The sequence below is a fragment of the Mesorhizobium sp. Primo-A genome, assembly GCF_003997175.1.
Taxonomy (GTDB): domain Bacteria; phylum Pseudomonadota; class Alphaproteobacteria; order Rhizobiales; family Rhizobiaceae; genus Mesorhizobium; species Mesorhizobium ciceri.
Genome location: NZ_RZTG01000005.1, coordinates 277401 through 322144 on the forward strand (window position 1 = coordinate 277401; position 44744 = coordinate 322144).

Here is a 44744-nt window from a genome sequence, read left to right on the forward strand (position 1 = left end):
CTCAGGCCGCGTGCGCCGTTCATAGACCATCGACAGCGCACAGTCGCAAATGCCGTCGGCCAATGCCTCCAGCACTTCTGCCTCGAGCCGCTTGTCGGGATTGCGTGGAAAAAGCGCGCTCTTCGACAAACGGTTGAGATGCTGGGTGATGGCGCGACTGTCATGGATGGAGCGACCGTCGTCGAGCACCAGAACCGGAATCTTGCCGAGCGGGTTGGCGATCATCAAGTCGGCCGGCTTCTCCTCGGTCTTGATCGGCACCAGATCGACAGCGATGCCGGCATAGGCTGCCGCCATTCGTACCTTGGAACTGTAGGGAGAAGACGACGCATAGAGCAGTCTGGGCATGATCCGTTTCCTGTTTTGCAGGCCGGCAGTGTTGACCGATCGGGCGCGATCGGGCAATGGCCAGAAGCGGAAAACCCAGCCGCCAGAGCGACGCAGCGGCCAGGGCCGTTTAGCGAGCGCTCCATGAAGACGGTGCTTCATCACCATGGTTGCCGGGATCGCGCGAAGCCGCCAGCCGACTGGCAAGACCGACGAGCCTCGCGCCGATGTTTCATCACCCGCATGAATGACACGAAAAAAGCCCCACCGGACTCCGCCCTATGGCGAAGTCCTGGGAGCTGCGAAAAGATATCCTCCGTCCGCCTCTGTTCTCGCCTTCCGACTGCCTAAACAACGAGCGGGGCGCCCTGTGAGGCACCCGCCCTTGACTGTTTCGGCACCGCCCCCGGCGAGGGAAGCGCGACTACTTCTTGCCGGCCTTCGCGGGCGCTGCCTTCGGCTTGGCCGCAGGTGCCGCTTTCTTCACCGGCGCTGAAGATTTCGCTGCCGCAGCCTTCTTTGCCGGAGCAGCCTTGGCAGCCGGCTTCTTGGCTGGTGCAGCCTTGGCAGCCGGTTTCTTGGCAGGTGCTGCTGCCTTCTTCGCTGCGGGTTTCGCCGCAGCTTTCGCTGCAGGCTTCTTGGCCGGTGCCGCCTTGGCAGCCGGCTTTGCCGCTGCCTTGGCGGGTGCCGCCTTCTTCACTGCCGGTTTCGCCGCAGCTTTCGCTGCCGGCTTCTTGGCCGGTGCTGCTTTTGCCTTGGCCGCCGCGGCCTTCGGCTTGGCAGCGGGTGCTGCTTTCTTCACTGCAGCTGCGACCTTTGCCGTCGCTGCTTTTGCGGGTGCTTTCTTTGCCGGTGCCTTGGACGCCGGCGCTTTGGATGACTGCTTAGCCATGCGATGCCCCTTCCTTTGTGCCGACGGCCGTAATGACCCGGCGCGCTCATGCATATCTGACTCGCGGCTTGCTAGCCAGCGAAGCAATAGACTGATTTTCGCAGCTTAAATTTCGGTTACGATCGGCACATGATCGTGCTGATCGTCGCAGAAATTCACTTCTGATCTTCGACCATTGGCTAGAATGTGTCGCCGACATTCTCCACACTCCGCGGAAGCGCTCCTCTCGTGAAGCTCCGAAGATCAGCGAGCAGCTTTGCGTGTCGATCGTCGGTCGCCGATATCATGACCGCTGCCTCATCGGTGCGATCATCTCGTGCAGGCGGACGATCTATACTGCAATGCGACAGCCGATCGGTGCATCGTCTTGTCAAGCACGAACGCAGATCGGCCTGCTCGTGAATTGACAGATAACTCTACATGGCAGAGTATTCTGTACAGCATGCTGGAGCATTTCAATGTCGATCGCACAGGAGCAAGCGGCGCTGTCGCCGTTCGAGATTGCCAAGACGGTCCGCCACGGCGGCAGCATGGTTGTCGGCGGCCTCCGGCTTGGCTGCGCCGGAGCCAATCGATGAGTGCCGACGAAATCATCCACCAGAGCACTCGGCTCAGGATCATGGCGGCGCTGAGCATGCTGGAAAGGCGGCAAACGCTGGATTTCACCGGGCTGAAAGCCATCGTGGACGTCACCGACGGCAATCTCGGTGCGCATCTCGATACGCTGGCCAGGGCTGGTTATGTCGACATCGAAAAGCTGTTCGTCGGCCGCCGGCCGCAGACGCGCGTCAGGGCGACGACGAGCGGACGGCGCGCGTTCCGCGGCCATGCCGCATTCCTGCGCAAGATCCTCGATCAGGCCGAGGCGGCGGCGCGCAGGAAATAGCGTGATGACTGGGCAATCCGCTCAGCGCGCGGCAACAACGGCAACGCCGGCGCCGATCATCACACCGCCCGCCGCGCGGTTCACCCGGCGTACGATCCTTGGTGTGCGCAACAGGCTGCGGGCGCGACCGGCGAGGACGACATGACCGCCGATCACCACGACCTCGACGGCCACGATCACCATCATCAGCACACCGAGATGACCTGCGTCGAGCGATGCGCCGACGACGCTAGGCAACAGCGCAATGTAGAACAACGGCATTTTCGGATTGCCAAGATTGAGCGCGATGCCGGTGGCAAAAATCATCAACAGCCCTCGCCGTCCTGAGATGGGCTGCAGTTCGGGAATGACGGGCGCCGCCATCCACAGCCTGATGCCCGTCCAGACCAGATAGGCCGCTCCACCATAGCGAAGCACCGTCATGACGATCGCCATCTTGGCGGCGACGATCGACAGGCCGAAGGCGGCGAGGATCAGGAAGATGAGGATGCCGACCACGGTGCCGGCACCGTAGGCGATGCCCGACGCGGCGCCATTGGAGATTGTGCGCGCGACGATCGTCATGTTGTCCGGACCCGGGCTGGCAGCGAACACGAAGAAGGCGGCCGCAAAGGCAAGCGAGGTCGCGAGATCCATGAAAACTCCCGAGGGTAATGCCGCTCTCGGGAGTCCAGACTAGCCGGTTTACCTGTCGGCGCCATCAGGAAAATCGAGAAACTGCGCGATGCGCATTTCCGTCACGGCTGATAGCCGAGGCAGATGGCGCCGAGCGCGACGATGGCGCAGGCGCCGACCCGCCGCGGCGTCAGCACCTCGCCGAGGAACAGACGTCCGATGAAGGCCGCGAAGACGACGCTGGTTTCGCGGATCGCGGTGATCGGACCGGCCGGTCCGAGCGCGAAGGCCGCGACCACGACACCGTAGGCCAGAAGTGCAAACAGGCCGCCGCCCAGCGCCTTCCAGGTTTCCGGCGCACCCAGGTCGACTGTGAGCCGGCCACGGCAGGCGACGAAGGCCGCCGGCAGCAACGCGCCGTAGATCACCAGCACCCATGCGGTATAGGCACCGGCGTTTCCCGCCGCCCGAACGCCGAGCGCATCGACCGTCGCATAGGCGGCGATGATCGCTCCCGTTGCCAGCGCATAGAGTATCGATGTCGTGGCGGCCCTGCCCCTTCCGAGAGAAAGGCCCATGATGCCGCCCGCGACCAGCGCGACACCGATGGTCTGCGGCAGAGTGAGCTGCTGGTTGGCCAGGAAGAACTCGCCGAGCGTGACGAGCAGCGGCACGCTGCCGCGAACGATCGGATAGACCTGTCCCAGCTCGCCATATCTGTAGGCGGCCACCAGAAACAAACTGTAGCCAACCTGCAGGCAGGCCGAGAGCACAATGTAGGACCAGGCCGGCGCGGCCGGAAGGGCGTGGAAGAAGGCTAAGGGGATGGCGAGCGCCGTACTGGAAAAGCTCATGACGGTGACGGTCCACAACCTGTCGGCCCCCGTGCGCAGGAACGCGTTCCAGGTTGCGTGCAGGATCGCCGCAAACAATGCGAGCCCGATGACCAGCGGGCTCATTGGGACTTACGCGAAGCAGCGACGATGCCCATGGCCGCCTTGCGGGCGTCGCGAATGGCGGCGTCGGCCGGCCCCATCTGCGCCAGCAAGGTCGCACCTTCGATCAGCATAAGCAGTGTCGCCGCCACGCTTTCGGCGCGGCCGCGCGGCATCATCTCTTCGAGGATAGACCGCATGCGCCGCTTGAGGCCGTTCTTCTGCCTGACAACGGCCTTGAAAACCGGATGCCCGGGATCGCCGAACTCGGCCAATGCATGTGCGAACAGACAGCCATGGAAATCGGCGCTGCGGAACCAGAGTGCATGCCAGTCAAAAATCCTTCCGATTTTCTGTTCCGGCGGAATGCCCTCCTGGGCGAGCCGGTCGAGCTGGCGGTCGAAACGCATAGCGCGATAGTCGAGCACCTCGACGATCAATTCGTCCTTGCTGGGGAAGTGGCGATACATCGTCATCTTGGCCACATCGGCTTCGGCGATGATCCGGTCGATACCCGTCGCATGGAAGCCGGCGCGCTTGAACAGCACGTAGGCCGTTTCAACGACGTGCTGGCGCTTATCGGAAACGGGCGATGGTGTCATGGCGCATACCGAGTGGTGAGACAGGTCTGTCTCATACATATGCGACGGATCGCGCCAGCTGTCAACGCGGCACGAAAAACGCCTGCAGCCGATCAAGCCACAGGCGCGAAAGAGATTGGAAGGGGAAACCGGGTTTAGCGCAGAATGCGGCAGCGGCCGTTGTAGACCATCCAGCGGTCGAAGCCCGAGACGCAGAATTCGACATTGTCGCCGATCGAGGCAAAGCCCTGGCCTTCCTCGATCAGGTACCAGATGGTGCGATCGCGGCCGTCGGACAGGCTGACGGTGGCCCCGCAATAACGGCGACCGATCGGCCAGGTATCGTCGGCCGCCAGATAGCGATGCTGGTGAATGCGCCGGAAATCGGTGATCTGCACATCCGGCAGATGCGGCACGTGATGCACCTGATAGGAAAAGCGGCTGGTGATCTTGTTCAGTACCCAAGGCTGACCGCAGACCCCGCTGTCTTCATCGGAATAGACCGTAAGATCGGCGGCCTGCACGGTCTGGGTGATACCGAGAGGCGCGGCAAGCGGGGTGCAGAGCGAAATCAGGGCGGCAAGAGCGGATTTGGCGAAGCGAGTCATGGCAGCCTCTCAAGGTCGATTGTGCGCACTGTGCGGATTCGCTCGGCGGCGGTCAAGCGGTTGCGTTGACAATGGTTTCCCAGTTTGAAACTGCTTTTTGACCAAAGCCGAATTTACACGGCACCGGAATGGCTCTGGCACGTTCATGCCCGGATCCAAAAGAGCGCGGGTCCCGGGTCGTCAATGAGCCCGCCTCAAGCCTGCTCGCCGGCCAGCCATTCCAACGACCAGTGCGCCGGCCGCCCCACCGCAAGCAGCCTGTGCAGGGCCGGCAGCAGCGTCCGCAACTCGCCCTCCAGCGTGAACGGCGGATTGACCACCAGCAGACCGCTGCCGTCGAGGCTGGGTTCCGAAGAGGCCGGCCTGATCTCGAATTCGATGTCGAGCAGCTTCGGGATGCCCGATTGCTTCAGCGCCTTGCGGAAAGCGATGATCGCCTTGCGGTCCTTGATCGGATACCAGAGCGCGTAGATGCCGCCTGGCCAGCGCTTGTGCGCCCTTATGAGCCCGTCGACGAGGCGATCGAACTCACCCGCTTCCTCGAATGGCGGATCGATGAGAACAAGGCCGCGCTTCTCCTTCGGCGGCAGATGGGCGCCGAGCGCCAGCCAGCCATCGAGTTCGATGATCCGGGCCTGGAAATCGCCGGCAAAGAACGTCCTCAGCCTCGCGGCATCCTTGGGGTGCAGCTCGATCGCGGTCAGCCTGTCCTGCTTGCGCATGAGATGGCGCGCAATCAACGGCGAGCCCGGGTATTTCTGGATGCCACCCTCAGGGTTGAGCGACCGTATTGTCTCCAGATAAGGCGCGAGCAGTGCTGCCACCGGCGCGGCAAACGGGGCATCGATCAGCCTGCCGATGCCGCCTTGCCACTCACCCGTCTTCTGCGCTTCGGCCGACGACAGATCGTAGCGGCCAATGCCGGCATGGGTGTCGACGACCCGAAACGCCTTGTCCTTCTGCTTCAGATACTCGAGCAAGCGCGTCAGCACGACATGCTTGACGACGTCGGCGAAATTCCCGGCATGGTAGGCGTGGCGGTAGTTCATCGTTTTGTGCCGTTATGCATGTCGTTGTCCCAAAACCGCTGCACACTTTTGGGCGACATGCATCAGCCCCTGCCCCAGCGCGGCGGTGGCGGCTGAGAGTTCGGATTTTCCGGCCGACCGCCTCGAGTGCGCAAGGTCAGCAAAAATCCGATCAGGCCGATCGCCATCAGCGCGAAGCCGACCGGCCGTGCACGGCTGTCGATCTCGCCTGCGCCGGAGCGCAGGATGAGATCGACAGCCCGCATCGGTATGTCGTCGGCATCACCCGGTCCGACGGTGAAGACGTAGGGACCCGGGCTGACGGTCGCGATGACGCCGGCCTCGTCGCGAAAGATCTTGTCGGGCAGTTGCGGGCTGGCCTGGCGAGGATTGTCGGAATGGTTGAACTGCAGCGTCGAGGCGAGCACCGTGCGGCCATTGCTGGCGGCGGTCAGCGTCAGCACGGTGCGCTGCTGCGAGACGATGCGCTCGGCTCTTGCGGTCAGGTCGACCAGCACCCGCACCGGCGCATCGCGGCCGGAGAGCGGCACCGTCAGCGGCTTGAAACGGCCTTGCTCATAGACCCGCCAGGTGCCGATCTCGTGCCCGGAGAAATTGCTCATCGCCCAGGGATAGATGACACCGACGCCGGCGCCGACAAGCAGGATCAGGACAAACAGAAAGCGCATTCACATCACCATGGCGTATCGTGACCTTGCCAATAGCGCCCCGACGGCCAAAAGGCGATGGCCAGTTGCGGCAGCCACCCTGGAGGTGGACCGTACGGGGTGCGAGCGCAACCAGATTGGCGGCGTGGCTGCGCAACAATGCCGATAACGTTCTACCTATGCGCTCAAAAATTAAGCCGTGTATTTCGCGCGCCGCGCTGAACATTGCTGTCGGCTCATTCTTGGCCGTTCTTGCTGTCAGGTTTTGATTCTACCTCAAGGAACAGCTTGGCGCGTCCGGCAACATATTGACGTCGATCGAGCCAATATGCTGATTCATAAACAGGATTTGCCTTGTGCGCCATGCTTCGGTCCGAGAGGCCGTAGCCGCTTTCATGATTAACCATTCGCGAGCGCATTTGGTTAAGGAATTGCTAATTTGGTTGACTATAATTTCCACAGGTATATTTTCGATGCGTTGGGATGTGCAATTTGGGCGAGCAATCGATGGTGACACCGGGCGTGTGATCGCGATTTCGGGGCGCGGAGAATGCTGAGCGGCAGCACGGAGGTTGTGTAGTCGCACCAGCTTCGCGAAAGCCAAGAACAATTGACGCACATCAGTGATGGCGCTTCCGCAGATGCGGAGGTTTGCCACGTTCTCAGGAACGTGGCCGGGCGATGCTTTGTCCCGGCCCGGCGGTAGCGTGTTCGGTGCGTATGAGGAAAGCATGACTAAGCTTGTCAAGGTTCTGAAACTGGAATCCGGCAGCCAAAAGGACGCCAGCCAAAGCCGACGACGCGCCCTTGTCGCCGGAGGAGCGGGATTTTTAGGTTCGCATCTGTGCGAACGTCTTTTGCGGGACGGATACGACGTTGTCGCGCTGGACAATTTCCACACCGGCAAAAGATACAATCTCAATGCCCTTCAGCGCAATCCGAGCTTCAGCTGCATCGAGCACGACATCGTCGATGCACTGCCTTCGGACCTTCAGTGCGACGAGATCTACAATCTCGCCTGCCCAGCCTCTCCGCCGCACTACCAGGCAGATCCGATCCACACCTTCAAGACAAGCGTGCTTGGCTCGCTGAACCTTCTGGAACTCGCGCGACAGAACAAGGCCAAGATATTCCAGGCCTCGACGTCCGAAGTCTATGGCGATCCCTTCGTGCATCCACAGCCCGAGAGCTACTTCGGCAACGTCAATACGCACGGGCCGCGCTCCTGCTACGATGAAGGCAAGCGCTCGGCCGAAACCCTGTTCTTCGATTATTCGAGAACCTATGGTCTCGATATTCGTGTCGCCCGCATTTTCAACACCTACGGTCGCCGCATGCAGCCCGACGATGGACGTGTGGTTTCGAACTTCATCGTCCAGGCGCTGCGCGGCGAGGACCTGACCGTCTATGGCAGCGGCCAGCAGACGCGCTCCTTCTGCTATGCCGACGACCTGATCGAGGGCTTTATCCGGCTGATGAATGCGCCGAACGCGCCCGCCCACCCGGTCAATCTCGGCAACCCTGCCGAATTCACCATCATGGAACTGGCGACGCTGGTCGTCGATTACACCAACGCCCGATCGAAGATCGTGCATCGGCCGCTGCCCGTCGACGATCCCAGGCAACGCAAGCCGGACATCTCCTTTGCCAGGGCCAATCTCGGCTGGGAGCCGAAAATCAGCTTGAGCCAGGGGCTCGCGCGTACCGTCGAGTATTTTGATACCCTGCTCTACGGAAGTCACATCGCCAGAGGAGCTGCTGCTTCATGAGCCGGCCGGCGGTCCTGGTGACGGGTGGAGCCGGCTTCATCGGCAGCCACACCTGCAAGCAGTTGGCCGCCGCCGGCTACATGCCGGTGGTTTTCGACAATCTGAGCCGCGGCAATGAGAGATCCGTCGCCTGGGGGCCGCTTGTCGTCGGCGATATCCGGGATCGGGATGCACTGCGGCGGGCGATGGAAACGCACCGGCCGACGGCCGTGATCCATTTTGCTGCGCTGGCCTATGTCGGAGAGTCCGTTCGCGAGCCGGCCGAATATTATTCGACCAATGTGACAGGCACCATCGCGGTGCTCGATGCCGCACGCGCGAGTTCGATCGAAAACATCATCTTCTCCAGCAGCTGTGCGACCTACGGCGTGCCGGAGGCGTTGCCGGTTCGCGAGACCTCCTCGCAAAATCCGATCAGCCCCTATGGGCGCACCAAGCTGATGGGTGAACAGATCATCGGCGACTATGCGTCCGCGTACGGAATGAAATTTGCGATCCTGCGCTATTTCAACGCTTGTGGCGCCGATCCCGATGGCGAGCTCGGTGAGTGGCATTCGCCGGAAACCCATCTGGTTCCCAGAGTGCTCATGGCCGCATCGGGCATCATCGACGCGATCGAGGTTTTCGGCACCGACTACGACACGTCGGACGGCACTTGCGTAAGGGATTATATCCACGTCACCGATCTGGCCCGCGCCCACCTGAAAGCGCTCATGCATATCGAGGGTGGCGGGCGAAGCCTTGCGGTCAATCTCGGCACAGGGCGGGGCGTCTCCATCAAGGAGATTGTCAAGGCGGTCGGCCGAATCACGTCGAGGCCGGTTCCGGCAGTGTTCAGGAGCCGACGCGCCGGAGATCCGGCGGAGCTCTACGCCGACCCGGGAAGCGCACGCGAACATCTTGGCTTTGTGCCGGAGCTTTCAGACATCGATACGATTGTCAGGACGGCCGCTCCCTTTTTCGGACTGAAGACCAGGCCCATGAAACTGCCGCCAGTGAGGGCGGCAGCGCCGGTCGTCGCCCGACGGGTCAGAGATAGCGGGGGTGACAGTTCGCGCGCTGGCCAAATCCGCTAGGGCTGCAGATATAAGGCGAGCCGCCCGAGAACGTGCTGCCATCGCCCGGATTGAACGAGATGTTCACCGGCGCCGGCGTGCTGGCTTTGATCCGTTGCGGCGGTGCAAAGGCGTAGGCACTTTCGGTCCCTATTGTGCTTGTCATCTGGATCGGAAGGTCGGCCCGGAGCGAGCGCACGAGAAATCTGGCCTGCACGGGCTGGACCGAGGGCTGACTGCGGACCGGGTGGACGATGGGCCTGATAAGGACCGAACCGGTTTCAGTTGCGTCCATACCTTGACAACCTGCAACCATAGAGCTCAGCGCCACAGCCGCGGCAATAGATACGACATTCTTGCTTGAGCGAAATACGCTCGCGGAATTTCTCATCCTCTGTCCCTTGCTATCAAGTATAAGCCAGGGGCGCATTGCGACATACTATACTTGGGCCGCTTCCACGCCGCATGAGTGACCACTCGCACATCACACGTTATATTAGATATCACTAATTATTAAATTTCATCAAAACCGTATGGCAGGCCATCGTCTTGTCGTCCAGGCGATGCAGTTGAATGCGACTAAATGCGCTCGGCGCGCCGAGCGCCTGCCGAGCCACTCAACCATAAGCGATTCGCGGGTTCCACGACAGGCGCACGGGAAGAACAGCCCGGCCATCTCAGCGCGGCCGGAAGCGCGGCCTACTTTTTGGCATCGACCAGCTTGCGGGTCACTTCGAACTGCGCGCCCTTGGTGTCGCCTGCTTCGAATTTCTTGTATTCGTCGGAAGGATCCTCGGGAGATCGCTTGAAACCGTACCATTCCCCGTCCGGATCCTTGCGTTGCTCGATATTCAGGCCCTGAATGCGGTGGCTGTAGCAGGTGCGGTGCTGCTCGCCGGTGTAACCTTTCGATCGCCAGGCGAGCTCCATGCACATCTTGCCATCCTTGGTCACCAGCCATCTACCCTCCGCGACAGACGTGGTGTCCTGCCCGGACGTCCAGGCCTGGAGACGTCGATTGTCCTGCGCGAAAAAGGCCGCGCCGTTTTTCCATATCCATGTGCGGTCGGCATAAAGAAGCTGCAGCTCGTAGGCAGTTGGAGCCGGTGCGATGACCGTTCCCGCTGGTCTGCCGTCTTTGGCGGCAGCCGCATGCGCCGTTCCCGAAAGCGCCGTCTGGCCGCAGAGGGCCAGGAGAAACATGAGTTGCATACAAGTTGCGAACCGACAATGTTTGCGTCGACCGTCGACACCATGCGGTGGCAATCCGGTCAGAGCTGTCAGTACAATTGGCGTTCGCATGCCCGTTTTGCCCAAGGTAGCACTATCATCGCTCTGACAGCCGTATGAACTATTTAACAGTCGCGAGAACGGTGATGTCAACCTTTGCGAGCGGACGGACAACAACCGTTCCAGATGTGCGCATCCCGCTGTCGTCAAAATTAAGAAATGTGTCATATGCTCTGCCAACTCTGACAATCGCACTCAAAAGCAACATCCGCAGACGTCAGGGAGGACGCGGTTTCAAATGGCGGGCGACCCGGAATTGAACCAGGCCGAAGGTCAGCAATACCGGCAGCAGTCGACCGTCCGGGAAACGACTGCTCGCAACACCGTGAGCCCCAACATGGCGATCTTGCTGGGGATACTGTTCATTGCGATCCTGTTCAGGTTCCACAACATAACCTTGCCGCTGGTCGATGCCTTCAGCTGGCGCGAAACAAGTACCGCGATGATGGCCGACAATTTCCAGCAGCGCAGCTGGAACATCTTCTTCCCCGAGGTCAGCTGGACCGGGCCCGGGCCAAGCTATCAGGGCCGCGAGTTCCAGATCGTCAGCTATCTGACCGCCATACTCTACCAACTCTTTGGCTGGCACGACTGGTTCGGCCGCATGATTGCGGCCCTTTTCGGCTTGGTGACGGTGTTTTCACTGCACAGATTAACGGCGCTATGCTGGGGCGAGACGCACGCCCACGCCGCGGCACTTGCCTATGCGCTGATGCCGGCGGCGATCATGATCGACAGCTCGTTTCTTCCCGACCCCTCGATGCTGGCTCTGGTAACCTTGGGCGTCTGGCTTTTCACGAAATACTGGACGGGAGGCAGCGCGTGGCTGCTCCCTTTCGCCACAGCCAGCTTTTCCCTCGGTGTGCTTGCAAAACCACCGGGTTTGGCTGCTGGAGGCGTCATATTCTATCTGATGGTTTGCTGGCTTTTGCAAAATCGGCGAAAGCATGCGGCCAAAGTATTCATAAGCGGACTGGTCAGCCTGTTCGTCATCGGCGCCTACTACAGCTGGGCCATTTATCTCGGGCGAACCTATCCGCCCTTTCATGTCGCGGGCAGCGGATACATCTGGGATTCTGGATTCTGGACGTTTTTCAGCAACGATTTCTATTTCAAATCTGTTTGGAACACGTCGGTCTGGTGGTTTTATGGCTATCCGTTCATGATTTTGATGGCGGTCGGATTCTGGATACCGCCCCAGCCAGTCGCGGAATCGAAAGAACGCGCTCTTTCGGCCATACCTTTCATATGGCTTGCAGCGGCCTCTGTTGTTTATCTCGCTGCGGCACGTGAGATCACGACCAATCCATGGAACTATCATATATTCCATGTGCCATTTGCGATGTTTTGCGGCCGTGGCGCGGTCGTCCTGGCGACGCTTGGAGCCAAAACCGTTCCGTCTCCTGGGATAATTCTGCGGTCGATTTGCATCGTGGCCGCTATGCTTGTCTGGTCGACTTTTCCCCTCGTCCGGACGATGAAGGCGCCCTTCGCCATGAATGGAAAGTTGCTTGGCGACGAGCTGGCGCGCAGGGCCCAACCTGGCGATCTTGTCGTGGCCATCGCTCCGGAGGTGGGAGATCCCGTCGCAGTCTATTACAGCAGGGCGCGCGGGTGGGTGTTTCCGCCTGGTGGCGGCGACGTGGAGTGGTCCAGGTTCGTCGAGGACGATGCCATCGCGATAGCACAGCTTGAGGAACTTCGCACGCAAGGCGCGGATTGGTTCGGCGTGGCAAAGGATGCCGAAGACAGTCAGAAACGGCCGTTCATCGAGCATCATGACGGGGTGATCGACTATCTCAACAAGATCGGGACCAAGCGGCTGGATTCGGACAACCTCCTGATTTATGAAATCAGCCGGCCTTGATCTGGTCAGGCCGTTGGGCTTATGGGCTGGGGATCAGGCAAACGTTGGAAATCCGGCGACGGTCAGCGACCTTGCCGACCCGCCCTCGCCTGCCCAACGCAGCAAGCTAAGCGAGACAAGCCGGCCAGCAAGGTCAAATATCTCTACGGCTGGCGGAATTCGACGGTTGCGACCGGAGGAATTGTTGAAACGAGCGATTTCGATCATTGTGACGCTGGCCCTGCTGGCCTGGCTCGCCAGCGACTCGCGCTGGCGCATGGTCGGCGACGCCTTTGCCCGCATCACGCCCGGCACCTTCGCCGTGGCGACGATCGCGTTCTTCGCCACCTATGTCTTGCGTGCGCTGCGCGTCTGCGACGAGTTCCGCGACGAGGTGCATGGCCGCTTCGGCGCCTGCCTGCGCGTCATTCTGATCCACAATGCGATGATCAACGTCGTGCCCTTTCGCGGCGGCGAGACGGCCTTTCCCCTGCTCCTGCGCCAGGTCTTCGGCATACCGATCATGCGCGCCAGCGCCTCACTGCTGTGGTTCAGACTGCAGGACGCTTTCGTCGTCGGCGTGCTCGCCCTGGCGGTGTGGCCGGGCCTGCATCCGGCGATTAGGATTGCGGGCGGGGCCGTCTTGATCGTCGCCGCCTGGTACCTGCCGCGCTGGGCGCGTGCACCGCATGACTGGGCCGGCCGCGGCAAGATCGTGGCGAAGCTCGGCAAGCTCCGAGATGTGTTCACCGAAGCAACCGGACGCTCGCGCTATGGCTGGTGGTGGACGATCGCGAACTGGTCGCTGAAGCTCACTGTGCAGGGATGGTTGTTGGCAATGCTGCTGGGGACATCCTTTTCGACCGCCTTTCCAGGCGTCGTTGGGGCCGAAGGAGCCGCCATACTGCCGGTGCAAGGCGTCGCCGGCTTCGGCACCTATGAAGCGGGAGCAGCGGCGGCGCTGCTCACCTCCGGAATCACGATGAAGAATGGCTTGCAGGCGGCGCTGGCGCTGCACCTGTTCATCTTCTGCTCGGCAATCGCCACGGGTGCGATCGCCTGGCTGTTTCCCTCGAAATCGACGCTGCCGGGAAATCCGGCTGTCGGACCTGCAAGGAAGCCATCCCAATGAACGTATTGCCCATCCCTGCTTCGGGACTGCCTGACGGCGCGGTAATGCCGAACCATACGCTGTCCATCGTCGTCCCCATGTACAACGAGGCCGAAAACGTCGAGCCGCTGCTGGCACGGATCCACCAGGCGATGGAACGCTACGACCAGCCCTGGGAGGTCGTGCTGGTCGATGACGGCAGCACCGACGCGACGGTGAGCGAGATCAGGCGCCTTGCAGCGCATTACGGCTCGCATGTGCATGCGGTCGAACTGGTGCGCAACTACAAGCAGACCGCCGCGATGCAGGCCGGCATCGACGCGGCGCGCGGCGACGTCATCGCCACGATCGACGGCGACCTGCAAAATGATCCCTACGACATCCCCCGCATGGTCTATCGCCTGCTGAGCGAGGATCTCGACCTGGTGGTCGGCTGGCGTAAGGACCGCCAGGAAGGTTTTTTCATGCGCAGGCTGCCCTCGCGCATCGCCAACGCGCTGATCGCGCGCGTCACCGGCGTGCGCCTCAAGGATTATGGCTGCAGCCTCAAGGTCTATCGCGGCAACGTCATCCGCAGCGTCAAGCTCTATGGCGAGATGCACCGCTTCATCCCGGCATGGCTGGCCACGGTGACGACCCCCAGACGCATCGCGCAGGAGGTGGTGACGCACCATGCCCGCATCCACGGCCAGTCCAAATACGGCATTTCGCGCACCTTCAGGGTCGTGCTCGATCTGGTGTTCATGTACTTCTTCATGCGCTATCGCACACGGCCGGGACATTTCTTCGGCGGCATCGGCATCGTGCTTGGCGCGCTGGGTTCGCTGATCCTTGCCTACCTGCTTTGCCTGAAGCTGTTTTTCGCCGAAGACATCGGAACACGCCCGATGCTGTTCACCGGCTTCTTCATGCTCATCGCCGGGGTGCAGATGGTGACGTCGGGCGTGCTGGCGGAAATGCTGGCACGCGTCTATCACGAGGCGAACGGAGCATCGGCCTATGTCGCGCGGCCACGGCCGCCGGGCGGCGACAATGACGGCTGGCACGCCCCGGGCCGAGCATCGTGACCTGATCGGAATGCCACGGAGGTCCGCGCCTAACGAACGCATGGCGGTTGGAGGGCAAGAGGCAAAGCGCAACGTCTGCGCAAACCTCCCGCCCTCCACTCGCGCCCCCCGGCAAAGACCCGGCAGCAGTCAAATCGGCCGCGCTTCAGGTCTGATGGCTTAGTAACGCGAACGGCAGCTGGCGCGCTGGCCGAAACCGCTCGGACCACATATCCAGGGCGAATGACCCAGGAGCGGGCCGCCATTGCCCAGACTGTAGGAGACCTTCACCGTCGCCGGCCTGCCGACCCGCTGCGGCCGCACGAAGGCCGCATAGGCCTCCTCCCTCGTACGCGTCACGTTGGTCATCTTGGTGAGCGGTTTGCGGTTGATCAGATGCAGCCGCTTGTCCTTGGCGTAGTGCACCCTCTGGCCAAGCGAATGAACCACGGGCTTGGTGCCGATCGAGCTCGTCTTGGTGGCATCCATGCTTTGGCAACCGGACATCATCGAGATCAATGCAACCGCGGCAAATGCACAGGCATGTTTCTTGCCGAGCCTTGCCCCTCTTTCCATTATTTTGTTCATCGCTATCCCTGCCATGAAATACAAGTCGCTGGAGCGCGGAGATATATTGCTCTTATTTGCTTTCCGCACCACGCGAGTGACCCATCGCCACTCACATCATGGGCTGTATATTAGGGGAGACTTATTAAATATCATGCAAACGATATGATGAGCGCGGTCTTTCGGCACTCGACCGGATATTATTAAAATTTGACCTTTTGGGCTCGTGCCTGGTCCTGCCACAGCTTGCCGGCCGGCTATCAAGGCAAATGCGGTTCAGGGGAGTTGTTTGCGCACGGACGCCTGTCGGCGTCAGCGTGGCGGATTCCAGGCGGGGTCAAGATGGAATGTGCGGGTTCCGCTCCCGCCGCGCCCGGCTCCGGAAACCGGGTAGGCCACGCTGACGATGCGCATACCGCCTGCCCCCTGCTGGAGCCCATATATGCCTTCCAGGCCGCGGTCACAGAACGCGGCGCCCGGGACGAAGAGCGCAACGCCAGCGAGCGAGGCCTGCAAGGTGAGTTTCGCGGCATTGCAACGCAACGAAATTTTGTTCTCCACGAGGTGCCTGGTGATGATCACGACCACAAGCAATCCGTAGACGAACGCATTGAAGGCAGCGAACCAGTAGAAGCCGGTGGCGTCCGAGGCGCGGTCTACAAGAAGGACCGGCAGCGAAGCTCCCATTGCAAGCACCACATAGGGAACAATAACGCGGGCAGGCAGCAGGTTTTTCGGGCCGCTGCCCTTGGGGGTAACGCGAAAATCGACGAACGACTTGGTCAGATAATCGCGGATCGACGACAGCGTGCCCGCCAGCACCCACGGCCAACGAGCGAAGAATGAGAACAACATTCCCTCCCAACTGATCGTCTTGGCGGTCAGTGGGCGCGACAGCCCGAAGGACTTCAACAGCATCACCAGCACAATCAGCGAAATCGAGTTCGGCGCATAGTATAGAAGGAAGTCAATATACGTCACATTGGCGAAATTCTGACCCGTAATAAGTGCGTATATCGGCATGATGTACATGAGAAGCGAAAATACGGCGAAAAGCGGATACCAGAGCTGGCGGAACAGGAACTGGAATTTCAGCCGTGGCGATACCTTGGAAAGGTATATGGGCGAGTATTCGAGCATGATCGTCATCAGGCTCCGCGACCACTGGAACTCTTGCGTGACAAGATCGGCAAAGGTTTGCGGGCCGTCGCCATGGGCAATGGCGTCTATGGCATGCACACCGCGCCAACCAGCCGCAATGAACAGCATGGACGTCGAGTGATCTTCGGCCAGTTCCGGGCCAAGGCCGCCGACCTGCTTGAGCGCTGCGGTTCTCACGGCATAGTGCGAGCCGATGCAGAGCGGCGTTCCGTCGCCCGTGTGGCCGGACTGCAAAGGTCCGTGGAACATCCCTTCCGGGAACAGCCGGCCGCGTGCCGACCAGCTTTCAGCGGCATTGTTGTCGCATATGCTCGGCGCCGATACATAGCCAACCGCCGGGTCGGCAAAGGCAACCAGGATTTCCCTGAGATAGGTTGGTGTCGGGACGTGGTCCGCGTCCATCTGAGCGACGAAGTGATAGCGTTCATAACCATAGTGGTCGTAGAAGAAGGCCAGGTTTCCCTCTTTGCAGCGCGTCCGGCGGGGCCACACCTTGCGGTGATAATCTTCCCGCCCGCGCCGCGTCGAAATCATGACGTTATGGGCATCGCACCAGGCAATCGTTTCCTCGGACGGGTCCTCGTCGGCCAGCCAGGTATCATGCGGACAGTCCTGCGCCAGCATTGCCTCGAGGGTTCGCGCAACCACGGAAAACGGCTCTGACGGAGCCTTGGTCACCACCATCGCGACACGCGAATGCTTCGGGATCGTGTGAAGCCTGGACGGCTTTTTCATCGCATGCACGTTCAAGAGAAAATACATCGGCATGAATGTCAGCCATACGAGCGTCAATGTCGCCAGCATGTATGGGATAACGTGTTCGATGTGCCCGGGCTGCAGCCACCAGAACCAGAAAAATCCGAACGTTACCGACCAGCAGGCAAGTCCTAGCTTCCAGATCCGCTTCTGGGCGGCCGACAGCACGGGCACCAGAAAAGGAGGCTTCTCCGCCGCCTTGCCCGGAGCTGCCCCACGCCCCCGTTTCGGCATGGTCTTACTGCCGATGATCCCCACGTCCGCGGAAACACTCATACACTTTACTGCCGCCACCCGAGCATCAGCCAAACGACGGCCGATGAGCCTAACCCAGCAGCAGAATCCGCTCAGGCATCCTTAGAGTCAACTAAATTAGTTATTTCTTAACTACGGTTCTTCAGAACTGGTTAAGGATAGTCCGGTGGAACAGTTTCCACCGACCAGCACGTGAACGATGAGCCGCAAATTTTTCAGCGCTGGAGAATTCGCCGATGGGCCAAAGCTGTCCGGCAAGGATCGAACTTTGAGAGCAGCGTTAACCATGTCGCGCGCACATGGTTAAGCAACCGTTAATTGCACTTGACTCTTGGTCGCGACCGGCTCTTAAATTAGCCAGGGATGATATATCGGGATATTGACGCGAATTTGTGAGTATCGCGGCGAACTTTCTCTCGAGCGCCCCCTGTATAGGGCCTTGAGAGATAATTTTTTGGGTGGCTCTGTGTCAGGTTTCGCACATCCGCCAACGGGTCGCTCCGAAATCCCGCAGATTCTGCCAAATAGAGCCGATCGGTTTTGGGTAATCGTGTCGATCAAGCATCGATGCGCACGGGCGAAGCCTTAACTTCCGCAAGAGGTTGGGGCCATGGGAGATCGACATGAAACACTCCACAGTAAAAGCACTTGCAATCGCGCTGGCATTGGGCGGAAGCGCCGCGTTCCCCACGGCAGGAGGCGCTGGCTCAGTAGCCGCGACGGACCCCGTCCAGACGAGCAGCGCCGCCTCGGCGTTCGGATCCTACGATCCCTACGGCGACTTCAGCGCCGACAAGAGCGCCAGCATCGAAGAGCTGTTCCTGCCCTGGGAAGACGTCGATCTGTCGACGCTGCCACTCGCCGACGCCTATGCGCTGCAGCGCGGCCGTTCGCTGCTGATCACGGTTGAGCCGTGGACCTGGTCCAAGGACTGGCGCATCACCCCGCCCGAATTGCGCGACGGCATTTTGAGCGGCAAATATGACGCCAACATGCAGGCGATCTGCGACCTGGTGGGACAGATGAAGAGCCCGGTGACCATTCGCTGGGCGCAGGAAATGGAAGACAAGAACGGCCGCTTCACCTGGGCCAACTGGGCTCCCAAGGACTGGATCTCCGCTTACAAGCGCGAAGTCGACATCTGCCGCAAGGCTGCCCCCGCAGCCAAGTACATGTGGTCGCCCAAAGGCGAAGAGGGTTTGGAAAAATACTACCCCGGCGACGACTATGTCGACGTCATCGGCCTGTCGGTGTTCGGTCTGCAGAAAAAAGATGATGACGAGACCGGCCGCGACCGCACCTTCGCTGAGCTGCTGAAGCCCGGCTATGACCGCGTTGCAGTGTTCAACAAGCCGATCATCGTTGCGGAACTCGGCTATGTCGGGAAGCAGGACTATGTCTCGAAATGGCAGGAAGATTCCCGCAAATCCTACGCGGAGTTCCCGGCGCTGACTTCGGTTGTCTACTTCAACCAGAAGGAAGTGTGGCCGTGGCTGGGTGGCTATGGTCTGCCCGACTGGAGGGTGACCCAGCACGTCCTGCCGTAGACGCATCGTGCTGATCGACCCCGACGCGATCGGGATCGACTTCCAATCTCCTTGTTTGATCGTGATCCATCCCGAACCAGCGGTTCGGGATGAGGATTGAGGCGTGGCGTAAATCAGTCTGTGGAGAAGTTTCGTGAAGCGGGTAGTGGGAAATTATCTTGGAGCGGCATTCGCCTGCTCCGTTCTTGTTCTTGCCTTCCAGGCTCCTGCGACAGCCAAGACGGCGATGAAAATCGCCGAGCAGGCTCAAGAGGCCACAGCGGTTCCTGACGAAGGCGTCTACCAGATCTATCAGAACCATTCGTGGCTGTGGGGCAAGAAGGGCGCCGGCTTCTTTGCCGTCAAGCAGAGACAGTTCGAGTCCTGGACCCACGACAAAGGCAAGTCGGGCTATGGCGACGGCATGTGGTTCATTCCCGGCGGCGGCAAGCTGTGCTGGCGTGCGCAATGGCACGGTTCCTGGGGCGTGAAGGGCTCGATGACCTGCTTCGAGCACCGCCAGGCTGGCAAAGTAATCTACCAGCGCAAGGCTCCGGATGGCGACTGGTATGTTTTCAAGAGATTGAAACACGGCGACTACGTCACCCGGAAACAGAACCGGATCAAGGCAAGACTGTAGGATCGAGTCATCCGCCACAAGCGGCTGGTCTACGCCTTGCGCTCCCAGCGGCGATCTGGCGTCTGTTGCCAGTAGGTGACGTCGTGGCCAGCGCTCTTCATCACCTTCCAGTGTCCTCGCGCCGCCTCGAGCTGGGCGGCATCGTGGCCATCGAACAGGAACACCGCGCGCTCGTAGCCGCCAAGGTCAGGCGGCACCGCGCCGTCGACCAGGAACCTTATCTTGGCGTCGTTGGGATTGCCGTCGCCGGTGGTCAACAGAATCGGCTGTTCGCCGGGATGAGCTTCACGATCGGTTGCGTGCGCCAGGAACGAATCGTCGCGGAAGGTCCAAAGATGCTGGTCGAGCGCATCGCGGCGTTCCTCGGTGCCTGTCTGCACCACGGCGCGCCAGCCACGGTCGACGCTGCGCTCCAGGAGGCCTGGCAGCGCATCCTCCAGCGTCGATTCGGTCAGGTGGTAGAACAGAACGTCGGCCATCGCTTCAGCCTATAGTGATCGAACCCGTTCACTGCTCATAGTTATCGCGCACCAGCCGGTCGAGCAGCCTGACGCCGAAACCGGAACCCCACGACTGGTTGATCTCGTTCGACGGCGCCCCCATCGCCGTGCCGGCTATGTCGAGATGAGCCCATGGCGTGTCCTTGACGAAGCGCTGCAGAAACTGCGCCGCGATGGTGGCGCCGCCAAAACGGCCGCCGATGTTCTTCATGTCGGCGTTCTTGGAATCGATCAGCTTGTCGTATTCGGCGCCGAGCGGCATGCGCCACAGCCGTTCCTGAGTCGCCTGCCCCGCCACCGACAATTTTTCGGCCAGTTCGTCATTGTTGGAAAACAGGCCGGCATAATGTTGGCCGAGCGCCACCATGATGGCGCCGGTCAGCGTCGCCAGATTGACCATGAATTTCGGCTGGAAGCGGTCGTTGCAGTACCACAACGCATCGGCCAGCACGAGGCGGCCCTCGGCGTCGGTATTGAGCACCTCGATGGTCTGGCCCGACATCGAAGTGACTATATCACCGGGACGCTGGGCATGACCGTCGACCGCATTTTCGACCAGTCCGATGATACCGACGACATTGGCTTTCGCCTTGCGGGCCGCCAGCGCATGCATCAGGCCGGTAACGGCGGCGGCACCGCCCATGTCGCCCTTCATATCCTCCATGCCCGAGGCCGGCTTTATGGAATTGCCGCCGGTGTCGAAAGTGACGCCCTTGCCGACGAAGGCGATCGGGCTGTCCTTCGGCTTGCCGCCGTTCCACTGCATGATCGCCATGCGGGCGCCGCGTGGCGAGCCTTGCGCGACACCGAGCAGCGAGCCCATGCCGAGCTTCTTCATTTCCTTCTCAGCCAATATCTCGACCTTGACGCCGAGTGCCTCGAGTTCCTTGGCGCGGGCAGCGAACTCGACCGGCCCAAGCACGTTTGCCGGTTCGTTGACGAGGTCGCGCGCCAGAAGGACGCCGTCGATCACCGCCTCGGCATCGGCGAAGGCCTTCTTCGCAGCGGCCGGATCGGCGGTATGGATGGTCACCTTGACCGGCTTCTTCGGCTCTGCCTTGCCGTCGTCCTTATCCTTCCTGGTCTTGTACTTGTCGAAGGAATAGCTGCGCAGGAGAATGCCCGCGGCAAGGCTTGCCGCGTCCTTCGCGCTCGGCGAGGCGCCGACCACATCGAGGACTACCGCTACCTCGGTCGCCTTGCGCAGCGACGCGGCAACGGTGCCGCCAAGCTTCAACCACGCATATTCGTCCAGTCCCGACACCTTGCCGGTGCCTATCGCCACCAGTCTGTCGAGCGACGCTCCCTGCGGGGCCAGAACTTCCACCGTGCTGGCGAACTTGCCGGTGAACTCAGCCACGGGAAAAGCCCGCTCCAGTGTCTTGCCGGGATCACTGGGCTTGGCGACGTCGCTCAGGCCGCCCTCATCCGCCGCGAGCACGAAGACCGTGCCCTTCTTGTTCACCCCGCTCTGGGACCCGGAAAATTTGGCGAAGGCGATCGACGGTCTTTGATTCATCATGTCCTGCTTTCAGGGAATGCGCGACTTTTGGGGAAGCGGTTCGAAACGATGCGCGACATTTGGTCGTTTTCCGGCATTTGGCAAGACTTTGCCGAATTGGCATCCCATATGACCTATGGAATCGATGACGATTCGTCGCGGCACGGCCCCGCTTTTTGCCGCAACTTGTTGTTAACCATCGATGTTCGCCCTTTCTTATCCATTCCCGCCGACACTCCGCCCAGCCGGGGGGCGTGATGTGGGACAGAACCCGGATAGACCATCTGATGAGCCAGTTGTGCAGGCGCTGCCGGACAGCTACCTTGTTCGGCGGCATGATGCCGTTCGAAAAAATCGAGAAAAGCCTTCATGAAGGTCGTTGAACGCTACATCATGCGCCGCGCTTTCGTGGTCTTCATGGCCGCTCTTGTGTGGACGCTGGCGATCGTATGGACGACGCAGGTGCTGGCAAAGATCGATCTGGTCACCGACAGCGGCCAATCGGCGCTGACCTTCTTCGAAGTCGCCGCCCTCATCCTTCCGTCCATCATCCCGATCGTAGTGCCTTTTGCGCTGGTGGTGGCGGTCGCACAGACACTCAGCGTCATGAATTCGGATTCCGAACTTGCCGTCGTCAACGCCGCGGGAGCCTCGCGCTGGACGATCGTGCGGCCGATCATGTTGCTGGCGCTCGCCGCAGCCGTTTTTTCCTTTGCCGTCGACAACGGCATCGATCCTTACGCACGGCAGAAGAACCGGGCCCTGGTGGCATCGTCACGCGCGGATCTGTTGTCGCTGATCATCCAGGAAGGTACCTTCCGCAAGATCGACGACGGGTTGTTCCTGCAGGTCGGCGAGCGCCTTCCCAACAATCGGCTGGGCGGCATTTTCGTCGCCGATTCGCGCGAAGAAGGCGTCAACCTCGTCTACTACGCCAAGACCGGCAGCATCATCGAACGCGGCGGTGAAAAGGTGCTGATGATGAATGACGGCGTCATCCATCGCAAAACGCTGACCGGCGATCTCTCCGTCATCCGCTTCACCTCCTATGCCTTCGACATGTCGGCCTTCATGGCGGCGGCTTCAGCGGTGACGCTCCTGCCCAAGGACCAGACGACGCAGTACCTGCTCAACCCGAGCGCCAACGACAAGTATTATCAGCAGAGCCCCTACGAATACCGGGCCGAAGTCAACCAGCGGTTCTCGGAATGGACCTATTCCATGGTTTTCGCGCTGATCGCGCTTGCGGTCGCCGGGGATGCGCGCTCGCACCGCGAGGCGCGCGTCAATCCGCTGATCACGGCGATCACGATATCGCTGTTCGTGCGTTGGCTGGGCTTTTTCGCCGCCAGCAAGGCGGATGAGATCCCGCAATATGCCTATATGGTCTATGGTGTGCCGATCGTGGCTTCCGCGGTGGCGATCTGGTTCATCGTCTCGAACCGGACACTGGAACTGCCCGTGACCTGGGCGGACTGGATGACAAACTTCGCCTCGCGCATCGCTGACAGCTGGAATGCTTTCAAATTGCGTTTGTCCAGGCGCGGCACATCAGGGCAAGGGGTCGGCTGATGGGCTGGACACTGGGCCGCTATTTCTTCTTCCGCTACGTGACGATCACCATCTGGTTCTTCATCGGCCTCCTGGCGCTGGTGTTCCTGATCGATTTCACCGAGCTGTCCGGCCGCACCACCGGCCTGCCCGGCTTCACCTACGGCACGGCGGTAGCCATTTCAGGCCTCCGCATGCCGATGATCATGCTGCAGACGGTGCCGTTCGTCGGTCTCTTCTCGGCGATGGCGACGCTGGTGTCGCTGAACCGGCGCTACGAGCTGGTCATCGCGCGTTCCGCCGGTGTTTCCGCCTGGCAGTTCCTCTTGCCCTGCTGTATCGGAGCCTTGCTGTTCGGCGTCCTGTCGGTTGGCGTCATCAATCCGCTCGCCGCGCACGCATTCTCCTGGTCCGAGCAGATCGAAACCCAGCTGCGTTCCGGCAAATCGAATACGGTCTCGGCCGATGCCGCGCCCTGGATCCGGCAGAAAACCAGTTCGGGGGACACCATCATCGGTGCGCGGGCCATCCTGAACCAGGGCCTGGAAATGGCCGATGTCGTATTCTTCATTCTCGACCCGCAAGGCAACATCGTCGAGCGCAAGGATGCTGCCCGTGCCTTCCTGCGCGACGGCTATTGGGAATTGCAGGACGTCAAGACGTTCCAGAACGGCACGATCCAGGCATCGGCAACCGATCGCGTACCGACCAATCTGAAGCCCGAATTCGTGCAAGAGCGGCTGGCGCGCCCGGAAACCATCCCCTTCTACGACCTGCCCGGAAAGATCGAGGTTGCCCGCTCCTTCGGCCTCAAGGCAAATGCCTTTGCCATGCAGTTTGATTCGCTCGTGGCGTTGCCGTTCCTTCTCGTCGCCATGACGCTGATCGCGGCAACGGTTTCAATGCGATTTGCTAGGATGGGGCAGTCGGCGACGATGATTCTGGGTGGCATCATCGCTGGCTTTCTGCTTTATGTCGTTTCGGTTCTGGTGAAGGCATTCGGCGTGGCGGGATTCGTGCCGACTGTCGTAGCCGCCTGGGTACCGGTCATGGTGGCTATGTTCTTCGGGGTGACTTTCCTGCTATACAAGGAAGACGGCTAGTGAGGGAGGCGTTTTTGCCCAGCAACAGGCAGGCCGGTTTGGCGCGCCTCTATGCGGCGACCGCCTTGGCGTGCGTGCTTGCCTACGCCGTTCCGGCACCGGCGCTTGCGCAGGACGTCGGCGACATGGCGACATCGGTTCCGTCCGGCTCGCAAATGCTGCTGGCGGCCGACACGCTGGTCTATAACAACGACAACCAGACCGTGACCGCCGTTGGCGGCGTGCAGATCGACTATGGTGGCAATCGCCTTGTCGCCCAGCGGGTCGAGTACAACCGCAACACCAAGCGAATGGTCGCAAGCGGTAACGTCGAAGTCATCAACAGCGACGGTACCAAGATCAATTCGCAGCATATCGACATCACCGATGACTTCGCCGACGGCTTCGTCAACGCGTTGCGGGTCGAAACCATCGACAAGGCCTATTTCGCCGCCGAAAGCGCCGAACGCATGGGCGGCGTGCTGACCACCTTCCACAATGGCGTCTACACCGCCTGCGAGCCGTGCGAGGATAAGCCGGACAAAGCGCCGACCTGGCGCGTCAAGGCCAAGAAGATCATCTGGAACGGCGAGAAGAAGACGGTTCGCTTCGAGAATGCGAATTTCGAGTTCTTCGGTTTTCCGCTTGCCTATCTGCCTGCATTCGAAATTGCCGACCCGACGGTGAAGCGCAAGAGCGGCTTCCTGATCCCGAGCATCATCTACAAGAGCGATCTCGGCGTCGGCGTGAAAGTCCCCTATTATCTTGCATTGGCGCCGACCTACGACCTGACCGTCACCGGCACCGGCTATACCAAGCAGGGTTTCCTCGGTGAGGCCGAGTGGCGTCAGCGCTTCAACAATGGCGAGTACAGCTTGAAGATCGCCGGGATACACCAGCAGAATCCCGACGCTTTCCTCGACACCACTGCCTTCCCCTCCAGCTCTGGCCACAACGTCAATTCGGGCAGCGCCGGCGATCCCAACAAATTCCGCGGCATGATGGGTACCCAGGGGCAGTTCGCCATCAACTCACGCTGGAACTTCGGCTGGGACGTGCTGCTGCAGACCGACAAGAATTTCTCGAACACCTACGGCATCGAAAAGTACAATAGCAGCGTCCACCAGTCGTCGGTCTACTTGACGGGTCTCAACGGCCGCAACTATTTCGACGTGCGCGCCATGCATTTCGATGTGCAGGAAGATACACCTGACGACAACGCCTCTGCGCGAAGCGGACAACAGCCCTGGGTGCTGCCGTCGCTCGACTACGCCTATATTCCTGATGCGTCGGTGGCCGGCGGCCAGCTATCGCTCAATGTCAACGCGCGTGTCATCCGCCGCGACGATGTCGATGAGACCTTCGTCGAGCCCTACAATGCCCTCACTCCCACGCAGCGCGTCCGCGGCATTGAAGGCGAATCGGGCCGTCTCACCGCCGAGGCCGAGTGGAAGCGGAGCTTCGTCACCGATGGCGGGCTGGTGCTGACGCCGTTGCTCGCGCTGCAGGGCGACGTCGACTACCTCAACGCGTCGTCGGCTTCGCTGGACGCGATCGACAGAATGGCGACGCATTTGGGCGAGCAGGACGACATGCGCTCGTCATTTGCCCGTTACATGGCAACCGCCGGGCTTGAGATGCGTTGGCCGGTGCTGTTTTCCATGGCCAGCGGGTCCAGCCATGTCATCGAACCGATGGCACAGGTCTTCATGCGTCCGAACGAGCAATATGTCGGCGGCCTCTCAGTGCCTAACGAAGACGCCCAAAGCATGGTCTTCGATGCGACCACCTTGTTCGAACGCGACAAGTTCTCCGGCTACGACCGCGTCGAAGGCGGTTCGCGCGCCAATGTCGGCTTCCGCTATTCCGGCTCCTACAACAATGGCTGGGGCACCAATGCCATTTTCGGCCAATCCTATCAGATTGGCGGCGAGAATTCGTTCGCCGCGCCGGATTTGGTGAATGTCGGCGCAAACTCCGGCCTCGACACGACCAAGTCCGACTATGTCGGCCTGTTCGGCATCAACAGCCCCAACGGCTTCGCGGCCTCGGTCAGCGGCCGTTTCGACGAACAGAGCTTCGAGATCCGCCGCGCCGAGGTGAAGGCCGCCTATTCCGGCCTGCCTGTGTCGCTGAGCGCCAAATACGCCTTCATCCAGGCCCAGCCGCTGTACGGCTTCACCACCGACCGCCACGAGGTCACGCTTGGTGCATCCACGCATCTGGCCGAAAACTGGCGCGTCTTCGGCACAGGAACCTACGACCTGCAGCAGAGCCTGCTGGTCAAGGATGGCGTCGGCTTCGCCTACAACGATTCCTGCTTCACTTATTTGATGACCTACTCGCAGTCGCGCGATCTGAACACCAGGGAGGTGTCGCAGACCATCGGCTTCAATCTGTCGTTCCGCACCCTCGGCGATTTCGGCTCGTCGACCAGTGCCGTCGACACGATCCAGTAACAATCGGCGACATCGTTTCGCCGCATAGGGCTGGCACGGATTTCGCGCACCTGGAAAGATCAAATTGGGCGGGACCGGGATAGAATTGGGATGCCAACGATGAGGAAATACCTCTTTTCAGCAGGTTTCGCGTTGCTCGTGGCGGCGACGTCCGTGTCGATCACCGTAATGGCGCCGCCGGCTTTCGCCAGCGAGATCAAATACGTCGTCAACGACATTCCTGTCACCACCGGCGACATCGCCCATCGCGCCGCTTTCCTGAAGCTGCAGCGCAAGAAGGGCGATGCCGGCCAGGAAATGATCGACCAGACGCTGCGTATGGCCGAGGCCAAGCGGCTTGGTATCCGCATCAGCGACGCCCAGGTCGATGCCGCGTACCAGCGCTTTGCCTCGAGCAACAAGATGCAGCTCAGCCAGCTCGACGGCGTCATGGAGAAGTCGGGCGTCACCAAGAGCCACTTCAAGGAATTCATCCGCGCCCAGATGGCCTGGAACCAGGCCTTGAGCGCGCGCTACCGTTCCGGCGACGGCACCGGCGCCGTCAGCGAACAGGATCTCGTCAGGAAGATGCTCGAAAAAGGCGGCGCCAAACCGAGCGCCACCGAATACATGCTGCAGCAGGTCATCTTCGTGGTGCCGGCGGCTGAACGCAGCGCGACGCTGGGCAAACGCAAGCGAGAGGCCGACGCCATGCGCGCCCGCTTCAACGGCTGCAACACGACGCGCGAATTCGCCAAGGGCCTGATCGACGTCACCGTTCGCGATCTGGGCCGGGTGCTGGCGCCGCAACTGCCGCCGGACTGGGCCGAGCAGATCAAAGCTACCAAAGTCGGCGGTGCCACCGTCACGCGCGAAACCGAACGCGGCGTCGAATTCATCGGCATCTGCTCGTCGCGCGAAGTGTCCGACGACAAGGTTGCCCAGATGGCGTTCCAGGCCGAAGGCTCCGGCGGCGACAAGGATGCCGACGCGCTCAGCAAGAAATATGTCGACGAGCTGAAGGCAAAAGCCCGCATCGTCAAGCGCTGACGTGGGCAACGCAGTGACTGCGCTCGCGTTGAGCGCCGGCGATCCGTCCGGCATTGGGCCGGAGATCGCCATCGCCGCCTTCATGGCGCGTGAAGCTGCCGCCCTGCCCCCCTTCTACCTGCTCGCCGATCCGGCGCTGATCGCCTCCCGGGCGCGCCTGCTCGGCCTCTCGCTGCCGATCGCCGAAGCCACCCCGGCACAAGCGGCGCAGGTCTTTGCCCGCGCCTTGCCGATCGTTCCGCTGGCTGCAGGCTGCATCGACAGCCCCGGCCAGCCGGATCCGGCCAATGCGGCCGCCACGATCGAGGCCATCGACCGCGCCGTCGCCGATTGCCTTGCCCGCGAAGCCTCGGCCGTGGTCACCTGCCCCATCGCCAAGAAGCCGCTCTACGATGCCGGCTTTCGCTTTCCCGGCCACACCGAATATCTGGCGCATCTGGCGGCTCGGCACAGCGGCGTCGAGGCGATGCCGGTGATGATGCTGGCAGGACCCGACCTGCGCACCGTTCCCGTCACCATCCACATAGCGCTGGCCGAGGTGCCGAAGGCACTGACCACCGAACTGATCGTCGCCACCGCGCGCATCACCGCTGCCGACCTTGCCGGCCGCTTCGGCATTGCCAGGCCACGGCTGGCGATTGCCGGGCTCAATCCACATGCCGGCGAAGGCGGCGCCATGGGCCTCGAGGACGAGCGGATCGTGCGCCCGGCGGTCGACATCCTGCGCGCCGAAGGCATCGACGCTTTCGGCCCTTTGCCGGCCGACACGTTGTTCCATGTCCGGGCGCGGGCTGGTTACGACGCGGCCCTTTGCATGTATCACGACCAGGCGCTTATCCCGGCCAAGGCGCTGGCTTTCGACGAGGCGGTCAATGTCACGCTCGGCCTGCCCTTTATCCGCACCTCGCCCGACCACGGCACGGCCTTCGACATCGCCGGCAAGGGTGTGGCGCGGCCCGACAGCCTGATAGCGGCGCTGAAGCTTGCCCGGCGGCTGGCCGACACGAACACCAAGGCGGTTGCCGCATGAGATCTCGGGCATGACCATCGACGGGCTGCCGCCGCTGCGCGAGGTGATCGAGCGTCATGGGCTGCAGGCGAAGAAGGCGCTCGGCCAGAATTTCCTGCTCGACCTCAACCTCACCGGCAAGATCGCCCGCACCGCCGGCGACTTGTCCGATGCAACCGTCATCGAGGTCGGCCCCGGTCCCGGCGGGCTGACCCGCGCCTTGCTTGCCAACGGAGCGCGCCAGGTGATCGCCATAGAGCGCGACGAACGTTGCCTGGCTGCTCTTGCCGAAGTGTCCGGCCACTATCCCGGCCGGCTGGAGGTTGTTTCGGGCGATGCGCTGAAGACGGATTTCACGGGCCTTGCCGGTCGAGCGACCGGCAATGGCGGCCCGGTCAAGATCGTGGCCAACCTGCCCTACAACATCGGCACGGAGCTGCTGGTGCGCTGGCTGACGGTCAGCGACTGGCCGCCTTTCTACACCTCGATGACTCTGATGTTCCAGCGCGAGGTGGCCGAGCGCATCGTCGCTCCCGCCGGCAGCGACAGCTATGGCCGGCTGGGGGTTCTTGCCGGCTGGCGGACGGAGGCGAGGATCGCCTTCGACGTACCGCCACAGGCATTCACGCCGCCGCCAAAGGTCACCTCCTCGGTGGTGCATCTTGTGCCGCGCCCGATGCCCCTGCCCACCGAGGTGAAGAAACTCGGCCGCGTCACAGAAGCCGCCTTCGGCCAACGTCGCAAGATGCTGCGGCAAAGCGTTAAGAGCCTCGGCGGCGAGGCCCTGCTCGACCGCGCCGGCATCGATCCGACACGCCGCGCCGAGACGCTCAGCGTCGAGGAGTTTGTAAGGTTGACAAACGCGGTGTAAGAAGCTGCCGATCTGCCCCCTCGTGGGGGAGATTGGCGCTTCACAGCCTCAACCCGTCTTCTCGTCCAACAGTCCCGAGACGAAATCGAACAGGCCTGGCCGGCGGTCGCGTCTCAGCCGCTCGGCGACGACGATGCCGCGCACTTCGGCGAAGGCGCGGTCGAGGTCGTCATTGACGATGACGAAATCATATTCCTTCCAGTGCTCGATCTCGTTGCGGGCGTTTTTCAACCGCGTTTCGATCACCGCTTCCTGGTCTTCGGCGCGGCGCTTCAGCCGTGCCTTCAACTCCTTCATCGATGGCGGCAGGATGAAGATCGAGACGATGTCGGCGCGCATCTTCTCCTTGAGCTGCTGGGCGCCCTGCCAGTCGATGTCGAACAGCATGTCGCGCCCTTCAGACAGCGCCAGTTCGGCAGGCTCGCGCGGTGTCGCATAGCAATTGCCATGCACCTCGGCCCACTCCAGCAGCGCGTCTGAATCACGAAGCCGCTCGAATTCGCGCATCGTCCGGAAATGATAGTGGACGCCTTCGATCTCGCTGCCGCGGCGCGGCCTGGTGGTGACCGAGACCGACAGTTCGAGGCTGGAATCGCTTTCCAGAAGATTGCGCGCGATCGTCGACTTGCCGGCGCCGGACGGCGACGACAGGACGAGCATCAGGCCCCGGCGGCGAATGCGGGACCCCAAATCCTTGGCAACCATCGGCTACTCCAGATTCTGGATCTGTTCACGAAACTGGTCGACCACCGCCTTCAGGTCCAGCCCGATCGCGGTGATGGCGGCGGCATTCGACTTGGAACACAGCGTATTCGATTCGCGGTTAAATTCCTGTGCCAGAAAATCGAGCTTGCGACCGACCGCGCCGCCGCCCACCAGCAGTGCCCGGCCGGATGCGACATGCGTTTTCAGCCGGTCGATCTCTTCGCGAATATCGGCCTTGGTGGCCAGGAACGCGGCCTCCATGTGCAGTCGGGTGGCATCCAAATTGGCGGAAGCGTCCATCAGCAGCCTGACCTGCTCGGCGATGCGTTCCCGGATCACCGCGGTCTCGCGGGATGGATCCACTTCTGCCCGCAGCGTCAGCGCCTCGATTGTGTCGATATGACCCGACAGCAGCAAAGCCAGCGCGGCCCCTTCGCCCTGCCGTGCCTGTTCAAGCCCGTTCAAGGCCACTTCGAGCGCGGCCATGATCGCGGCATCGAGCGCGGCCCTCGCCTCCTCGGTTTCGACAGTTTCGGGAATGTCGAGCACGCCGCGCAGCGACAGCAGTCCATCCGAGGTCGCCGCAGCAACGCCGAACTGCTCCTGCAGCCGCTTGGCGAGCCCGGCCAGGTCCTTCAGGAAGGCTTCGTTGACGACCGGCTGCGCCTGCGCGCCGACGGCACGGCCGATGGTCAGCGTCGCCTGAAAATTGCCGCGTGCAAAACGTTTCTGAAGTATCTGCCGGACAGCCGGTTCCAACCGCTCGAAGCCTTGCGGCAGCCGCAGCCGTACTTCGACGCTCTTGCCGTTGACGGACTTGACCTCCCAGGCGATCGAAGTGCCTTCGTGCTCGGCGACGGCACGTGCAAAACCGGTCATGCTCTGCAAATTCATATCGCCCACACGTCCCTGGCACATTGCCCCGAACCGGCTTTCCGGACAGAGCAAGTGCGGCTTGAAAATGACTGCGCCGCAGGCGCGTCGAAATCGGACGCGCGGCGCTCTTGCAAATGTCAGGGCGTCGCCTGTCGGGCAACGCCTTTCTTCATTCTACTGGGCAGCGCCCGCGTCACCGCCGCTGTCGTCGGCACCGTCAGCAGGCCCACTGTCGGCCGGCCCACCGTCCGCCGGCTTGACGGCATCGCTGTCGCCGCCGCCGGTCGTCTTGGCGGCTTTGGCGACGTCATCCGCCTGCTTCTTCTGCAGAGCGCGATAGCGGGCGACATTCTCGTTGTGCTCGTCCAGCGTCGCGGCAAAGACGTGCCCACCGGTGCCGTCGGCGACGAAATAGAGGTCGTCGGTCTTCGACGGATTGGCCACCGCCTCCAGCGCTGCACGACCCGGATTGGCGATCGGCGTCGGCGGCAAGCCGTTGATCACATAGGTGTTGTAGGGGGTCTGTTTCTGGATATCCGACTGGTAGATCGGCCGGTCCGCCGGCTTTCCCTTGCCGCCGAACAGCCCGTAGATGATGGTCGGATCGGATTGCAGGCGCATGCCCTTGGCAAGCCGGTTCAGGAAGACGGCGGCAACCCGTGAACGCTCGTCACCCTTGCCCGTCTCTTTCTCGACAATCGAAGCCAGCGTGACGAACTCCTCGACGTTGGCCAGCGGCAGGTCCGGCGCGCGCCGCTGCCAGACATCGTCAACCAGCTTCTTCTGATCCGCAAGCAGCTTGTCGACCATCTGCTGGCGTGTCGCGCCGCGCGTGAAGCGCAGCGTGTCGGTGGCGAGGCTGCCCTCCGGCGGCGTGGTTGCCGGCATGTCGCCGCTCAAGGCAGTCTCCTTGGCGATGCGCTGCAATGCCTGGTCGACAGTCAGTCCTTCAGGGATGGTCAGCGAATACATCACCGACTTGCCGCTCTTCAGAAGCTCCATGATATCGCGCATGGAAGCCCTGGGCTTGATCTCGTACTCGCCGGCTTTCAGCGCCGAATCATTGCCGAAGGCGCGCACGCCAAGGCGGAATACCCGGGCATCACTGATCAGTCCGCGGCGTTCGAGCTGGTCGGCGATATCCTGGACGCCGGTGTTCGGCTTGACCAGGAAGGTATCGCCATTAGCGGAGGGTCCGGGCTCGGTGAATTCCTGCTTGCCGAAATAGACCGCGACGCCGGCCGCCAGAACCACCAGCATCACCGAGGAGATGACGAAGTTCATGAACACGACGACCTGGCTGCGTGACGCACGCGAGCGCTTCGGCGGCGGCGTGCCGGCCTCTGGCCGCAACGCCTCGCTGGCCGTTTTCGGCACGATCGGTCCGGATGTTGCCGGCCGTTGCCCGAATTCTCCGTTGCCTGCCGGATTTGTGTTCATTTCGCCCTACCGTTTGATCGCCCAACGAATCCCCAGCGGCAGAGTAGAGGCGAATATGGCAAAATTGACGGCACGCCAAAGCGTCGCCCGGCAGCCGGACGATCAGCCATTGTAGCGCTGGAAGACCAGCGACGCATTGGTCCCGCCAAAGCCGAACGAATTGGACAGCGCCACGTCGATCTGGCGGGCGCGCGGCTTGTTCGGCACCAGGTCGATCGCGGTTTCGCGTTCGGGGTTGTCGAGGTTGATGGTCGGCGGCGCGACATTGTCCCTGATGGCAAGGATCGAGAAGATCGCTTCGGCGGCACCGGCCGCCCCAAGCAGATGGCCGATCGACGACTTGGTCGACGACATCGAGATCTTCGATGCGGCATTGCCGACAAGCCGCTCGACAGCGCCGAGCTCGATCGTGTCGGCCATGGTCGAGGTGCCGTGCGCGTTGATGTAGTCGACGTCGGCAGGCGTAAGCTTGGCCCGGTTGAGTGCCGCCGTCATGCAACGGAAGGCACCATCGCCATCCTCGGCGGGCGCCGTGATGTGATGCGCGTCGCCGGTGAGACCATAACCCGTCACCTCGGCATAGATCTTGGCGCCGCGTGCTTTGGCATGTTCGAGCTCCTCGAGCACGACAACGCCGGCGCCCTCGCCCATGACGAAGCCGTCGCGGTCGCGATCATAGGGGCGCGACGCCGTTTGCGGCGAATCATTGCGTTCCGTCGACAGTGCCCGGCATGCGGCGAACCCGGCGATCGACAGCCGCGTCACCGGCGCTTCGGCGCCACCGGCGACCATCACGTCGGCATCGCCCCACATGATCAGCCGGGCAGCATCGCCAATGGCGTGCGCGCCGGTCGAACAGGCCGTGACGACGGCATGGTTCGGGCCTTTCAGCCCGTGCCGGATCGAAACCTGCCCGGAGACGAGATTGATGATCTGGCCCGGGATGAAGAAGGGGCTGATGCGGCGCGGGCCGCGTTCCTTGAGGATCATCGCGTTCTCGGCGATGCCCTCGATGCCGCCGATGCCGGAGCCGATCAGGACGCCGGTGGCGCATTGCTCTTCATGCGTCTTGGGTTCCCAGCCGGAATCCTTCAGCGCCTCGTCGGCGGCGGCAATCCCGTACAGGATGAAGTCGCCGATCTTGCGCAATTCCTTCGGCTCGAGCACGGCCTCGGGATTGAAGGTGGCATTGCTGCCGTCACCACGCGGAATGACGTGGGCGATCTTGCAAGCAAGGTCCTCCACCTCGAACTCGGTGATGCGCTTGGCAGCGCTGCGGCCGGTCAGAAGCTCCTTCCAGCTGTGCTCGAAGCCCATGCCGAACGGCGACAGCAAGCCAAGGCCCGTGACGACGACACGCCTCATCGCAGGTCCTCCCCGGTGATGACTGCAGAAAGCGTCAGGCCGAAGCCTTGTCGATGTACTTCACGGCATCGCCGACGGTCAGGATGGTCTCGGCCGCGTCGTCGGGGATCTCGACGCCGAATTCTTCTTCGAACGCCATGACGAGTTCGACCGTGTCGAGGCTGTCGGCGCCCAGATCATCGATGAAGCTCGCCTGCTCCGTCACTTTGTCGGCATCGACGCCAAGGTGCTCGATGACGATCTTCTTGACGCGCTCTGCGGTGTCACTCATTTGGGCATCCTCGTCTTTTGTTTGTCTGTCTTCGTTAGCGGGCAGAATGCCGCTAATCAAGCTGAAAGATGGTCCTGCCGGAAACGCAACGACTACGGACCGATTTTTGCCCGAACCGCCGGGTTGCGGGCCGCATTACACGAAAAATAGCTGAGGTCCAAGCCGAAATGGTCTCTTTACACAACCCGCCGGCGTTGCTGCAGAACCTCGTTCAAATCATAGCCATGCCGCCATTTACGTGGATGGTCTGGCCGGTGACGTAGGCGGCTTCGTTGGAGGCGAGATAAGCGACGGCGGACGCGACTTCGACGCTGGTGCCCATGCGCCGCGTCGGGATCGCCGCCATGATCGCCTCTTTCTGCTTGTCGTTGAGCTTGTCGGTCATTGCCGATTCGATGAAGCCTGGTGCAACACAGTTAACTGTGATGTTGCGGGTGGCGATCTCCTGCGCCAGCGACTTGGAGAAGCCGATCATGCCGGCCTTGGAGGCGCAGTAATTGGTCTGGCCGGGATTGCCGGTCACGCCGACCACCGAGGTGATGTTGATGATGCGGCCATGGCGGCGGCGCATCATCGGATGGGTGAGTTCGCGGGTGAGCCGGAAAACGGCGGTCAGATTGACCTCGATCACGCTGTCCCAATCGGCATCCGACATGCGCACGAACAGCCCGTCCTTGGTGATGCCGGCGTTGTTGACCAGGATGTCGACGCCTTCGAGATCGGCCTCGGCTTTCTGGCCGAGCGCCTTGACCTCGTCACGGTTGGACAAATTGGCCGGGAACAGCTTGACCCGGTCGCCAAGCTCGCTAGCCAGCGCCTCCAGTTTCTCGACGCGGGTGCCATGCAGGCCGACGATCGCGCCTTGCGCATGCAGCATCCGGGCGATCGCCTCGCCGATGCCTCCCGATGCGCCGGTGACGAGCGCCTTGCGGCCAGTCAATTCGAACATTTTTGTCTCCTGATTGAGAAGAGAACACCCCTTTGCAGGGAATGGGATCAAATAGGGCTTTATGCAAGCGCTGCTAGCGTTGCCTCGACCTCAGCCGCCGAGCCGACCGACGCAGTGGCGATGTCGCGGTTGATGCGCCGCGCCAATCCCGAAAGCACCTTGCCGGCGCCAATCTCGTAAAGCGTGGTGACGCCATTTGCGCCGAACCACTCCACGGTCTCGCGCCAGCGTACGCGGCCGGTTATCTGCTCGACCAGGCGGCGGGCGATCTCGTCCGGATCGCTGGTCGGGCTGACCGTGACATTGGAGAGGACGGGAACGACCGGCGCATTCTTTGTCACACCGGCGAGTGCGTCGCGCATAACGTTCGCGGCCGGCGCCATCAGCGCCGAATGGAAGGGCGCGGACACCTGCAGCATCAGTGCGCGCTTGGCGCCTTTCTCAGTGCACAGTTTCGCCGCCAGTTCGACCGCGGCCCTGGCGCCGGAAATGACCAGTTGGCCGCCGCCATTGTCGTTGGCGATCTGGCAGACGGAGCCTTTGGCGGCTTCCGCGCAAGCGGCTTCGACATCGGCCTGTTCCAATCCGATGATCGCCGCCATGGCGCCCTCGCCGGCCGGCACCGCCGCCTGCATGGCATTGCCGCGGATGCGCAGCAGCCTGGCGGCATCGGCAACCGAAACGAAGCCAGCGGCCGCGAGCGCCGAATATTCGCCCAGCGAATGACCGGCGACATAGGCGACCTTGCCTTTCAGCGAGAAGCCGCGCGATTCCAGCGCCCGGATCGCGGCCAGCGACACCGCCATCAGCGCCGGCTGCGCGTTGGCGGTCAGCATCAACGTCTCTTCCGGCCCTTCCCAGATCAGCTTCGACAGGTTTTCGCCGAGCGCGTCGTCGACTTCCTGGAAAATTCTGCGCGCCTCGGGAAAGGCCTCGGCGAGATCCTTGCCCATGCCGACTGCCTGGCTGCCTTGTCCAGGAAAGGTGAATGCAACGGCCATGCGCGGGCTCCCAAGGGCTGGTTTTGCTTGCCTGATAGACGAGTTTTTCTTGCCTGTGACGCAAGGCAGGCCGCCAAGTCAAGCCCGGTTCGACCCTGCTCGACCGCAGCTTCATCCGCCGAGTGCCTGTTCCGAAAGGCTTTTTGGCGATCACTCCTGATGAAAACCGCTCACGATTCGTTTGCTGGCTCTTCTTATTTTGGCCACAGGCGCTAGCTTTGCGTGACAATTCCATGACAATCGAGTGACGTGCTTGTCGCTGGGTGGGGAAGTTAAAGTGGCAAAGAGTTACAAACGCGCCGGCAAGGCCGCGCCACAGTTCCTGGAAGACGACCCCTCCACCGGCTATCTGCCGGGCAGGAGATGGCCGGTCGTGCGCTATGGGCTGATCAGCCTGGCGATCGCCGCCGTCCTGGTGTTTGCCATCGAACTGATCGTGCGCGGCGACTTTGCCGGCACGGTCTCCTTCTTCCTGCAGCCGCTCAAGCCGGGCTGGACCACCATCGTCGTGTTCGCGCTGATCCTGATCGGCCTCGATGCGGTGCTGGGCCGCAGCCATCAGAGCCTGATGATCGTCGCGCCGCTGACGCTATCGCTTGCCTTCGTCGGCCACCAGAAGTCGCATTATCTCGGCGATCCGCTCTATCCGACCGATTTCCTCTATGCCCGCCAGATCTTCGCGCTGTTGCCGCTTTTGGTGCGCGACCGGCCGATGACCGCGCTCGCCATGGTCGTCGGCATCGTCGCCGGCCTGTCGCTGCTCGTCTATGGCTGGCGGATGTGGCGCCGCAAGGTTCCCGCACTCAGCCGCAAGGGACGCCTTGCGCGGCTGACGCTGGCAGTGCCGCTGCTCGCCTTCTTCGTTTCGATCATGGACTATGCCACCTTCTCCTGGACCAGGGACCGGTTGCAGATCATCCCGATCATGTGGGACCAGAAGGAAAACTATGCCTCCAACGGTTTTGCGCTGGCCTTTGCGCTCAATGTGCCGATGGCGCATGTCTCTGCGCCGCCGGGCTATTCCGACAAGGCGATCGCGGCGATCGCCAGGCCCGATGTGACCGCCTCGGTGCCGGCCGAGAAGCCTGACATCATCATCGTCATGAGCGAGTCCTTCTGGGACCCGACCAAGCTGCCCGGCGTCACCATCACGCCCGATCCGATCCCCAATGTGCGGGCGCTGCGCTCCGGCTCGATGTTCTCGCCGGAGTTCGGCGGCATGACCGCCAATATCGAGTTCGAGGCGCTGACCGGCTTCTCCAACGCGTTCCTGCCGGCCGGCAGCATCCCCTACCAGCAATATGTGCGCACGCCGACGCCGTCGCTGGCAACCTTCCTCAAGAGCCAGGGTTATCGGGCGCGCGCCATCCATCCGGGCACCAACTGGTTCTGGAACCGTGGCGCGGTCTACGCCGATTTCGGCTTCAACGATTTCAAGTCGGAAGAGACGCTGCCGCCAATGCAAAAGCGCGGGCCACTGGCATCGGATGCCGCGATGACCGACGAGATCATCAGCGAGGCCGACGCCAGCGAAGAGCCGGTGTTCTTCTTTGCGGTCAGCCTGCAAAACCACGGTCCCTACGAACCGAACCGCTATTACAGTCCCACGCACAGGGTGCAGGCGCCGATCAGCCAGTGGGCGCGCGAATCGCTGCTCAGCTACGCCGAAGGCTCAGCCGATGCCGATCGCGGTCTCGAACGCCTCGTCGAATGGGCAAAGACACGCTCCCGCCCAACCGTGATCGCCTTCTTCGGCGACCATCTGCCGCCGCTCGGGCCGGTCTATGTCGAAACCGGCTTCCTGAAGGACAATGTCGCGCCGCGCAAGGAAGCGTCGCCCGAGGCTGCCCTCGAGCATCATGAGACGCCGCTGGTCATCTGGTCGAACCGCACCGGGCCGGCTGAGCACATGGGCGCTGTCAGCCCGGCCTTCCTGCCCTATCATATCCTGAAGACGGCCGGCATCAGCCATCCCTACTACACCGGCTTCCTGGGCGAGATGAGCGAACACTACCGTGTCGTCGACCGCAATTTGCTGCTGACGCCGGCTGGCGAGGCCACGCCCGATTGGGCGCGGCAGAAGGAGATCGATCCGGCGATCCGCGATTTCCGCCTGCTGCAGTACGATATGATGTTCGGCAAACGCCACGCAGCGCCCGACTTCTTCCCCGAAACGGTCGACAAGATTGTCGCCGCCCATACGAGTTGAGGCCAGCGATTTCCTCAGAGCCTGCTGGTCCGTCTCGGTTCGCGTGTTCAGTTGGTCAATTGCAGCTTCGTGAAGTTGTTGGCGATCTGAAGGAACACGTTCGGCAGTTTGGTCGGATCGTTGACGGCATAATAGTTGCTCGGATCCGAGGCGCAGGCGCTGTAAAGCGCACGGTTGGCTGCGGTGTCGGATTGCAGCACCATGGTGTAGATCTGCACGCCCTCGTTCTTCAATTGCGTGCAAACGTTTTTGGTCCAGCCGTCGACATTGCGCGCAGCGGTCGTCTGGTTGTCCGATCCGAAGCGGCCGCCAGCCAGATAGCCATAGGATGTGTAATCCGACTTTGTCGGTTCTTGTTCGCTGGCGCCATAGACGACGTTCTCGCCGTCGGTGAGCAACAGCACGATCTTGCTGATGCCGGGCGTCTTCCAAGGCGCTCCGTCGGTGTAGGGCGCGGCGGGCGACAGCACACGCATACCCCATGACAGGCCCTCGGAGACATTGGTACCCGAGCCATTCCACTCGGTCATCTGACTGGCCGCCTTGCGCAGCTTGTCGAAATCGTCGGTCAGGGGGACCACCGGGGTCGGACACGCACGGTTCGGGCCGACAGTGACGGGAGAGCCGATCTCGGTGATGAGTTCCTTGGCGGGCGCAACATATTTGGCGATCTTTTCCCTGGCATCCCTGTCATCGGGCGACAGAAGTTCGATGAGATTGCCGAGCAGGTTGCTGAGATCGATGCCCAGAATGTTGATGCCCGACTGGGCAAGCCTGGTTTTGTCGCTGACATCGTTGAGATAGGAGTTGTTGTAGTATTTATCCGAATTGCCATAGGAGCCAGACGGCTTCTGGGCGTCTTCGGGATCATCCGGCGCAAAGTAGGGCACGAACAGCGTGTCGGGCTTGGCCGGGTCGGGTGGCGTGTCGGAGATATTGTAAGCGCCTGGCCGCGCCTCGACGCAACCTTTCCATCCGGTGCCATTCCATCCGGCATCGGCCCATCCGGTCTTCTTGAGCTGTTTGAAAAGCGCCATGTGGTTCGGCCGCTTGCCGTCGATGACGGGAAAATTGACGCCGTTGGTTGAGGACTTGCCGTCCATGTCGATCCAGGACGGGTCGAAGCCGTCGCCATTGACATTGACGGCCGTCACGAAAGGAACCAGCGAGGCGCGGATCTTGCGCGTTGGCGATTTCGCCGCTTCGAGCGTGTCGAGCAACGATTTTGTCGCCGTCCTCAGCGCCGTCATCCGCGCGCCGGCCATCGAGCCGGTGTTGTCCAGCACCAGCACGACTTCGAGCTGGTTGTTCGATTCGACCGCCGAGGCATCGACCACGATGTGCTTGCTGTCGCCGAACAGGAAGGCGAAGTTGAGATGGACGTCCGCCGAGGCAACCGCCTTGGTCTTGACGAAGTTGACGCCCTTGTCGACAGTCAACGTCGCCTGCGCATTGTCGAGCTCGCCATGACCGACGATGTTGGCCTGGAAATAGCGGTTGAAAGCGTCATTGCGGGTGATGTCGAGATCGCCAAGATGCGAAGAAGCAAGGTTTGCCGAATCGAGAGCGTTCTGCAAATTGCTCTTGGCCCGCATAAGGGTCGAGACATCGGTTGCGAAAGCGACTGCCGTCAGGATGACCGGCAAACCCAGTCCCAGCACAAGCGTGAAATTGCCGCTCTTCGAGCGCCAGAATTTGTTGAGAAGCATCCTTACCCCCGGAAATGCTTGCCGCTTTTGCGCGGTTGTCCGGGCTTTTGCGCCTTCCATGATGAATCGACCGTTGACGGCCAGGCTTCAACTCCACACAACCTGCTGGTGTGGTTAAGACGTGGTTGCCGGAAACCACGACTCCGGCCGTTGCTGCTCCCGATCGTCGCCTGCGACACACGGGAATGCCGCTTGCCCTTGCTTTGCGGCCGGATTGCTGTATAGACGCCCGCAATCTGCCGGTCCTTGCTGGGGGCTGAACGGAGGGCCGGAGGTTTTTCAGAACCTTCGTGTGAAGCCGGAAGTGCTTCCGCCTCCCGTGTCTCCGCTCTCGACCGTCTCGTCATGCTCCTTTCTTCCCCCTGCCCCTCGAGGGTTTGCGGGTCAGAGAAGTTGCAGAGGCTTTTGCCGCCGGGAACCGGGAGAGAAACGAAGAAAGGCATAAGACATAATGGCTCTTTACGAACATGTGTTTCTTGCCCGGCAGGACCTCTCGCAGCAGCAGGTCGATGCGCTTGTCGAACAGTACAAGGGTGTCATCTCCGCAAATGGCGGGTCCGTCGGCCGGGTCGAGAACTGGGGACTGAAGTCCCTCACCTACCGGGTCAACAAGAACCGGAAGGCTTACTACACGCTGATGGACCTGAATTGCCCGGCGGCCGCGCTCAACGAGATGGAGCGCCAGATGGGCCTGTCCGAAGACGTGCTGCGTTTCCTGACCATCAAGGTCGAGGCGCATGAGGAAGGCCCGTCGGCCATGATGCAGAAGCGCGAAGAGCGCTCGGAACGCGGCGGCTTCGGCGACCGTGACCGTGGCGATCGTGGTCCGCGTTCGTTCGGCGATCGTGATCGCGGCGACCGTGGCGATCGTCCGCCGCGCTCGTTCGGCGACGCCGGTGCCGATCGTGGTCCGCGCCGTCCGCGCGAAGGCTTTGAAGGGGGTGCAGAATAATGGTCGACATCAATCAGATCCCGACCCGGCGCCCGTTCCATCGCCGCCGCAAGACCTGCCCGTTCTCCGGCGCCAACGCGCCCAAGATCGACTACAAGGACGTGCGTCTGCTGCAGCGCTACATTTCCGAGCGTGGCAAGATCGTGCCGTCGCGCATCACCGCCGTCAGCCAGAAGAAGCAGCGCGAACTCGCCAAGGCGATCAAGCGCGCCCGCTTCCTCGGCCTGCTGCCCTACGTGGTTCGCTAATATCTCAAATGCGGGCGGTTCGCCGCCCGCTCTTCTCCCACGGCGACGGGCGCCGCAGGGTTGAACATCAAATCCCGGGTTGAGGTCAAAACCTCTAACTGCCGCACAGGCAGGACAGCGACACCAGCGCCAAAGGCGCTCAAGCTTCCTGACCTGTTCCCAAGACATTCGGCGCCGATCTCATCGATCGATTGGCGTCCAACCAAAGGAACAAATCCATGGACGTCATTCTTCTCGAACGCGTTTCCCGCCTCGGCCAGATGGGCGATACCGTCAAGGTCAAGGACGGCTTCGCCCGTAACTTCCTGCTGCCGCAGGGCAAGGCGCTGCGCGCCAACGAAGCCAACAAGAAGAAGTTCGAAGGCCAGCGCGCCCAGCTTGAAGCCCGCAACCTCGAGCGCAAGTCGGAAGCGGCCCAGGTCGCTGAAAAGCTCGACGGCAAGAGCTTCATCGCCGTTCGCTCCGCCGGCGAAACCGGTCAGCTTTACGGTTCCGTTTCGACCCGCGACATCGCCGATCTGCTGACGGCGGAAGGTTTTTCGATCAACCGCAACCAGATCCTGCTCAACCAGCCGATCAAGACCATCGGTGTCACCAATGTGGCGATCGCGCTGCATCCGGAAGTCGAGGTCACCGTCACGCTCAACATCGCCCGCACGGCCGACGAAGCCGAGCGCCAGGCCAAGGGCGAGACGCTGACCACCGCCGAAGCCATCTATGGCGACGACATCAACGACAACGCCCGGCCGGAGAACTTCTTCGATCCGAACACCGAGTTCGAGGGCGACGAAGACAACGCCTGATCACACGTCGCAAGCGATTGGAGCCATGGGGCTGATCACGACTTGACGCCAAGCTCCGATCACTTTGCCGTCATCCAGCCATGCTGGACCAATGCCCGGGCCTCGCGCCCGGGCATTTTTGTGCCAAATGGAACTTTTCGAACCCCTATATATTGTTGCAGACTATGGCGTCGCGCGTCCTTTGGCCGCGCAAAGCACGCTGTGCAACTTTGGTTCGGCGCAAGATCTCCGGCGAAATCGATCCCGATTTTCGCGGTCACGCGCCAAGGCAGCCTGTCTGGCCGAGAGGGGACATTTGGTCATGAATATTCTGTTAAAGCGCGTTCTCGACCGCTTGGTGCGCACCGGCAATCTTAGGGTAACCGGCCCCAAGGGCACGGCGGTGGTTTTCGGCGACGGCAGCGGCGAACCGGTGCACATGCACATCAAGACCGCGCATGCCGAGCGCGCCATCACCTTCGATCCGATGCTGGCGGTGCCTGAAGCCTACATGGACGGCGAACTCGACATTCTCGAGGGCGGCGTGCTGGGCGTGATGCGCATCGCCTTCCAGAACATGGGCAGCGGCGGCATCGACGCCACCTGGTCGAAGGCCATCGAAGGCCTGCGCCACGCCTTCCGCCGGCTGCAGCAGATCAACACCGCCTCGCGCTCGCGGCGCAACGTGCAGCGCCACTACGATCTGTCGGGCGATCTCTACCGGCTCTTCCTCGACGAGGACATGCAATATTCCTGCGCCTATTTCGAGCAGCCGGACATGACGCTCGACGAGGCGCAGGGCGCCAAGAAACGCCACATCGCCGCCAAGCTCCGGCTGAAGGCCGGCCAGACGGTGCTCGACATCGGCTCCGGCTGGGGCGGGCTTGGCCTCTATCTCGCCAAGGCGTTCGACGTCGACGTGCAAGGCGTCACGCTGTCGACCGAGCAGCATGGCGTCGCCACCGACCGGGCGCATGCGCAAGGGCTGGAAAGCCGCGTGCATTTCGAGCTGAAGGACTACCGCGAACTCAATGAGCGTTTCGATCGCATCGTCTCGGTCGGTATGTTCGAGCATGTCGGCGTCAACCACTATCGCACCTTCTTCGACAAGAGCGCGACGCTGCTCAAGCCGGATGGCGTCATGCTGTTGCACACGATCGGCCGTTCCGGCGTGCCGTGGGCGACCAGCGCCTTCATCCGCAAATACATCTTCCCGGGCGGCTACATCCCGTCGCTGTCGGAAGTGATGCCTGCGATCGAGAAGTCGGGCCTGGTCGTCACCGACGTCGAGATCCTGCGGCTCCACTATGCCGACACGCTGAAGCACTGGGGCGAGCGCTTCGCCGCCAATCGCGACAAGGCCAAGGCGATCTATGACGAGCGCTTCTGCCGCATGTGGGAATTCTATCTGGCGGCCTCGGAAGCCGCATTCCGCTGGCAGGATCTGGTGATCTTCCAGATCCAGATCGCCAAGAAGAACGATACGCTGCCGATGACACGCGACTACATGGCCAAATGCGAAAAAGCGCTGGAGATGCGCGATATGGGGCATCGTGAAACGGCTCCCGTCAAAAAGAGCCCGGCCGCCAAGCCGGCTCGCCGCCGCAAGGTTGCCGACCAGGAATAGCATTGCCGCTTGCCATTGCCGGCGCCGGCACTGAAAAAGGTCCCGTGACCGTCGCGGGACCTTTTTCATGACCTTTGTCCTCTATGCCGCCGCCGCTCTGGCCGAGATCGCCGGCTGCTTTTCATTCTGGGCCTGGTGGCGGCTGGAGAAGTCGCCGCTTTGGCTGCTTCCCGGCCTCGCCTCGCTTGCCCTGTTCGGCTTCCTGCTGGCGCTGGTCGACACGTCAGCCGCCGGTCGCGCCTACGCCGCCTATGGCGGCATCTACATCGTGGCGTCGCTTGGCTGGCTGTGGCTGGTTGAAGGCGTTCGCCCCGACCGCTGGGATCTTGCCGGTGCCGCGCTCTGCATTGCCGGTGCTTCGGTGATCCTTCTCGTCCCGCGGGGCGCTTGAGATGGAGTTGCCTGCCTCCCTTCGCCAAGGTGTCGAGCGTCTGCTCGAAAACGTTCCGCTGGCGGTACTCAAGCAAGCGGCAAAGACGCTGTCCGACCGCTACCGCGCCGAGTTGCGCGACGGCCGTCTGCACATGGCCGAGGATCTGGCGGTGAAGGCCTATCTGGCGACGCGGCTGCCGGCGACCTATGCCGCGATCCGTGCCAGCCTCGACGCGCTGAGCGACGCCAAGCCTGCCTTTCAGCCCAGGACCTTGCTCGATGTCGGCGCCGGCCCTGGCACGGTGCTTTGGGCCGCGACCGATCTGTGGCCCGATCTCGAACAGGCGGTGTTGTTCGAAGCCAGTGCCGCCGTGCGTAAGGTCGGCGAGACGCTTGCCGGCAACACTATTGCCGCCCAGAGCAGATGGCTGGCCGGTGATGCCACCATCGACCTTGCTGACATCGAGCCGGCCGATCTGGTCACGTGCGCTTATGTGCTCGATGAAATCGCGCCGGCATCGCTGCCGAAACTCATCGACCGGCTCTGGCAACTCACTGGCGACACGCTCCTGATCGTCGAGCCCGGCACCCCCGCCGGCTGGCAGCGCATCCTTGCCGTGCGCCGGCAGCTGATCGAGGCGGGCGACGCGGCGGGGAAAAAAGGACCAATCGGG

General features: G+C 61.9%; 43 protein-coding genes (1 of these 43 only partly in view). 21 read left to right on the top strand and 22 right to left on the bottom strand.

Annotated elements, in window-relative coordinates:
* On the bottom strand, positions 1 to 348 hold the 5' portion of the coding sequence (locus EOC83_RS12055) for a glutathione S-transferase family protein (RefSeq protein WP_013532484.1). It extends 249 nt beyond the left edge of the window; 348 of the gene's 597 nt are visible here — the first part of the coding sequence; it begins with the start codon at positions 346 to 348; its stop codon lies off the left edge, out of view.
* A 403-nt stretch (positions 349 to 751) separates the two neighbouring features.
* The gene (locus EOC83_RS12060; RefSeq protein ID WP_063167706.1) at positions 752 to 1219 is read right to left on the bottom strand and encodes a hypothetical protein; all 468 of its coding nucleotides are present in this window, start codon (positions 1217 to 1219) and stop codon (positions 752 to 754) included.
* 574 nt (positions 1220 to 1793) lie between these two features.
* On the opposite strand from EOC83_RS12060, the gene EOC83_RS12070 reads away from it, so the two are divergent.
* Positions 1794 to 2105, top strand: coding sequence for a transcriptional regulator (locus EOC83_RS12070; protein ID WP_013532486.1), 312 nt, complete (start codon positions 1794 to 1796; stop codon positions 2103 to 2105).
* A gap of 21 nt (positions 2106 to 2126) precedes the next feature.
* Here EOC83_RS12070 and EOC83_RS12075 read toward each other — a convergent pair whose 3' ends face one another.
* The 7 genes from EOC83_RS12075 to EOC83_RS33560 all read right to left on the bottom strand — a co-directional run bounded on the left by EOC83_RS12075 (position 2127) and on the right by EOC83_RS33560 (position 6905).
* Complete coding sequence (locus tag EOC83_RS12075; protein ID WP_013532487.1) at positions 2127 to 2741, bottom strand: LysE family translocator; 615 nt, start codon at positions 2739 to 2741, stop codon at positions 2127 to 2129.
* A gap of 101 nt (positions 2742 to 2842) precedes the next feature.
* Complete coding sequence (locus EOC83_RS12080) at positions 2843 to 3679, bottom strand: DMT family transporter (protein ID WP_013532488.1); 837 nt, start codon at positions 3677 to 3679, stop codon at positions 2843 to 2845.
* Entirely contained in the window at positions 3676 to 4257 is a 582-nt protein-coding gene (locus EOC83_RS12085) for a TetR/AcrR family transcriptional regulator (RefSeq protein WP_013532489.1), read from the bottom strand. The genes EOC83_RS12080 and EOC83_RS12085 overlap by 4 nt, the downstream gene beginning before the upstream one ends.
* Positions 4258 to 4391: 134 nt before the next feature.
* Complete coding sequence (locus EOC83_RS12090; RefSeq protein ID WP_013532490.1) at positions 4392 to 4844, bottom strand: hypothetical protein; 453 nt, start codon at positions 4842 to 4844, stop codon at positions 4392 to 4394.
* 194 nt (positions 4845 to 5038) lie between these two features.
* The gene (locus EOC83_RS12095; RefSeq protein ID WP_013532491.1) at positions 5039 to 5893 is read right to left on the bottom strand and encodes a 23S rRNA (adenine(2030)-N(6))-methyltransferase RlmJ; all 855 of its coding nucleotides are present in this window, start codon (positions 5891 to 5893) and stop codon (positions 5039 to 5041) included.
* Between the two features lie 62 nt (positions 5894 to 5955).
* On the bottom strand, positions 5956 to 6561 hold the full coding sequence (locus EOC83_RS12100) for a hypothetical protein (RefSeq protein WP_013532492.1): 606 nt from the start codon (positions 6559 to 6561) through the stop codon (positions 5956 to 5958).
* A gap of 215 nt (positions 6562 to 6776) precedes the next feature.
* Positions 6777 to 6905, bottom strand: a complete 129-nt coding sequence (locus tag EOC83_RS33560) for a hypothetical protein (RefSeq protein ID WP_272482885.1) — start codon at positions 6903 to 6905, stop codon at positions 6777 to 6779.
* A 366-nt stretch (positions 6906 to 7271) separates the two neighbouring features.
* Between EOC83_RS33560 and EOC83_RS12105 the strand changes: the two genes are divergently transcribed.
* Both EOC83_RS12105 and galE read left to right on the top strand, forming a co-directional pair.
* Positions 7272 to 8309 (top strand): UDP-glucuronic acid decarboxylase family protein, encoded by a 1038-nt coding sequence (locus EOC83_RS12105; protein ID WP_013532493.1) that lies wholly within the window; start codon positions 7272 to 7274, stop codon positions 8307 to 8309.
* Entirely contained in the window at positions 8306 to 9385 is a 1080-nt protein-coding gene (galE, locus tag EOC83_RS12110; RefSeq protein WP_013532494.1) for a UDP-glucose 4-epimerase GalE, read from the top strand. The genes EOC83_RS12105 and galE overlap by 4 nt, the downstream gene beginning before the upstream one ends.
* Before the next feature lie 678 nt (positions 9386 to 10063).
* On the opposite strand, the gene EOC83_RS12120 is transcribed toward galE, so the two are convergent.
* Complete coding sequence (locus EOC83_RS12120) at positions 10064 to 10666, bottom strand: DUF995 domain-containing protein (protein WP_244514284.1); 603 nt, start codon at positions 10664 to 10666, stop codon at positions 10064 to 10066.
* Positions 10667 to 10892: 226 nt separating this feature from the next.
* Between EOC83_RS12120 and EOC83_RS12125 the strand changes: the two genes are divergently transcribed.
* From EOC83_RS12125 to EOC83_RS12135, 3 genes are all read left to right on the top strand, one after another.
* Complete coding sequence (locus EOC83_RS12125) at positions 10893 to 12521, top strand: glycosyltransferase family 39 protein (protein ID WP_013532497.1); 1629 nt, start codon at positions 10893 to 10895, stop codon at positions 12519 to 12521.
* Positions 12522 to 12705: 184 nt separating this feature from the next.
* A complete protein-coding gene (locus EOC83_RS12130; RefSeq protein ID WP_013532498.1) occupies positions 12706 to 13632 on the top strand; it encodes a lysylphosphatidylglycerol synthase transmembrane domain-containing protein in 927 nt (308 codons plus the stop codon).
* 44 nt (positions 13633 to 13676) lie between these two features.
* Complete coding sequence (locus tag EOC83_RS12135; RefSeq protein ID WP_244514345.1) at positions 13677 to 14678, top strand: glycosyltransferase family 2 protein; 1002 nt, start codon at positions 13677 to 13679, stop codon at positions 14676 to 14678.
* A 159-nt stretch (positions 14679 to 14837) separates the two neighbouring features.
* On the opposite strand, the gene EOC83_RS12140 is transcribed toward EOC83_RS12135, so the two are convergent.
* Entirely contained in the window at positions 14838 to 15245 is a 408-nt protein-coding gene (locus EOC83_RS12140) for a hypothetical protein (RefSeq protein ID WP_013532500.1), read from the bottom strand.
* Positions 15246 to 15536: 291 nt separating this feature from the next.
* Complete coding sequence (locus tag EOC83_RS12145; RefSeq protein WP_013532501.1) at positions 15537 to 17417, bottom strand: cellulose synthase catalytic subunit; 1881 nt, start codon at positions 17415 to 17417, stop codon at positions 15537 to 15539.
* Positions 17418 to 18019: 602 nt separating this feature from the next.
* Here EOC83_RS12145 and EOC83_RS12150 point away from each other — a divergent pair.
* Entirely contained in the window at positions 18020 to 18943 is a 924-nt protein-coding gene (locus tag EOC83_RS12150; RefSeq protein WP_013532502.1) for a glycoside hydrolase family 26 protein, read from the top strand.
* A gap of 133 nt (positions 18944 to 19076) precedes the next feature.
* Positions 19077 to 19562: a DUF995 domain-containing protein gene (locus EOC83_RS12155; protein ID WP_013532503.1), complete on the top strand. Its 486-nt coding sequence runs from the start codon at positions 19077 to 19079 to the stop codon at positions 19560 to 19562.
* Between the two features lie 29 nt (positions 19563 to 19591).
* Here the strand turns inward: EOC83_RS12155 and EOC83_RS12160 are convergent, their stop codons facing one another.
* Both EOC83_RS12160 and EOC83_RS12165 read right to left on the bottom strand, forming a co-directional pair.
* The gene (locus EOC83_RS12160; RefSeq protein ID WP_013532504.1) at positions 19592 to 20041 is read right to left on the bottom strand and encodes a DNA polymerase III subunit chi; all 450 of its coding nucleotides are present in this window, start codon (positions 20039 to 20041) and stop codon (positions 19592 to 19594) included.
* 28 nt (positions 20042 to 20069) lie between these two features.
* Positions 20070 to 21581 (bottom strand): leucyl aminopeptidase, encoded by a 1512-nt coding sequence (locus tag EOC83_RS12165; RefSeq protein ID WP_013532505.1) that lies wholly within the window; start codon positions 21579 to 21581, stop codon positions 20070 to 20072.
* A gap of 351 nt (positions 21582 to 21932) precedes the next feature.
* Here EOC83_RS12165 and lptF point away from each other — a divergent pair, with 351 nt between their 5' ends.
* The 6 genes from lptF (at position 21933) to rsmA (ending at position 29564) form a co-directional block, all read left to right on the top strand.
* Complete coding sequence (gene lptF / locus EOC83_RS12170) at positions 21933 to 23135, top strand: LPS export ABC transporter permease LptF (RefSeq protein WP_013532506.1); 1203 nt, start codon at positions 21933 to 21935, stop codon at positions 23133 to 23135.
* Entirely contained in the window at positions 23132 to 24217 is a 1086-nt protein-coding gene (lptG, locus tag EOC83_RS12175; protein ID WP_174299091.1) for an LPS export ABC transporter permease LptG, read from the top strand. Before lptF ends, lptG begins: the two co-directional genes overlap by 4 nt.
* A complete protein-coding gene (locus EOC83_RS12180; protein WP_024504312.1) occupies positions 24217 to 26655 on the top strand; it encodes an LPS-assembly protein LptD in 2439 nt (812 codons plus the stop codon). The genes lptG and EOC83_RS12180 overlap by 1 nt, the downstream gene beginning before the upstream one ends.
* Positions 26656 to 26745: 90 nt before the next feature.
* Entirely contained in the window at positions 26746 to 27684 is a 939-nt protein-coding gene (locus EOC83_RS12185; protein ID WP_024504313.1) for a peptidylprolyl isomerase, read from the top strand.
* Between the two features lies 1 nt (position 27685).
* Complete coding sequence (pdxA, locus tag EOC83_RS12190) at positions 27686 to 28714, top strand: 4-hydroxythreonine-4-phosphate dehydrogenase PdxA (RefSeq protein WP_013532510.1); 1029 nt, start codon at positions 27686 to 27688, stop codon at positions 28712 to 28714.
* 10 nt (positions 28715 to 28724) lie between these two features.
* Positions 28725 to 29564: a 16S rRNA (adenine(1518)-N(6)/adenine(1519)-N(6))-dimethyltransferase RsmA gene (gene rsmA, locus EOC83_RS12195; RefSeq protein WP_013532511.1), complete on the top strand. Its 840-nt coding sequence runs from the start codon at positions 28725 to 28727 to the stop codon at positions 29562 to 29564.
* Positions 29565 to 29612: 48 nt separating this feature from the next.
* Here rsmA and gmk read toward each other — a convergent pair whose 3' ends face one another.
* The 7 genes from gmk to fabD all read right to left on the bottom strand — a co-directional run bounded on the left by gmk (position 29613) and on the right by fabD (position 36171).
* Positions 29613 to 30269, bottom strand: coding sequence for a guanylate kinase (gene gmk, locus EOC83_RS12200; protein WP_013532512.1), 657 nt, complete (start codon positions 30267 to 30269; stop codon positions 29613 to 29615).
* A 3-nt stretch (positions 30270 to 30272) separates the two neighbouring features.
* Positions 30273 to 31163: a YicC/YloC family endoribonuclease gene (locus EOC83_RS12205; RefSeq protein ID WP_013532513.1), complete on the bottom strand. Its 891-nt coding sequence runs from the start codon at positions 31161 to 31163 to the stop codon at positions 30273 to 30275.
* A gap of 156 nt (positions 31164 to 31319) precedes the next feature.
* Positions 31320 to 32585 (bottom strand): endolytic transglycosylase MltG, encoded by a 1266-nt coding sequence (mltG, locus tag EOC83_RS12210; protein WP_063167704.1) that lies wholly within the window; start codon positions 32583 to 32585, stop codon positions 31320 to 31322.
* A gap of 102 nt (positions 32586 to 32687) precedes the next feature.
* Positions 32688 to 33950, bottom strand: coding sequence for a beta-ketoacyl-ACP synthase II (gene fabF, locus EOC83_RS12215; protein WP_013532515.1), 1263 nt, complete (start codon positions 33948 to 33950; stop codon positions 32688 to 32690).
* A gap of 34 nt (positions 33951 to 33984) precedes the next feature.
* Positions 33985 to 34221 (bottom strand): acyl carrier protein, encoded by a 237-nt coding sequence (locus EOC83_RS12220; protein WP_006203723.1) that lies wholly within the window; start codon positions 34219 to 34221, stop codon positions 33985 to 33987.
* A gap of 211 nt (positions 34222 to 34432) precedes the next feature.
* Complete coding sequence (gene fabG, locus EOC83_RS12225; RefSeq protein WP_013532516.1) at positions 34433 to 35170, bottom strand: 3-oxoacyl-[acyl-carrier-protein] reductase; 738 nt, start codon at positions 35168 to 35170, stop codon at positions 34433 to 34435.
* 59 nt (positions 35171 to 35229) lie between these two features.
* Complete coding sequence (gene fabD, locus EOC83_RS12230) at positions 35230 to 36171, bottom strand: ACP S-malonyltransferase (RefSeq protein WP_013532517.1); 942 nt, start codon at positions 36169 to 36171, stop codon at positions 35230 to 35232.
* A gap of 277 nt (positions 36172 to 36448) precedes the next feature.
* Here fabD and EOC83_RS12235 point away from each other — a divergent pair, with 277 nt between their 5' ends.
* A complete protein-coding gene (locus EOC83_RS12235) occupies positions 36449 to 38380 on the top strand; it encodes an LTA synthase family protein (RefSeq protein WP_024504319.1) in 1932 nt (643 codons plus the stop codon).
* Between the two features lie 47 nt (positions 38381 to 38427).
* On the opposite strand, the gene EOC83_RS12240 is transcribed toward EOC83_RS12235, so the two are convergent.
* Complete coding sequence (locus EOC83_RS12240; RefSeq protein WP_063167703.1) at positions 38428 to 40089, bottom strand: pilus assembly protein; 1662 nt, start codon at positions 40087 to 40089, stop codon at positions 38428 to 38430.
* Positions 40090 to 40540: 451 nt separating this feature from the next.
* Between EOC83_RS12240 and rpsF the strand changes: the two genes are divergently transcribed.
* The 6 genes from rpsF to EOC83_RS33190 form a co-directional block, all read left to right on the top strand.
* Positions 40541 to 41041: a 30S ribosomal protein S6 gene (gene rpsF, locus EOC83_RS12245; protein WP_013532520.1), complete on the top strand. Its 501-nt coding sequence runs from the start codon at positions 40541 to 40543 to the stop codon at positions 41039 to 41041.
* On the top strand, positions 41041 to 41289 hold the full coding sequence (gene rpsR / locus EOC83_RS12250; RefSeq protein ID WP_006203718.1) for a 30S ribosomal protein S18: 249 nt from the start codon (positions 41041 to 41043) through the stop codon (positions 41287 to 41289). Before rpsF ends, rpsR begins: the two co-directional genes overlap by 1 nt.
* Before the next feature lie 218 nt (positions 41290 to 41507).
* Positions 41508 to 42092, top strand: a complete 585-nt coding sequence (rplI, locus tag EOC83_RS12255) for a 50S ribosomal protein L9 (protein ID WP_013532521.1) — start codon at positions 41508 to 41510, stop codon at positions 42090 to 42092.
* Between the two features lie 301 nt (positions 42093 to 42393).
* Positions 42394 to 43698, top strand: coding sequence for a cyclopropane-fatty-acyl-phospholipid synthase family protein (locus tag EOC83_RS12260; RefSeq protein WP_013532522.1), 1305 nt, complete (start codon positions 42394 to 42396; stop codon positions 43696 to 43698).
* Between the two features lie 67 nt (positions 43699 to 43765).
* Positions 43766 to 44089, top strand: a complete 324-nt coding sequence (locus EOC83_RS12265) for a YnfA family protein (protein ID WP_013532523.1) — start codon at positions 43766 to 43768, stop codon at positions 44087 to 44089.
* A gap of 1 nt (position 44090) precedes the next feature.
* The coding region (locus EOC83_RS33190) for a small ribosomal subunit Rsm22 family protein (RefSeq protein WP_281034820.1) at positions 44091 to 44744 on the top strand (654 nt) is incomplete at its 3' end.

Bases quoted from the DNA above. Each gene is read 5' to 3' on its own strand.
- EOC83_RS12060 (WP_063167706.1), bottom strand. From the start codon at position 1,219: ATGGCTAAGCAGTCATCCAAAGCGCCGGCGTCCAAGGCACCGGCAAAG.
- EOC83_RS12070 (WP_013532486.1), top strand. From the start codon at position 1,794: ATGAGTGCCGACGAAATCATCCACCAGAGCACTCGGCTCAGGATCATG.
- EOC83_RS12075 (WP_013532487.1), bottom strand. From the start codon at position 2,741: ATGGATCTCGCGACCTCGCTTGCCTTTGCGGCCGCCTTCTTCGTGTTC.
- EOC83_RS12080 (WP_013532488.1), bottom strand. From the start codon at position 3,679: ATGAGCCCGCTGGTCATCGGGCTCGCATTGTTTGCGGCGATCCTGCAC.
- EOC83_RS12085 (WP_013532489.1), bottom strand. From the start codon at position 4,257: ATGACACCATCGCCCGTTTCCGATAAGCGCCAGCACGTCGTTGAAACG.
- EOC83_RS12090 (WP_013532490.1), bottom strand. From the start codon at position 4,844: ATGACTCGCTTCGCCAAATCCGCTCTTGCCGCCCTGATTTCGCTCTGC.
- EOC83_RS12095 (WP_013532491.1), bottom strand. From the start codon at position 5,893: ATGAACTACCGCCACGCCTACCATGCCGGGAATTTCGCCGACGTCGTC.
- EOC83_RS12100 (WP_013532492.1), bottom strand. From the start codon at position 6,561: ATGCGCTTTCTGTTTGTCCTGATCCTGCTTGTCGGCGCCGGCGTCGGT.
- EOC83_RS33560 (WP_272482885.1), bottom strand. From the start codon at position 6,905: ATGGCGCACAAGGCAAATCCTGTTTATGAATCAGCATATTGGCTCGAT.
- EOC83_RS12105 (WP_013532493.1), top strand. From the start codon at position 7,272: ATGACTAAGCTTGTCAAGGTTCTGAAACTGGAATCCGGCAGCCAAAAG.
- galE (WP_013532494.1), top strand. From the start codon at position 8,306: ATGAGCCGGCCGGCGGTCCTGGTGACGGGTGGAGCCGGCTTCATCGGC.
- EOC83_RS12120 (WP_244514284.1), bottom strand. From the start codon at position 10,666: ATGCGAACGCCAATTGTACTGACAGCTCTGACCGGATTGCCACCGCAT.
- EOC83_RS12125 (WP_013532497.1), top strand. From the start codon at position 10,893: ATGGCGGGCGACCCGGAATTGAACCAGGCCGAAGGTCAGCAATACCGG.
- EOC83_RS12135 (WP_244514345.1), top strand. From the start codon at position 13,677: ATGCCGAACCATACGCTGTCCATCGTCGTCCCCATGTACAACGAGGCC.
- EOC83_RS12140 (WP_013532500.1), bottom strand. From the start codon at position 15,245: ATGAACAAAATAATGGAAAGAGGGGCAAGGCTCGGCAAGAAACATGCC.
- EOC83_RS12145 (WP_013532501.1), bottom strand. From the start codon at position 17,417: ATGAGTGTTTCCGCGGACGTGGGGATCATCGGCAGTAAGACCATGCCG.
- EOC83_RS12150 (WP_013532502.1), top strand. From the start codon at position 18,020: ATGAAACACTCCACAGTAAAAGCACTTGCAATCGCGCTGGCATTGGGC.
- EOC83_RS12160 (WP_013532504.1), bottom strand. From the start codon at position 20,041: ATGGCCGACGTTCTGTTCTACCACCTGACCGAATCGACGCTGGAGGAT.
- EOC83_RS12165 (WP_013532505.1), bottom strand. From the start codon at position 21,581: ATGAATCAAAGACCGTCGATCGCCTTCGCCAAATTTTCCGGGTCCCAG.
- lptF (WP_013532506.1), top strand. From the start codon at position 21,933: ATGAAGGTCGTTGAACGCTACATCATGCGCCGCGCTTTCGTGGTCTTC.
- EOC83_RS12185 (WP_024504313.1), top strand. From the start codon at position 26,746: ATGCCAACGATGAGGAAATACCTCTTTTCAGCAGGTTTCGCGTTGCTC.
- rsmA (WP_013532511.1), top strand. From the start codon at position 28,725: ATGACCATCGACGGGCTGCCGCCGCTGCGCGAGGTGATCGAGCGTCAT.
- gmk (WP_013532512.1), bottom strand. From the start codon at position 30,269: ATGGTTGCCAAGGATTTGGGGTCCCGCATTCGCCGCCGGGGCCTGATG.
- EOC83_RS12205 (WP_013532513.1), bottom strand. From the start codon at position 31,163: ATGAATTTGCAGAGCATGACCGGTTTTGCACGTGCCGTCGCCGAGCAC.
- mltG (WP_063167704.1), bottom strand. From the start codon at position 32,585: ATGAACACAAATCCGGCAGGCAACGGAGAATTCGGGCAACGGCCGGCA.
- fabF (WP_013532515.1), bottom strand. From the start codon at position 33,950: ATGAGGCGTGTCGTCGTCACGGGCCTTGGCTTGCTGTCGCCGTTCGGC.
- EOC83_RS12220 (WP_006203723.1), bottom strand. From the start codon at position 34,221: ATGAGTGACACCGCAGAGCGCGTCAAGAAGATCGTCATCGAGCACCTT.
- fabG (WP_013532516.1), bottom strand. From the start codon at position 35,170: ATGTTCGAATTGACTGGCCGCAAGGCGCTCGTCACCGGCGCATCGGGA.
- fabD (WP_013532517.1), bottom strand. From the start codon at position 36,171: ATGGCCGTTGCATTCACCTTTCCTGGACAAGGCAGCCAGGCAGTCGGC.
- EOC83_RS12240 (WP_063167703.1), bottom strand. From the start codon at position 40,089: ATGCTTCTCAACAAATTCTGGCGCTCGAAGAGCGGCAATTTCACGCTT.
- rpsF (WP_013532520.1), top strand. From the start codon at position 40,541: ATGGCTCTTTACGAACATGTGTTTCTTGCCCGGCAGGACCTCTCGCAG.
- rpsR (WP_006203718.1), top strand. From the start codon at position 41,041: ATGGTCGACATCAATCAGATCCCGACCCGGCGCCCGTTCCATCGCCGC.
- rplI (WP_013532521.1), top strand. From the start codon at position 41,508: ATGGACGTCATTCTTCTCGAACGCGTTTCCCGCCTCGGCCAGATGGGC.
- EOC83_RS12260 (WP_013532522.1), top strand. From the start codon at position 42,394: ATGAATATTCTGTTAAAGCGCGTTCTCGACCGCTTGGTGCGCACCGGC.
- EOC83_RS12265 (WP_013532523.1), top strand. From the start codon at position 43,766: ATGACCTTTGTCCTCTATGCCGCCGCCGCTCTGGCCGAGATCGCCGGC.